A 57,178-nucleotide genomic window follows, 5' to 3' on the forward strand; every position below is an offset into this window, starting at 1 on the left:
TCCTCCACCAGGTGACGCAACCGGACCACGTCGATGACCAGCAGCTCACCGGCGCGCCGGGCATCGGTGGGCAACTGGTCGAGGTGGTCGCGCAGCAGCGAGGCCGCGCCGACCAGGGCGGTCACCGGGGTACGCAGCTCGTGCGCCACGTCGGCCGTGAACCGCCGCTCGCGTTCCTGTGCGTGGTGCAGGGCGGTGATCTTCGCCTCCAACGCCTCGGCCATCTCGTTGAACGACGCCGCCCACCCGCTGAACTCGTCCCGTCCGGCCACCGGCAGCCGGGTGGCGAGCAGGCCCTCCGTGATGGCTCGCGCGGCCCGGCTGGCCCGCCCCACCGGTTCCAGGGTGCGCCGGGCGAGGGTGTGCCCGACCGTGGCGGCGAGCAGCACCACAAGCACCCAGCCGGCGGCGAGCGCGTTGCGGAGCTGCTCCAACCCGGCCGCGAGGTCGTTCTCGTCGGTGATCACGTACAGCTCGGCGGTCGAGCCGGGAATCCGTCCGCCCACCACGAGCAGCCGCGTCGGTCCGGAGCCGCGCTGGTAGCCGAGCTGCCCGGCTGCCACGGTGCTGCGCAGCCGCTCGGTCAGGTGCGGCGCGTACGCCGGGTCCGACGGCCAGGTGTTCCCGGCGATCAGCACCACGTGCCGGTCGCTGCCCTCGAAGCTGGTCAGCAGGTCGCTGCGGCGCTGCTCGGTCAGCGGCAGGAACTGCCCGGCGAGCACCAGCCGGTAGCGGGCGTCGGCCGCGGCGGCGTGCAACGACGCGTCGTAGCGGGCCTGGTGTAGCAGCAGGTACGACCCACCGGCGAGCACTCCGGCGGAGATTCCGGCGACCAGCACGAACGCGATGGTCAGCCGGCGGCGCAGCCGGCCGGGACGGACGGTCGGTGATCCTGCCGTCGTCTCCCGTGCTGGCGTTGCACCCATCGCCGTCGGCCGCTCATCCGGCGACGAGCTTGTACCCGGCGCCGCGTACCGTGCGGATCAGCCGAGGGGTGCCCGGGTCCGCCTCGACCTTGGCGCGCAGCCGCTGCACCGCCACGTCGACCAGCCGACTGTCACCGAGGTAGCTGTGGTTCCAGACCCGGTCCAGCAGCAGCTCGCGGGTGAACACCTGCCCCGGTCGGCGGGCCAGCTCCAGCAGCAGCCGGAACTCGGTCGTGGTCAGCGGCAGCTCCTGACCGTTCCGGCGGGCCACGAACGCGCCCGGGTCGATCTCCAGGTCGCCGACCCGCAACGCGCCGGGCTCGGGTGGCACCACGGCGCGGCGCAGCACCGAACGGACCCGGGCCACCAGCTCGGGCAGGTCGAATGGCTTGCGCAGGTAGTCGTCGGCACCGCATTCGAGACCGACCACCACGTCGATGGTGTCGGTACGGGCGGTCAGCATGAGGATCGGCACCGCGCTGCTGCGCCGGATCTCCCGACACACCTGGAGGCCGTCCAGGCCGGGCAGCATGATGTCCAGCACGATCAGGTCGACGGTCCCGGCCCGCCAGGCGGTCAGCGCCTGCCGGCCGTCGGCGGCGGTGTCCACCCGGAACCCGGCGCGACGCAGCCCGAGGGCGGTGACCTCCCGGATGGAGGCGTCGTCCTCGACCACCAGCACGCGGCCGTCCATGATGCACCCAGGGTAGTCCCGGACGGCAGGTACGTCGCTCGGCGTGACGGGCGAGGGTGAGGGTCCGGCCGGTGCCGGACCCTCACCGCAGCGGTCGGTCATTCCTGCCACTGGTGCGCCACGTCGAGCACGATCCGGCTGTGGTTGCCGGGTCCGGCCAGCACGAACACCCGGAACGGCAGCCGGGCGCGGACACCGACGGCGAAGGTGCTGTAGCCCTCGAAACTGCCGCCGAAGACCACGTCGCGCAGGGTCTGGTAGCGCAGCACGTTCGCCACGTGCTCGCCGGTCCGGTATGGCACCGTCGCGAGGTGCTCGTCGTCGTACGCGGGGGCGCGCAGCGAGACCCGCAGCAGCGCGTCACCGGCGGTGTACGGCGACAGCGGCAACCCCTCACCCTCGGTGTACGTCTCGCCGTAGCCGACGCTGTAGCCGGTGACCGGGCCGTCGAACTCGAACACCACCCGGTCGTGACAGTCGTGCCTACCGGTTCGCACGTCGATCAGTGGTGCGGAGCTGAGCGCCCCGGCGGTCTTGTCGGCGCTGCCCCAGGTGATCCCGCAGTACGGCGCGCCGGTCGCCGCCTGCGTGACGGTGCTCGGCGCGGCCGTGGCGGCGATCAGCGCGGCGAGCGCCACGAGCAGCGTGGTGACGGTCCTTCTGATCCTCATTCGGTGCTCCCTTCCAGCCGGCCTCGTCCCTCAGGACGTGCGGGCTTGACCTGGTGAAATCCCACGGTCGCGCCGTTACGCCACGGCAGTTTCGCCGTGGCGTAACGCAGGGGTAACAGCGGCGGGCGGTATGACGCTTTCGCGATGACAACCGTCCAGGGGCGCCCATTAATATTTACGCACATCGATTGCGGCGTGTCGGCGCGCCGCTCAGTCCGCAGGGAGTGCGTGATGATCCGACGACAACTGCTGCGCGCGGCCACCGCCGCGCTGGCGGCGGTGCTGGCGGCGACGGGGCTTCAGGTGGCCACCGCCGCCAGCGCCTCGGCGGCCCGGACCGTCTACTACGACGCCAGCCGGGCCGGCGAGTTCCGGACCAACTTCGACCAGGCCGCGCAGATCTGGAACAGTCGGGTCAGCAACGTGCGGCTGGTGCCCGGCACGCCCGCCAGCGTCACCATCTACGTCGACAGTGGCTGGCCCCGGGCGCAGGTCACCGGGCTCGGCGCCGGACGCATCTGGATGGGCTGGCAGGCGGTCAACCAGGGCTACCACCGCACCAGGATCGCCACCCACGAGTTCGGTCACATCCTCGGTCTGCCCGACCGGCGCACCGGGCTCTGCTCCGACCTGATGTCCGGCAGCAGCGCGCCGGTCTCCTGCACCAACGCGTACCCGAGCGCCGCTGAGGCGAGCCGGGTCAACCAGCTGTTCGCCGGCAGCGTGCGCGCGTCGGCGGCGGCCGGCAGCTACACCTGGACCGAGGACGCCGGTGTCGGGATCCTGGTGGTCAACGGCCGGCCGGCGACCGAGAACTACCCGTGGCTCGTCTACACCTCAGGCTGCACCGGCACCCTGATCAAGTCCAACTGGGTGGTCACCGCGCGGCACTGCCCGACCCCGTCGTCGGTGCGGGTGGGCAGCATCAACCGCACCAGCGGCGGCACGGTCGTCCGGGTCAGCCGGGCGGTCAACCACCCGAGCATCGACGTCAAGCTGTTCCAACTCGCCAGCTCGGTCAGCTACGCGCCGGCACCCATCCCGACCACCTCCGGCGCCGTCGGCACGGCCACCCGGATCATCGGCTGGGGCCAGACCTGCGCGCCCCGCGGCTGCGGCTCCGCGCCCACCGTGGCCCACGAACTGGACACCTCGATCGTGTCCGACAGCCGGTGCAGCGGCATCAACGGTCCGTACGAGATCTGCACCAACAACACCAACGGCAACGCGGGCGCCTGCTACGGCGACTCCGGTGGCCCCCAGGTGCGCCGGATCAACGGTGTGTGGAACGTCATCGGCGCAACCAGCCGGGCGGGCAACAACAACTCCACCTGCGCCACCGGCCCGTCCATCTACGGCGACCTGACCTCGATCCGCTCCTGGATCAACTCCCAGGTCGGCGGCCTCCCCGCCTGACAGCTGCGCTGATCATGCAGTTGTGGTGCCTCACGAACACCTCGAAAGGGGTGTTCCGGGTGCCACACCTGCATGATCGGCGAGGGGGTGCGGGGGAGCGCGGGGGTGGGGTGGGATAGTGGGCGGTCGTGGCGAGGTATGGGGTGCTGAGTCTGCCGTCGAGTAACCGGGTGTACTCGGGGGCGGCCGTGGAGTTGACGCGGGCGGAGCTGGAGATCTTCGGCGGCGCGGTGCTCGGTGGGCGGATCGGTGAGGTGGCGACCGCGACCATCGGCGGGGCGCGTTACATCACGTTCGAGGTCGCCGGGGGCCTGAGCGAGCGGGACGCCGCGCTGCTGAGCAACCTCTCCGGCGCGTACGCGATCTTCGAGTTCGTCGGCGACCTGCTGCGGCCCGTGCCGGTGACCCGGCTGGACCGCTTCGACGACGACCTGCTCACCATTCAGAAGTACCCGGGCAAGACCAACGAGCAGTTCACCAAGCTGCTGCTCAACGTCACGCTGCTCGCCTCGGACGGGGCCGGCGAGCTGTTGACCCGGCGGTTCCGGGTGCTCGACCCGCTGTGCGGGCGGGGCACCACGCTCAACCAGGCGATGATGTACGGCTTCGATGCCGCCGGTCTCGACCGGGACAGCAAGGACTTCGAGGCGTACCAGACGTTTCTGAGCACCTGGCTCAAGCGCAAGCGGATCAAGCACCGGGTGTTGGAGTCCGGGCCGATCCGCCGGGAGCGCAAGGTGGTCGGCCGGCGGCTACGGGTGGAACTGGCCGCCTCGAAGGAGGCCCACAAGGCGGGCGACGTGCAGTCGGTGGACGTGGTGAACGCCGACACCACCCGGGTCGGTGAATTCTTCCGCCCGGAGACGATCGACGTGGTGGTGGCCGACGCGCCGTACGGGGTGCAGCACGGTAGCCGTACCGCCGAGAACGGGCTGGCCCGCGACCCGCTCGCCCTGCTCACCGCCGCCGCCCCCGGGTGGGCGCGGGTGCTGCGCCCCGGTGGCGCGCTGGGTATCTCGTGGAACACGAACGTCGCCCGCCGCGAGGCCGCCGCCGAACGCCTCACCGCCGCCGGCCTGACCGTCCTCGACACCGGCCCCTGGCGCGCCCTCTCCCACCGCGTCGACCAAGCCATCGTCCGCGACGTCCTGGTAGCCCACAAACCCACCTGACCCGACCCCATCCCACCCCCGCCCCCGCCCCACCCCCGCGATCTTGCAGTTTTGGTCGTCGAAATGTGCCCTATGCCCCTCTTGCGGGGACAGAAAGCGCAAGATCGCGGGGGTGGGGGTCAGCGGGGTTGGGCTTGGGGGCGGGATCCGGTGGGGCCGAAGGCGGTGAGGAAACGGTCGCGGAACTCGTTCATCGGCCAGACCGGTGCGCTCGGGTCCGGGGTCAGGCCGTCCTGCCAACCCCAGTCGTTGATGCGCTGCAGCACCGCCTGGTCCTTGGTCACGATGTGGATCGGCACGTCGTGGCTCGGATTCTCACCGGTGACCACCGGCGCGGGCTGGTGGTCACCGACGAAGACCAGCACCGTGTCGTCGTCGCCGTAGCGCTCCACGTAGGAGATGAGGGTACGCAGCGTGTAGCTGACCGAGTGCCGGTAGCCGGTGCGGGCCTGCGCCGTCGGCGTACCGATGATGCCCCGCCGGAACACCTCGCCGTCGTCGATGGTGTCCCAGTCGACAAGCGACGGCACCTTCGTCCAGGGGGAGTGGCTGGAGACCAGGGCCAACTCGGCCATGACCGGACGGTCCTGCTGCCCGGCCAGCTCCCGCTGATGGAACTGGTGGATGGCGAACTGGTCAGGCATCGGGGCGAAGGCGAACTTGGGGCCCTGGTAGCCCAGGTCGGGGCCGCTGTAGAACTGCTCGTAGCCGTAGAAGGCGCCCTCCGGCCAGGCCTGGTTGACCGCCGGCATCACCCCGACAGTACGCCAGGAGGCGCGCCGGAACGCGTCACCGAGGGTGAACCGGTCGGTGGCGAGCAGGTTCCGGTAGCGCTGGTTGTTGTCCACCCACAGGCCGGAGAGCAGCGTGGCGTGTGCCAACCAGCTCGCTCCGCCGATGGTCGGCGAGGTGAGGAAGCCGCTGCGGGTGGCGAACCCGGCCGTGGCCAACCGATCGGCGCTCTCGTCGAGCATCCGGGGAATGGACGCGAACTCGGCGTCGGTGACCGCGTCGCGGCCGTAGCTCTCCACGAAGGCGATCAGCACATCCTTGCCGCGTAGGCCGGTGAGCAGCTGGTCGGCGGGCACGTCCCGGAACGGGTCCACCCCGACCTCGGTGGCGAACGCCTGGCGGTCGTACAGCCGGTCCCGGACCTCGGCGGCATGCTCCTGCACGAGGATGGTGGCGTTGGTGTCGGCCATCGGCATGGCGGGCACGATCCGCGCCCCGAAGGCGGCCAGGACCGCCCAGACCACCACCAGCGTGGCAACCGCCCGGGTACTGCCGGTGCGGTGCCGGCTCAGCAATCCGGACAGCCGTACCGCGGACAGGGCGGTCAGCAGCGGAACGGCCAGCAGCAGCAGCCCGATGCCGAGCGCGATGGCTATGGCGCCTGGCCGGCCGATCGACTCGGCCACGAAGGTGAACGCCTCGTCCAGCAGCGACCAGTCCAGCACCAGGTCGAACGGGCGACCCAGCGAGGAGTAGAAGCCCAGGTCACCGACCTTCACCACGGCGACGAGCCCGAGCAGCCCACCGGCCAGCGCGGCCACCACCCGGCGGGGCCGACCGGGCAGCGCGAGCAGCAGCGCCGCCAGCAGCAGCGCCTCCAGCGGGATCCGTAGGAACGCGCCGGGTTCCAGCTGCCACGGCCGGTTGGGCAAGGTGAACGTGACAAGCACCAGCAGCGCGGCGAGCGCCGTGGCCACCCGCGCGAGGATCCGTCGGCGCATGGTGACCGGCGCTGGCCGGGACGCGGCGTCACCCACGTCGGTGGTGGTGCTCGGGTTCTGGTCGGCGTCGGGCGTGGACGCCGGGTCGGCGATCGACAACTGGGTCTCCCGGGTCAGCGCAGCGACAGTACGGGGGCGGTGGACAGGTCGCGCTCGTCGACCCGATCGGCCCGTCGCACGCCGATCGGCACGGTCGGCATGGTCGGCGCCACCGGCACCACAAATGCCGGCACGGTCCGGACGGGTCGGTGCCGCCACAACCAGCTGACGTCCCGCCCGAACGACTCGACCAGCAGGACGATCGCGGCCACCAGCACGACCGTGGTCAGCATCCCGGGCAGCACCTGGGCGGCGGCGACCGCGAGCATGATCCCCTGGACCGCGGCGACCACCTTACGCCAGTACCGGTGCGGCAGCTGCGCGTTCATCCAGGGCAGCACCCAGCCGGCGACCAGGAAGACGTACCGCATCAGGCCGATGGCGAGCACCCAGGCGCCGACCGAGGGGGCGACGTAGAGGCTCAGCATCAGCACCAGGAACGAGTCGACCTCCATGTCGAACCGGGCGCCGAGGGCGCTTGTCGTCCCGGTGCGGCGGGCCACCTTGCCGTCGACCGCGTCGAGGGCAAGGGCCACCGCGGTCATCGTCACCAGCAGCGCCACCGGCGCGGGGCGATCGCCGGTCAGCGAGTCGGCGATCAGCGCGGTCACCGCCCCGACCAGCAGTCCGCGACCCATCGTCACCCAGTCGGCCGGTCCCAGCCGGGCCGAGCCCGCGTGACGCAGCCCACGCACGAGCGCCAGGCAGGTCACCGCCCCGTACGCCAGGCCCGCCAGCCAGCCCGCGACACCGAGACCGACCGTCGCGGCGAGCGCCGCCAGCAGCGCGATCTGGACGATCAGCCCGATTTGCGGACCGGTTCGAACTGTGGACACCGTGCCTCCGTGTTTATGATCGACGACCCCTGCCAGGGAACTACGGAAAATACGACGGATCGGTTCGGTCTGGACGCAGGTAAGGAGAAAAATCCGTGACGCGTACCGCCCTCGCCTTCTGGCTCCGGGCTCCCGGCACGGGTGAGATCCGTCCGGTGACGTTGCCGGAACCGGACGCCGACGAGGTCCTGGTGCGCAGCCGGTACTCCGGGGTCAGCCGGGGCACCGAGACCCTGGTCTTCACCGGGAGCGTGCCCGCCAGCCAGTACGCCGCGATGCGCGCTCCGTTTCAGGATGGCGACTTTCCGGCCCCGGTCAAGTACGGCTACCTCAGTGTCGGCGAGGTCGAGCAGGGCCCGGTGCACCTGCTCGGGCGTACGGTGTTCTGCCTGCACCCGCACCAGAGCGCGTACGTGGTGCCGGCGGAGGCGGTGACCGTCGTACCGGCGCAGGTACCGGCGGCCCGTGCGGTGCTGGCCGGCACCGTGGAGACCGCCGTCAACGCGTTGTGGGACGCCCCGCCCCTGGTCGGCGACCGGGTGACAGTGGTCGGGGGTGGCATGGTCGGCTGTGCGGTGACCGCCCTGCTGGCCCGCTTCCCCGGGGTACGGGTGGAACTGGTCGACACCGATCCGTCCCGCGCCGAGGTGGCCGCCGCGTTGGGTGTCGACTTCGCTGCCCCCGAGACCGCCAGCGACGGCCGTGACCTGGTGGTGCACGCCAGCGCCAGCGCCGCCGGCCTGCAACGCGGCCTGGACCTGCTCGCGCCGGAAGGCACCCTGCTCGAACTGAGCTGGTACGGCGACCGGCCGGTGCAACTCTCCCTCGGCGGCGCGTTCCACTCCGGACGACTGAACATCCGCAGCAGCCAGGTCGGCATGGTGGCGCCGGCGCGACGCGGCAGTCGCAGCTACGCCGACCGGATGGCGCTCGCCCTGGACCTGCTCGCCGACCCGGCGTTCGACGTGCTGATCACCGGCCGGTCGCCGTTCGCGGAACTGCCCGACGTACTCGCCCGACTCAGCGGGGGCGACCTGCCCGCGCTGTGCCATCTCATCACCTACGACGGGGAGTGAACCGTGTTCAGCGTGACCGTCCGTGACCACATCATGATCGCTCACAGTTTCCGTGGCGAGGTCTTCGGCCCCGCCCAACGGCTGCACGGCGCGACGTTCGTGGTCGACGCCACCTTCCGCCGGCCGGACCTCGACGACGACGGCATCGTGGTCGACATCGGACTGGCCACCGAGCAGCTCAAGGCGGTGCTCGGCGAGCTGAACTACCGCAACCTCGACGACGAACCCGCGTTCGCCGGGCAGAACACCACCACTGAGGTGCTGGCCCGCACCATCGCCGACCGGCTCGCCGAGCGGGTGGCCGCCGGTCAACTCGGCGGCGGTGCCCGGGGCCTGACCGGGATCACGGTCACGCTGCACGAGTCGCACGTGGCGTGGGCCAGCTACGAGCGGGCGCTGCCCGGCTCGACCGCCGTCGGTGAGGGCACCGCCTGACGTGCCGACCCTGCACGTGATCCTGCCGGGCGACATCGACGACCCGGCGTCACCCAGCGGCGGCAACGGCTACGACCGGCGGATCTGCGCCGGGCTCACCGCCGCCGGCTGGTTGGTCCGCGAGCACGCCGTGGCCGGTGACTGGCCGAGACCGTCCCCGGCGGCGCAGGCTGCGTTGGCGCGGGTGCTGGCCGGTACGCCGGACGGTGCGCTGGTGCTGGTCGACGGCCTGGTCGCCTCGGTGGTGCCGGACGTGCTCGCCGCGCACTCCGGGCGGCTGCGCCTGGTCGCGCTGGTGCACCTGCCCCGGGACGACGACACCGAGGCCCGAGCGCTGGCCGCGGTCACCGCCGTGGTGGCCACCAGCGCCTGGACCCGCGACGCGCTCCTGCGGCGGTACCCGTTGCCCGCCGAACGGGTGCACGTGGCGCCGCCCGGGGTGGACCCGGCGTCGCCGGCGACCGGCTCGGCGACCGGTTCGGCCCTGCTCTGCGTCGCGGCGGTCGCCCGGCACAAGGGGCACGACGTCCTGGTCGAGGCGCTGACCATGGTGGCCGACCGGCACTGGACGTTGGCCTGCGTCGGTCCGCTGCACCGGGAGCCGGAGTTCGTCGACCGGCTGCGCGAGCGGATCAGCGCCGGGCGGCTCACCGACCGGATCCAGCTGACCGGTCCGTTGCCCGGTGACCGGCTCGCTGCCGCCTACGCCGCCGCCGACCTGCTGGTGCACCCGTCGCGCGGTGAGACGTACGGGATGGTGGTCACCGAGGCGCTGGCACGTGGCGTACCGGTGCTCGCCACCGCCGTCGGCGGGCTGCCCGACGCCCTCGGGCGCACGGCGGCGGGCGACCGGCCGGGTCTGCTGGTGCCGCCGGACGACCCGGCAGCCCTGGCCACGGCGCTGCGCCGCTGGCTCGACGACGCGGCCCTGCGCGCGCACCTGCGGCACGTCGCCGTCCAGCGACGGGACACCCTCGCCGACTGGAGCAGCGCGATCGCCCAGATCACCACGGCCCTGAAGGAGGCGTCGGCATGAGCATCGATCTCCCGCCGGATTTCGCGCGGTGGCTAGCGTTGCGGGAACCCGCCGACGTGGCAGCCCGGTCCACCGAACTGGTCGACAAGCTGCGGGCGGCGCTGCCCGGCCACGGCGGCCCCCTGGTGGTGCATGACCTCGGCGCCGGTACCGGCTCACTGGGCCGCTGGCTGGCCCCGCTGCTGCCCGGCGCACAGCACTGGATCCTGTACGACCAGGATCCGGACCTGTTGGCCCGGGCCCGCGCCGGCATGCCGGCCGTCGCCAGTGACGGCGCACCGGTGACCGTCGAGACGCGCCAGGGCGACCTGACCCGACTGACCGCCGCCGAGTTGGCCGACGCCGCCCTGGTCACCGCCTCGGCCCTGCTCGACATGCTTACCGCCGAGGAACTCGACCACCTGGTCGCCGCCTGCGCCGAGGCCCGTTGCCCGGCGTTGTTCCTGATCTCCGTGACCGGCACCGTGCGGTTGACCCCGGCCGACCCGCTGGACGACCAGGTCGCCGCCGCCTTCAACGCACACCAGCGGCGTACCGTCGGCGGTCGGCGGCTGCTCGGGCCGGACGCGGTCGACGCCTGTGCGGCCGCCTTCGCCCGGCACGGGGGGGACGTGGAACGACGCCCCAGCCCCTGGCTGCTCGGGCCGGAGCAGGCCGCCCTGGCGGCGGAGTGGTTCACCGGATGGCTCGACGCGGCTCGTGAGGAACGCGTTGAACTGACCGCCCGAACCGGCGAGTACGAACGCCGTCGGCTGGCGGAGGCTGAAACCGGTCGGCTCGGGGTACTGGTCGGTCACGTCGACCTGCTGGCGCTGCCCCGTTGAACCGGCAGCCGACCAGCTACGTGCGTACAGTCAGGGAAGATCGTCATGCCGGGGAGGCACGGGTGGGGGATGAAGCTGGCGGCGCCGCACCCACGGCGACCCCGGCGGGTCGGTCGTTCTGGGGCTGGGCCCGACTGGCGCTGGGACTGGCCGTCCTCGTCGGGCTGCTCTGCTGGCTCGGCACCGGTCCGTTCCTGGCCGGACTGCGGCTGATCGACGCGCCAGCCCTGGCCGCCGCGCTCGCCATCGGCGTCCTCACCACCGTCTGCGCCGCCTGGCGGTGGAGTCTCGTCGCGGGTGGGCTCGGCGTCCGGCTGCCGCTGCGGGAGGCGGTCGCCCACTGCTACCGGGCGATCTTCCTGAACGCGACGCTGCCCGGCGGGATCCTCGGTGACGTGCACCGCGCCGTGCGGCACGGCCGCGAAGTGGGTGACGTCGGACGCGGCATCCGGGCGGTGGTGTGGGAACGGATGGCCGGGCAGGTGGTGCTGGTCGCGGTCGCCGTGGTGCTGCTGTTCGCCTTCCCGTCCCCGGTGCGTCCGTTCCTGCCGGTGGCGACCGCCGTGGCGGTGGTGGTGCTGGTCGCCGTGGTGCTGGCCGCCCGCCTGCTGCCGCAGTCCGGTGCCTCCCGGTGGGCGCGCGCCTTGGGTACCGCCGTCTCGGACGTACGACGCGGGCTGCTCGGCCGGCGTACCTGGGCCGGGGTGCTGTTCGCCTCGGCGCTGGCCGTCGCCGGGCACCTCGCCACCTTCCTGGTGGCGGCACGCACCGCGGGTTCCACCGCCCCGTTGACCCTGCTGCTGCCGCTGACCCTGCTGGCCCTGCTCGCGATGGGGGTGCCGGCCAACGTCGCCGGGTTCGGCCCCCGCGAGGGGGTGGCCGCGTGGGCGTTCGCCGCCGCCGGCCTGACCGCCGCCGAGGGGGTGGCCACCGCGACGGTGTACGGCGCCCTGGTGCTCGTCGCGAGCCTGCCCGGAGCCGCCGTGCTGCTGGCCCGACGTGTCCGTGTACCCGCCACCGTCTGACGAGGAGACCCATGTCCGAATCACTGCCTGTCGCCACCATCCGGACGCAGGTCACCGTGCCGCTGCGGTTTCCCGACGGTTACACCACCACGGCCCGCCTGTTCACCTTCGACGGGCTGGTCGACGGCCGGGAGCACCTCGCCTTCGCCCTCGGCGACACCGCCGCGGCCGAACGCGGCGGCAACGTGCCACTGGTCCGGCCGCACAGCGAATGTCTCACCGGCGACGTGTTCGGCAGCCAGCGCTGCGACTGCGGGCCGCAGTTGCGTGAGGCGGTGCAGCGCATCGCCGACGTCGGCGGCTACCTGCTCTACCTGCGCCAGGAGGGCCGAGGGATCGGGCTGTACGCCAAGCTCGACGCGTACGCGTTGCAGGACGCGGGGCTGGACACCTTCGAGGCCAACGTCGCGCTCGGTCACGCCGAGGACGAACGCGACTACACCGTCGCCGCGCAGATGCTCGCCGCGCTCAGCGTCGGACCCATCGCGGTGCTGAGCAACAACCCGGAGAAGACCGAGCAGTTGGGTCGGCTCGGGATCACCGTGACCGAGCAGGTGCCCACCGGCGTGTTCCTGTCCCCGGCCAACGCCGACTACCTCGCGGCGAAGGCCAGCCGCGCGGCCCGCACCGCCGACCTTCCCTTCGTCCGGTGACCGGCCCGCCCGGGGTGGCCCGGCCGTACGTGCTGCTCAGCTGCGCCACCTCGATCGACGGCTACATCGACGACGCCACCGAGGAGCGGCTGCTGCTGTCCAACGACGCGGATCTCGACCGGGTGGACGAGGTCCGCGCCGGCTGCGACGCGATCCTGGTCGGCGCCGGCACCGTACGCCGTGACGATCCCCGGTTGCTGGTGCGCTGCGAACGGCGCCGGGCCGCGCGGGTCGCCCGTGGCCTGCCGGCGTCGCCCACCCGGGTAACCGTGACCGGCTGCGGCGACCTGGATCCGCAGGCCCGGCTGTTCACCGTCGGTGACACCGAGCGGATCGTCTACAGCGCCAGCGGCGCCGTTGAGAAGACCCGGCACCGGCTGGGCGCGCTGGCCACCGTGGTCGACGCCGGTGACCCGGTCGACCTGGTGCGGATGTTGGCCGACCTGGCCGAGCGGGGCATCGGCAGGCTGCTGGTGGAGGGCGGCGCGGGCGTGCACGGACAGTTCCTCGCGGCAGGGCTCGCCGACGAGCTGCACCTGGTGGTGGCCCCGTTCTTCGTTGGTGACCGGCGGGCACCGCGGTTCGTCGGCGAGGGCAGCTTCCCGTGGCACCCGGGTCGGCGGGCGCAGGTGGTCGAGGCGCGGCAGATCGGTGACGTGGTGCTCACCCGCTACGCCCTGTCCGAACGCTGCGAACCGACGCAGGCCGACTGACGCGCCATCTCGCGCTGTCTCTGCGGCGGCGGGGCCGCGACATGCCGCATGTCGCGCTGTCCGGGTGGCGGGAAGGCGCGACATGCCGCATGTCGGGGGTAGGCCCCGCCGGGCCGGACCGCCGGCTGACTCCGCCTCGGCTCGACCGAGGACTTCGACCAGGGTCTAATCCGAGGGACGGTCGAGGAACATCAGTCGGGCCCGCTTGTCGGCCAGGTCGATCAGCGGGCCGTCGACGAAACCGGCTCGCCGCAACCGGCTGATCGCCTTGTCGTTGCGGGCGTCCGGCTCCATCACCAGCCGTAGCCGGCTGCGGTCGGTGAAGACGAAGGTGACGAACTCGCCCAGCAGCGTGCCGGTGAACCCCGGTTCCGGCCGTACCGGGGTGCCGATCAGCAGGTGCCCGCCGTGGTCACCGGGGCGCACCGGGTAGCACTCGCCGACCGGGTCATGCTCCGGTTCGTAGGTCTGGAACAGCGCCACCGGGTGCCCGTCGCGCAGGGTGAGGTACGCGTGGTGGGTGGAGAGCGAGTCCACGTACCGGTAGATCTCGGCGACCTGCTCCCGGTCGGCGTCGCGCATCCCCCAGAACCGGGCCCGTTCCTGACTGACCCAGGAGTGGATGACGTCGGCGTCGGTGTCGGGCTCGACCGGCCGGAAGGTGACCACGCCGAATCGGGGCACGTGTCGTTCGTAGTGGTGACGGTCAGTCATCGTGCTCCTCGGTCAGCCGGTCCCAGTCACAGCCGATCTGGATCAGGTCGCCGCTCACCCACAGCGGCAGTTGGTCGTCGCGGTGCGGTCCACTGCCGGTGGCGCCGAGCGGCACCACCCAGCGGCTGTCGTCCCGCCGGGCCAGGTCCCAGACGTAGCGGGCCGCCGGCCCGCGCAGGCACAGGTCGGTGACTCCGGGGACGCTGGAGGTGGCCAACACACAGTCGTGGTCGCCGGAGAGCCGCGGACCTGGCGGCGCGGCCGGCTCGGGCAACGCCTGCCACGGCAGGAGGCGGTGCCGTTCGCCCCAGCACGGGAGGTCGTCGTGGGCGGCCACCTCCGCCAGGGCCTCGCTCAGCAGCTCGGCCCGATACAGGCCGGGCAGGTCGGCGTGCAGCAACGGGGTCACCGCGTACCCGACCCGGGGGAGCAGGGCCAGCCACGGCCGGAACACCTCGGGATAGGCGGGTGGTTCGGCCAGCGCCGCCAGCGCGGGGTGGGCGGCGAGCCGGCGGGTCACGGCGGCCCGCAGGTCGGCGAAGGCGGCGGCGTCCACGCTGTCGGCGGTCATCCGGCGATCCCAGGCCAGCAGACGTTCCCGCAGCCCGGCGGCGGCCGCGCCGAGCCCGTCCAGCCTGGCGAGCAGGTCCAACAGCGGCGCGGCGGCGGCCAAATGGGTGTCGGTGTGCACGCTCGCCAACTGTTCGGCACGCCAGTCGTCTGTGGCGTCCAGCAGTTGGCGGATCCGGTCGGCCCGGTACGGCGGCGCGAACTCCACGCCGAGTTCGGCGGCGATGCCACGGTCGTTGGCCATCACCGCCACCCGGTCGACCGGTGCCTTCGGCATGTCGTGCCAGCCCCGCCAGGCGTGGCTCGCCTCCCAACCGGGAACCACCCGCAGCCCGTTGTCCGGGTGGCGACGCGGCACCCGGCCGGCCACCCGGTGCAGCAGTCCGCCGGCCGTGTCGGCCGCGAGGACCACGTTCACCGGCTCGACCCAGCCGCTAAGCGCCGCGTCGATGTCGTCGACGGTCCGTGCCCGCAGCAGCGCCGGCAGAACGCTGAAGCCCAGCTCACCGAGGACGCGGGGCGGATAGCGCAGGCTGACCGTGACGGCCGGGTCGTCGTCGGGCCCACCGGAGATCAGCGGCCCCCGGTCGGTCTCGATCACCTCGACCTCGACCGGTTCGGCGCCGGCCACCTCGATCGTCTCGACGTGCCGGTGCGCGGGTCGCCACCCGTCCGGCCCGTACGCCTCGACCCGGTCGCCCCGGCGGCGCAGCCGTTCGGCGTACCCGTCCTGGTAGTCGGCCATGGCGTTGGTGATCGCCCAGGCGACCTGGCCGGCATGACCGAAATGGGGGATGCCCGGAACGCCGGGCACGGCGAACCCGAGCACGTCGTACTCCGGGCAGGCGAGACGGATCTGCTGGTAGATGCCGGGCGCTTCGATGATCCGGTGCGGATCACCGGCGATCAGGGCGGCCCCGGTGGCGGTGCGGTCGGCGGCGAGTAGCCAGCCGTTGCTGCCCGAGGTGACGTGGTTGTCGACCGCGAACAGGCCGGTCGCCTGCGGGCCGAGTCGGCGGGTCACGTGGTCGCGCCAGAGTTTGGTGCCGAAGCCCGCGAAGAGCACGTGGTGACCGAGCCAGATCGCCAGCGGGGTCCATGGCTGCCAGCGGCCCGGCCGCAGGCCGGTGGCAGCGAACTCCGGAGCCTGCGCCGCACCGGTGGCGAGCGCGGCGTTGACCCCGTCCACGTAGCGACCTACCCATTCGGCGGTGGCCGGGTCGAGGGCGGCGTGGCAACGTCGGGCGGTGTCGTCGAGCCTCGCCCGGCGGGCGAAGCTGTCCCAGGCCACCGCGTCGGTGCCGAGAAACGAGGCGGAGGTGCCCTGGGACCTGTGCCGTTCCACCTCGATCTGCCAGGCCCGGTCCAGGGCGGTGACCCGACCCTGGGCGTAGGCCAGCGACGTGTGGTCGTCAGCGCGCAGGTGCGGGACGCCGTAGCCGTCGCGGTAGCGGCGGGCGCTCACCGCGCCACCGTACCGGCTCGGGCGCGGGCTGCGGGAACCACCAGCGGCGTACCCGTCTCCGGGTCGTCGATGACCCGGCAGGGCAGGCCGAAGACCTCCTCGACCAGCTCGGCGGTGACGATCCGGCGGGGTTCGCCCGCGGCCACCACCCGGCCACCGCGCATCGCGATCAGGTGGGTGGCGTAGCGGGCGGCGTGGTTGAGGTCGTGCAGCACCGCGACAAGCGTGCGTCCCTGCTCCTCGTGCAGCCGGGCACACAGGTCGAGGACCTCGATCTGGTGGGCGATGTCGAGGTACGTGGTCGGTTCGTCCAGCAGCAGCAGGGGCGTCTGCTGGGCCAGCGCCATGGCCAGCCAGACCCGTTGCCGCTGGCCACCGGAGAGTTCGTCGACCAGCCGGTCGCCGAGGTCGTCGACGCCGGTGGCGGCCATCGACTCGGCGACGATCCGCTCGTCCTCGGGGGACCACTGCCGCAGCAGCCCCTGGTGCGGGTAGCGGCCCCGGGCCACCAACTCGGCCACCCCGATGCCGTCAGGGGCGATCGGCGACTGGGGCAGCAACCCGAGCGTACGGGCCACGGCGCGGGCGGAGAGCCGGTGGATGTCCGCACCGTCGAGCAGCACCGCCCCGGCGGCCGGCTTCAGCAGCCGCGACAGCGCCCGCAGCAGCGTGGACTTACCGCACGCGTTCGGGCCGATGATGACCGTGAAGGAGCGGTCGGGCACGGCAACGGTGAGATCCTCGGCGACGACGCGTCGGTCGTAGGCGAGCCGCAGCCCGTTGCCACCGAGCCGGGAGGTCGACATGCTTGTTGCTCCGTTCTCGGGTGTCGTGGTCGGGACCGGTGTCATGGTCGGGACCGGCACGGTGGTCGGCTGCGGTTCGCGGGACTGTCCGGGCATCACAGCCGGCCCGCCCGGCGCTCGGTGGCCAGTAGCCACACCAGGTAGCCGCCGCCGATCACGCCGGTCACCACGCCGACCGGCAGCTGACCGGGTAGGGCGCGCAGGGCGACCTGATCGGCGACCACGATGATCAACGCGCCGATGAGCGCCGCCGGCAGCAGGGTGACCCCGGGTGCCCGGGTGAGCCGGCGGGCGAGGTGGGGGGCGGTGAGCGCGACGAACGGCACCGGCCCGGCGGCGGCTGCGGACAGCGCCACCAGCAGCACGGCCCCGGCGAGCAGCAGCATCCGCATCCGGTGCACGCTCACCCCCAGCCCGCTGGCGGCGTCGTCGCCCAGCTCGGTCATCCGCAGCGCCGGAGCGCAGGCCAGCAGCGCCGGCACCAGCACCACGAGGGCGACCAGCAGCGGCACGGCGTCGGACCAGCCGCGGCCATCGAGGCTGCCGGTGAGCCAGAGCATCGCCCGGGAAGCGCTCATCAGCGGTACCCGGGTCATCAGGTAGCCGTTGACGCCGGTGAGGATGGCCGACATGCCGATGCCGACCAGGACCAGCCGGTAGCCGTGCACGCCGCGCCGCCACGCGATCAGGTAGATGAGCAGGCCGGTGACCACGCCGCCGAGGGCCGCGGAGCCGGCGAGGGCGGCGCTGCTGCCGCCGACGGCGACCACGACGAGCGCGCCGGTTGCCGCGCCCTGGGTGAAACCGAGCACGTCCGGGCTGCCCAGCGGGTTTCGGACCAGCGCCTGGAAGACTGCTCCGGCCAGGCCGAGCGCGGTGCCCACGGCCAGGCCGGTGACCAGCCTGGGCAACCGCAGCTGGGTGACGATGAACTCCTCGGCGGCGCTGCCGCCACCGGTCAGGGTGCGCAGCACGTCGGCCGGTGACATCGGGTACTCGCCATGTCCGACGGCCAGTACGCCGACGCCGACGGTTAGCAGCAGGCAGACCGCGCCGACGGCGAGGACGCGGGGATGCAACCGGACGGAGAGCCGGCCGGGCGTACGAATCACGATCATGAGCGGGTCGTCCTCGTCCTGAGCACCAGCGTCAGGAACAGCGGGCCGCCGACCACGGCGGTGATCAGGCCGACCTGAAGTTCGCCGGGACGGCCAACGACCCGGCCGAGCACGTCGGAGCCGAGCAGCAGCACCGGAGCGAGCAGCGCACAGTAGGGCAACAGCCAGCGCAGGTCGGGGCCGGTGAGGGCACGGACCAGGTGCGGCACGAGCAGCCCGACGAAGACGATAGGTCCGCAGGCTGCGGTGGCCGCCCCGCAGAGCAGAGTGATGGCGAGGATCACACCGGCTCGGGCCACGGCCGGCCGGGCTCCCAGGGCCTGCGCGGCGTCGTCGCCGAGGGCGAGCGCGTTCAGCGGCCGGGCGGCGGCCAACGCGACAAGCAGCCCGACGGCGATGAACGGCAGCACCCGCAGCACCGTGCCGGTGTCGGCGCTGGCCAGTGACCCGACGGTCCAGAAGCGCAGCCGTTCCAGACCGGCCGCGTTGAGCAGCATCACCGCGCTGACGTACGAGTACAGGGCCGCGTTGAGCGCCGCGCCGGCCAACGCCAGGCGGGCGGGCGTGGCCGCGCGACCGCCACCGACCGCGTACACCCCGACGGTGACGATGGCGGCGCCGAGCAGCGCGAACCATACCTGCCCGGTGCCGCCACCGAGGCCGAACAGGGCGGTGGCGGTGGCGATGGCGGCGGCGGCTCCGGCGTTGATACCGAGCAGACCAGGGTCGGCCAAGGGGTTGCGGGTCAGCGCCTGCATCGCCGCGCCGGCCACGCCGAGCGCGGCGCCGGCCAACAGACCGAGCAGCGTGCGCGGTAGCCGCAGCTCCCGCACCACCGCGTACTCGGCGGCGTCGCGGTCGGTCAGGGCGTGCCAGACCTCGCCCGGGGGGATCTGCTTGGCACCGACGGCCATGCTGAGCACCGCGACCGTGAGCAGGGTCAGCGCGGCCATGAGGAGACCGCTGGCGCGTAGGGCGGTGCGGCGGTGCCGGGGCGGTGCGGTCGACCGGGTCGGCGTCTCATAGGGTGGCGACTCGATGACGGACAGTGTGAACTCCAGTGTGGTGCGAAACGCCGTCGGGACTTGACAGGAGCCGAGTCTAGGCACGAAGTTAGGTTAGGTTAGCCTAACCCCCGGCTGTCCATGGTCCGAGACCCTGATCGAAAGACGACACGAATGTCTGAGCACCCCTCTCCCCGTCGCCTCTCCCGCCGGGGGCTGCTCGCCGTCGGCGGTGCCGCCGTGGCCGCCGCACTCGTCGGCTGCGGCCGCGACGATGCCTCCGGAACCAACGGCGACAACGCCTCCGGGCCCTGGTCGTTCACCGACGACCGCCCCGAGGAGGTCACCGCCGACGCCCGGCCGGAGCGGGTGGTCGCCTTCACCGGTTCCGCCGCGGCACTTGTCGACTTCGGACTCGGCCGCGAGATCGTCGGCGTCTTCGGTGAGACGAAGAAGGCCGACGGCAGCGTCGAGCCGCAGGCCGGTGACCTGGACGTGGAGAGCGTCGAGATCCTCGGCAACGTCTGGGGCGAGTTCAGCGTCGAGAAGTACGCCGCCCTCCGCCCGGAGCTGCTGGTCACCCACATGTACGACCCGGGCGCCTACTGGTACGTCCCCGACGAGAGCAAGGACAAGATCCTGCCGCTGGCGCCGGTGGTGACCATCACCACCGCGCGGGTGCCGATGACCAAGCCCATCGAACGGTACGCCCAACTCGCCGAGTCCCTCGGCGCCGACCTGTCGGCACCGAAGGTCACCGACGCCAAGGCCCGGTTCGAGGCCGCCGCCGAGGCGGTCCGCCAGGCGGTAGCGGCCAACCCCGGCATCAAGGTGATGGCCGCCTCCGGCAGCCCCGACCTGTTCTACGTCTCCAACCCGAAGGTCAGCACCGACCTGATGTACTTCGCCGAACTCGGCGTCGACATCGTGGTGCCGACCAAGCTGGAAGCCGGCGACTACTTCGAGGCGCTCAGCTGGGAGAACACCGGCAAGTTCCCCGCCGACCTGATCCTGCTCGACAACCGCAGCACCGCCCTGCAACCCACCGACCTGGCCGCCAAGCCCACCTGGAAGCAACTGCCCGCTGTGCAGGCCGGGCAGGTCACGCCGTGGGACGCGGTGCCCCGCTTCTCGTACGCGGGCGCGGCTCCGCTGCTGGAGAACCTCGCCAAGGCGATCCGGGGGGCGAAGAAGCTCACCTGACGCCGCCGGGCGGCCGGCCACGGTCGACCACCGCACCGGCCGCCCCGCCACCGCCCTCCCAGAATCGAAGTGCCCGCCGCCCACCTGTCGTGCGGCGGGTTCCGGCTGCCCGAAAACCGAACCGCCGAGCGTGGAGGACACGTCCATGACCCTGCCGGTGCACACCGCCGAGGCAACGCCGACCCACCCCAAGCCCGGGACCACACCCGCCCGGGCGCACCTGCTCAACGCCGACACGGTCGAGCAGTACCGCCGCGCGGTGGCCGCCGGCACCGACCGGGTGGCCCGTCGGGTGGCGGAGGCGAACGGACCCTTCACCGGCGTACGCCCGGACGAACTCGCTCCGCAGGTGGAGGCGATCGATCTGGACCGGCCGTTGGGCGACACCACCGCCGCGCTCGACGAACTGGAGGACGTCTACCTGCGCGACGCGGTCTGGTTCCACCACCCTCGTTACCTGGCCCACCTCAACTGCCCCGTGGTGATCCCGGCGCTGCTCGGCGAGGCGGTCCTCAGCGCCGTCAACTCCTCCATGGACACCTGGGACCAGAGCGCCGGCGGCACCCTGATCGAGCGCCGGCTCATCGAGTGGACCGCCGACCGGATCGGTCTCGGCCCGGCCGCCGACGGCGTGTTCACCAGCGGTGGCACCCAGTCCAACCTGCACGCTCTGCTGCTGGCCCGGGAGGAGGCGCTGGCCGCCGCGACGCCCGCCGACCGACGGATCCTGCTGCCCCAGCTGCGGATCATCGCCTCGGCGGCCGGTCACTTCAGCGTGCAGAAGGCGGCAAAGCTGCTCGGCCTGGCACCGGATGCGGTCGTGGTGGTGGAAACGGGCCCCGACCGGCGGATGCGCCCCGGCGCGGTCCGCCACGAGATCGCCCGCTGCCGGCGCGCCGGACTGACCGTCATGGCGGTGGTGGCCACCGCCGGCACCACCGACTTCGGCACCATCGACCCGCTCGACGACATTGCCGAGGTGTGCGCGACGTCCGGCGTGTGGCTGCACGTCGACGCCGCGTACGGCTGCGGGTTGCTGGTCTCGCCCACCCGCCGGCACCTGCTCGACGGCATCGAACGCGCGGACTCGGTGACTGTCGACTACCACAAGTCCTTCTTCCAGCCGGTCAGCTCCAGTGCGCTGGTGGTCCGCGACCGGCGGACCCTGCGGCACGCCACCTGGCACGCCGACTACCTCAACCCGGCCCGGATGGTCGCCCAGCGCATCCCCAACCAGGTCGACAAGAGCCTGCAGACCACCCGCCGGTTCGATGCGCTCAAACTCTGGCTGACCCTGCGGGTGATGGGGCCCGACGCCGTCGGTGAGCTGTTCGACGAGGTCTGCGACCGGGCCGCGCAGGCGTGGGAGTTGGTCGCCGCCGACCCGCGTTTCGAGGTGCTGACCCGGTCACAGCTGAGCACCGTGGTGTTCCGCTGGCGACCCACCGGACCCGGCCGGGACCTGGCCGACGCGGCCAACCTGCGGGCCCGCGAGGCGTTGGCCGCCTCCGGTCTCGCCGTGGTCGCCGGCACCAGGGTCGACGGCCGGCAGTACCTCAAGTTCACCGTCCTGAACCCGGCCACCACCACAGAGGACGTCGCCTACGTGCTGGACCTGATCGCCGAGCATGCCGGCCGTCACGTGCACGAACACGCCGGCGCGTCCACCGCCGACCTGACCTGCCCGGTCGGCTGACCGTGCCACCTGCCAACCCGAGCCTGGAGGGCCGGATGGAAAGCTACGACTTCATCGGGATCGGCCTCGGGCCGTACAACCTCGGTCTGGCCTGCCTGACCGCACCCATCGCCGACCTCGACGGGCTGTTCCTGGAGGCCCGTGACGATGTCTCCTGGCATCCCGGCATGCTGCTGGAGTCGTCCCGGTTGCAGACGCCGTTCCTGGCCGACCTGGTCACCCTCGCCGACCCCACCTCGCCCTTCTCCTTCCTCAACTACCTCAAGGAGATCGGCCGGCTCTACCCCTTCTACATCCGGGAGAACTTCTTCCCGCTGCGGGTCGAGTACGACGCGTACTGCCGCTGGGCCGCCGCCAAACTGCCAAACCTGCGGTTCGGGCACCAGGTCACCGCCGTCGAGTACGACCCGGCCGACGACCGGTACGTGGTGACCGCCACCGCCGACGGCGCAACCGTTACCCACCGAGCCCGGCACCTGGTGCTCGGCACCGGCACCCCGCCACACCTGCCGGGTGCCTGCGCCGGGCTGACCTCCGACGCGGTGCACAACTCCCGGTACCTGGAACACCGGGACGCGTTGCGGGCCAAGCGGAGCATCACAATCGTCGGCAGCGGGCAGAGCGCCGCCGAGATCTACCACGATCTGCTCGGTGACATCCACCACCACGGTTACCAGCTGAACTGGGTTACCCGCTCGCCCCGCTTCTTCCCGCTTGAGTACACCAAGCTCACGCTGGAGATGACCTCGCCGGACTACGTGGACTACTTCCACGCGCTGCCCGAGCCCACCCGGTACCGGCTGGAGGCCGACCAGAAAGGGCTGTTCAAGGGGATCTCCGCCGAGCTGGTCAACGACATCTACGACCTGCTCTACGCCTCCAGCATCAACGGCCCGGTGAACACCCGGTTGCTTACCAACACCGAGCTGACCGGGGTCACCCACGACGAGAGCACCGGCGTGCACACCCTCCGGCTGCGCCACGTCGAGCAGGAGCGGGACTTCACAGTGGACACCGAAGGGCTGGTGCTGGCCACCGGCTACCGGTACGAGGTGCCCGCCTTCCTGGAGCCGGTCCGGGACCGGCTGCGCTTCGACCACCACGGTCGGCTCGACGTCGCCCGCAACTACAGTGTGGACTCCACCGGGCGTGGCGTGTTCCTGCAGAACGGGGGCACCCACACGCACAGCATCACCTCGCCAGATCTCGGCATGGGTCCGTACCGCAACAGCTGGATAATCCGGGAACTGCTCGGCCGCGAGCCGTACCCGATCGAGAAGTCGATCGCCTTCCAGGACTTCGGGGTGACCGGGTGACCCAGCTCGTCTACACCCGCCACGATCGGCGACTCGGCGAGTTCGCCCTGCGTACGCTCGACGTGGCTGCCGACGCGCCGCTGCTGCACCGGTGGGTCACCCACCCCAAGGCGGCATTCTGGCTGATGCAGGACGCCGACGTCGACGCCGTGGCCGCCGAGTACCAGCGCATCGCCGATCATCCGCACCACGAGGCGTACCTCGGTCTGTGGCGGGGCGAGCCGGCGTTCCTCGCCGAACGCTACGATCCGGCGCGCGTCGAGCTGGTCGGCCTGCATGACGCCCGGCCGGGCGACGTCGGGATGCACTTCCTCTGCGCGCCCGCCGACGCTCCCGTGTCCGGCTTCACCCGGGCGGTCATCACCACCGTGATGGCCTGGCTTTTCGCCGATCCTGCCACGGCGCGGGTCGTGGTCGAGCCGGACGTGCGTAACACCGCCGTGCACGCGCTCAACGCGGCGGTCGGCTTCGATGTGGTCGGACCGGTCACCAAGCCGGAGAAGACGGCCCTGCTGAGTGTCTGCACCCGGCAGCGGTTCCTGGCCGCGACCCGAGACGAAGGAGTACCGGCATGACCTCGCGCTCACCCGTCGCCCACCTGCGCCCGCAGACCTGGGAGCGGGCCAACCGCCTGCTGGTGCGCAAGGCGCTCGCCGAGTTCACCCACGAGCGCCTGCTCACTCCCGAACCGGACGGCCCGGCTGCCGCCGACGGCGCCGGCCGCCGCTGGTACGCCGTCACCGCCGCCTCCGGCGCGGTCCGGTACCGGTTCGCGGCCCGGGTGCTGACCCTGGAGCACTGGGACATCGATCCGGAGAGCATCACCCGGCACCGGGACGGCGAGCCGCTGCCGCTGGACGCGGTCGACCTCTGCCTCGACCTGCGCGACGCGCTCGGCCTCACCGACCGGATCCTGCCCGTCTACCTTGAGGAGATCACCTCCACCCTCGCCGGCCTGGCATACAAGCTGGACAACGCGCTGCCCAGCGCTGCGAAGCTGGTGGAGGCCGACTTCCAGACCATCGAGACGTCGATGACCGAGGGCCACCCCTGCTTCGTGGCCAACAACGGGCGACTCGGCTTCGGTGTCGACGAGTACCACAGGTACGCCCCCGAGGCGGCCCACCCGGTCCGGCTGGTCTGGCTCGCCGCCCACCGCGACCACGCCACCTTCACCAGCGCCGCCGACCTGGACGAGGAGACGCTGCTGCGTGCCGAGCTGGGCGAGGAAACCCTCGCCCGCTTCGCCGCGACCATGACCGAGCTGGGCCTGGACCTCGCCGACTACCACCTCATTCCGGTGCACCCCTGGCAGTGGTGGAACAAGCTGTCGGTCACCTTCGCCGGCGAGGTAGCGCGTCGCCGGCTGGTCTGCCTCGGTGAAGGCCCCGACGAGTACCTCGCCCAGCAGTCCATCCGTACCTTCTTCAACGTCAGCCATCCGGAGCGGCACTACGTCAAGACGGCGCTGTCCGTGCTGAACATGGGCTTCATGCGGGGCCTGTCGGCCGCGTACATGGAGGCCACTCCGGCCATCAACGACTGGTTGGCCGACCTGATCGACGGCGACGAGGTGTTCCGAGCCACCGGGCTGACCATCATCCGGGAGCGGGCCGCCGTCGGCTACCGGCACCGCCAGTACGAGGCCGCCACAGACCGCTACTCGCCGTACCGGAAGATGCTTGCCGCGCTCTGGCGGGAGAGCCCGGTGCCCGACCTGGCTGACGGCCAGCGACTGGCCACCATGGCGTCACTGCTGCACGTCGACGCCGACGGGCGGTCGTTCGCCGCCGAGCTGATCGCCGCCTCCGGGCTGGCGCCGGGGGTGTGGCTGCGCCGCTACCTGAACGCCTACCTGACTCCGCTGCTGCACGCGTTCTACGCCTACGACCTGGCGTTCATGCCACACGGCGAGAACGTCATCCTGGTGCTGCGCGACGGGGCCGTGGAGCGGGCGATCTTCAAGGACATCGCCGAGGAGATCGTGGTGATGAGCGCCGCGGCGCAGCTGCCACCGGCGGTGGAGCGGGTCCGCGCCGACATTCCGGAGGACATGAAGCTGCTGTCGATCTTCACCGACGTCTTCGACTGCTTCTTCCGCTTCCTCGGCGCGACGCTGGCCGATCAGGGCGTCATCGGCGAGGAGGAGTTCTGGCGTACGGTGGCCGACTGCGCCACCGAGTACGCCGGCCGGGTACCCCACCTGGCCGACCGGCTGACCCGCTACGACCTGTTCGCCCCGGAGTTCGCGCTGTCCTGCCTCAACCGGCTTCAGCTGCGCGACAACCAGCAGATGGTCGACCTCGCCGACCCGTCCGCAGCCCTGCAACTGGTCGGTGGTCTGACCAATCCGATCGCCCGCTTCGCACCGTCCTGACCTGCGGCACACCCAGGTCCCGTCCCGGCGACGGCCGTCGCCGGGACGGTTGCGGATCAACCGGGGTGTGGGCCGAGCTGGTCGATGGTGTAGCCGTCGGGGTACGTCCTCGTGCTGATCACCCCGTCGGTGAACAGCGGCTCGGCGCGGGGCCGGCCCAGCTGGCGCAGCAGCCACGCTCGGACGCGTAGCCCGGCGTGCAGCCCGGCCCGCACCGGCCAGGCCGGCCTGGCGACCCGGGTGGCCGCGCGCAGTCGGTCGTCGTACAGCGCGGCGACCAGGGCGTCGCCGATCGGAGTCAGGGGGCGCGGCAGCCGGCCGAGCAGCAGCTCCCGGGTGGCCCGCTCGATCGCCGCCGCGTCGTCGTTGGGCCGCAGGTGTGCCGCGTCGTACGCGTCGAACCAGCCGACGAACTCCTGATAGGTCTCCGGGATGTCCGTGATCCCCATCCGGCGGCCAAGTTCCCGGTAGAAGACGTGGGTGGCGCGCCGCTCGTGACAGCAGGTACGGCGCCAACCGTACCTGTCGATCCACCGGGTCGGGATCACCACCAGGCAGCCGAGTACGTATCGGTAGTGGTCGTTGCCGATGCCGTACGGGCGGTGGATCTGGTTGACCCGACGCAGCGCGGAGCGCCCGCGCGGATGGTCGAAGCCGTTGAGCACCATCTCGTACATCAGCAGGCCGGTGTCGTCGATGCGCTTGCGGGTCCGCCGCGTCAGCTCGCCGGTGGCGGTGTGCACGGCGGCGATCTCCGGGATCGAGAAGGAGCGGTTGAACGCCAGGTTGAGCCCGAGCCGCAGATCCCAGCAGAACTCGTGGCGCAGCATCGTCTGGTAGATCGCCAGGTGGTCACGCTCGGGGTCGAGCGACCGGATGCGCGCCAGGTTGGCGTGACGGTCTCGCAACGGCAGCTCCTCCAGCGGTGGTCGTCCGTCGGCCCCGCCGGCTGGTCCGGCCGGCCGCTGGGCGGCCTGCGGGCCGCCGGCTCAGGCCGGGCCAGCTCGGTCAGGCCGGGCCAGCTCGGTCAGGCCGGGCCAGCTCGGTCAGGCCGCGGCCAGCTCGGTCAGGTCGCGGTCGAGCAGCTCGGCCAGCAGGGTGTGCCGGCCGGGGTCGTTGTCGGGCGTGATGCCCCGGCTGGGCATCTCCACGGTCATCAGCAGGTGCAGGTGCATCCGGTACAGCGCGAGCCGGCGGCGGGCCCCGTCGTCGAGGACCAGTGGCCCGCCGGTGACCTCGGCGTATCCGCGCAGGAACGGGTGCGTCGGTTCGTCCTCGGCGCGACGGAACAGCAGCGGAGAGACCAGATCGAGCAGCGGATCGCCGTAGAGGAACCGCTCGCCGTCGACCAGGCCACACATCCGGTGCACACCGTCGCCGTCCAGGGCGGCGAGCACGTTGCCGTCCCAGCAGTCGAAGTGCAGCAGCGCCGGCCGGCGTACCGTGTCGAGCAGTTCGCCGTGCCGGGCCACAAGCGCCCGGAACCGCTGCGGCGGCGCGGGCAGCGTCACCTCCCAGTCGGCCGCGTCGGCGAGCAGGTCGTCGATGATCGCCGCGAACGCGGCCGACCAGGTCGCCCCGCCGGTGCGGCCGGCGTCGTAGCCGAACCGGTCGCCGGTGATCCGGTGCAGGGCGGCCGTGGCCGCGCCCAGGTCGGCGCGGACCGCCGCGTCGTCGCCGTCCAGCTCGGGCAGGGCCCGGCCGGGCAGTCGGCCGGTGACCAGCCACTCACCGAGTCGCCGGTCGTGGCCGTGGTGCAGCACCGGCGGCACCGGCACCTGCGGTGCCCGCTCGGCGACCAGCCGGAAGTACCGGGCCTCGGCGGCGAGCAGGTCGGTCTCGTAGCGCAGCAGCCGGGCGGTGGGCGGCGGGGCGACCTTCAGCACCACGTCCCGGTGACCGGGGCGCGTGCGGCCCGCCCCCGGCCGGTCGCCGTCGAGGCGGACCCACCACACCGCGGCGAAACCGCCACCGGACAGCGGCCCGCAGTCGGCCACCCGCCGATCCGGACCGAACGAGCACCGTACGAAGTCGACCACGTCGTCGGGGGAGAGAACCCGCTGCGTTGGACTGACCGGCGCCACCCGGACAGCGTAGGCCGCGCTCCGCCCGCTGTCCGTCCCGTGCCCGCCGCCACACCCGGGGTGCGGCCGGCGGGCGGTACGGGTCAGCCGTCGGTCACCACCCCGGTCAGCACCACCTCCGGCACCGGCCCGTCAGTGGCGTGACTCGGTCGACGGGGCCGGCGCGTACTCGAGGACGACCCCCTTCAGGTATCGCGGGTTGGTGGGAAGATCGGCCGCTCCCACCGCGAACATCAGTGGGCTGCCCGGGACGCTGTCGAGCCCGTGCAGGCTCATGCCGACCGCGTCCGGCGGTTGTGGCGCCGGGACGCGGGCCCACCCGCCCGTGCGGTACGTGACGAGCGACGCGCTCGGCGTAGCCGAGTTGTCGATCAGCCACGGCCGTCCGGCCAGGTCGGTGACCACGTCGGGCAGCGCGCCACCCTGCGCGTATCTGAGCAGTTCGAACGATCCACCGCTCGCGCGCACGGCCAACCCGCCGTCGCCCACCGCCCACAGATCGCCCGACGAGTGACCCGCGAGCGCGCCGAACGAGGACTCCTCCTCGTTGACGCCCACCTGGACGGTGCGCCAGGCGGAGCCGTTCCAGTGGAAGAGCAACGGGCCCTTGAAGCCCTGCCACGCGCCGTTGCCGGCGGCCCAGACGTCATCCGGGCCGAAGGCCTTGATCGCGGTGAAGGTGCAGAAGTTCGGCATCCCACCGAAGGACGTGCCGCCGGTGCGGCATTCGGCGGGCGGCTGGTGTGACCGCCAGGATCGTCCGTCCCACTGCTCGATGATCACATCGCTGAGGTCGTTGCCCACCAACCAGGTCTGTCCGCCGCCGACGGTGAGCCCGGTGATCAGTGCATGGCCTCCGCCGTCGCCCCGCGCGAACGGCACCTCGCGCCAGGCGCTGCCGTCGTAGTGCAGGACGTGCGTCACCTGCTCCTCCGGGGTGGCGGCGGCGGTGCTGCCCACCGCCCAGACATTCGACGGCGAGTCGGCCGCGACGAGGTCGAGCCGACCGTGCCACGAGATCGCCGGCAGCGGCGCGCGGGCCCAGCTTCTTCCGTCCCACTGAAGGATCACCGGGGTGCCGGTGTCGTCCGGCTGGGCGGGCGAGTAAGCCTCGCTGCCGACGGCCCACGCGTGCCTCGCGTCCACCGACACCACGTCCCACAGCACGCTTGTGGGCCCGGCCAGCTCCGGCAGCGTGGCCAGTCGCCAGTTGGGTGCCGGCGCGCTGGTGACGACGGCTTCGGACGGTCCGTCGGAGGGGGCCGAGGGGCCCGTGCCCGCCGGTCCGCCGGTACACCCCGACACCAGCAGGACAACGGCCGTCATCACGGCAATCTTGCGCATGGCCTCGATGATCGCATCGCGCTGCCACCGCCTCCGCCGGACGATGACCTGCTCGTTCCGGTCAGCGCCGGAAACTGGCGAGCACCTCGGCGATCATGCGATGGCCCTGCGCCTCGAGCTTTCCGAACGCCGGTGACACGGCGGAGACGATACGGGCCGACCGCCGGAACGGTCAGCCCCTTCCGGGCTCGGCGCGTTCGACCTTGAGTGCGGTCCACGACACGGGCGGCAGCTCGACGGTGAGCAGGCCGTCGGCGAGCCGCGCGGTGTCGTTGGTCCGCAGCCCGACCCGGTGCGGGTCGCGCAGGTCGTTGGCGGCGTGTGCGTCGGTGTCCCAGATCCCCCGGGCCGAGACCGCACCGGTCGGCTGGAACGCGCCGAGGTCGATCGTCACGGTGGTGGCCTCGGTGAGGTGCCGATTCTGCAGGAACACCGACAGCTCGGCGCCGTCGCTGGTCGCGGCGGCGGCCACCACCGGCACCGAGCCGAAGGTGGCGGTGGTCGTCTCGTCGGCGTCGGCGAGCACCCGCAGCGCGTCGCCCCGGGCGGCGTGCGAGGTCACCGAGAACGGGAAGAACGTCGTCTGCCGCCAGGCCGGCCCGCCCGGCTCCGTCATGATCGGCGCGATGACGTTGACGAGCTGCGCGAGGTTCGCCGAGGTGACCCGGTCGGCGTGGTTGAGCAGGGAGATCAGCAGACCGCCGAGAACCACGGCGTCCGCGACGGTGTACCGGTCCTCCAGCAGGCGTGGTGCGACCGGCCACTCGTCGATGGTGAACGTGCGGGCCTGTTCCTGCCAGCGGGACATGTACCAGACGTTCCACTCGTCGAACGCGAGGTCCACCCGCTTGGCCGAGCGCTTGACCGTGCGTACGTGGTCGACGGTCGCGACCACCGACTCGATGTAGGTGTCCATGTCGACCCCGGAGGCGAGGAAACTCGCGAGATCCCCGTCGTGTTCCTGGTAGTACGCGTGGCAGGAGATGTAGTCGACGTCGTCGTAGGCGTGGGTCAGCACCACGCGTTCCCACTCACCGAAGGTCGGCATGCCGCGGCCGGACGATCCGCAGGCGACCAGCTCCAGATCCCGGTCCACCTGGCGCATCGCCTTCGCCGTCATCGACGCGAGCTTGCCGTAGTCGGTGGCGTCGCGGTGGCCGAGCTGCCAGGGGCCGTCCATCTCGTTGCCGAGGCACCACATGGCGATCCCGAACGGCTTCTCCCGGCCGTTGGCGGCCCGTTGCGCGGCGCGGGCGGTGCCGGCCGGCAGGTTGGTGTACTCCAGCAGCTCGACGGCTTCCTTCGGGCCCCGGGTGCCGAGGTTCACGGCCAGCATCAGCTCGCTGCCCACCAGGTCGAGCCAGTGCTGGAACTCGTGCAGGCCGACCTCGTTGGTCTCGGTGGAGTGCCAGGCGAGATCGAGCCGGCGCGGCCGCTCGCCCACCGGCCCGACACCGTCCTCCCAGTTGTAGCCGGAGACGAAGTTGCCGCCCGGGTACCGGACCGTGCTGACCCCGAGTTCCTTGACCAGATCGATCACGTCGCGCCGGAATCCGTCCGGTCCGGCGCTCGGATGCCCGGGCTCGTGGATGCCGTCGTAGATGTGGCGACCCAGGTGCTCGACGAAACCGCCGAAGAGTCGGCGACGGACCGGGCCGATGGTGAAGGCCGGGTTGATGGTGAGGTGCGCGCGGGGCATGGGGCTCCTAACGATGATCACTCACGATAACGTTTTCGGTGGCGGTAGACGAGCCCCCGGCCGGGCCGCGAGCCCCCACTACTCGCGTCACCTCGGGGCGGGCCCGGTGCTGTCCCGACGGATCAGTTCGGCGGCGAGCGACTCGACCCGAGGGCTGGCGGCGCCCGGGTCGAGAGCCAGAGCCATCGCCCGGGCACCCATCTCCACCAGCGGCAGTCGCACCGTGGTCAGCGCCGGGGTGACGTCGCGGGCCATCGGCATGTCGTCGAACCCGAAGACGCTGACCTGCTGCGGCACCGGCACCGCGCGGGCGCGCAGCAGCGCCAACGCCCCGATGGCCATCGAGTCGTTGAGCGCCGCGATCGCGGTCAGGCCGGGCTCCGCGTCGAGCAGCGCGGCGGTGGCCTCGGCGCCGCCGTCACGGTCGAAATCGGCGTACCGGATGCGGTGTTCCGGCAGGCCAAGGCCGTGTTCGGCGAGTGCCGCGCGCAACCCGGTGAGCCGGTCGGTGATGGTGGTCAGCACCCGGGGCCCGGCCACCACACCGATGTGTTCGTGGCCGAGGCGGCAAAGCTCCCGACCGAGGAGTCCGCCACCGCCCCGGTTGTCCGGCATCACCGCGTCACCGGAGTGCTCGTGGCGGCCGATCACCGTGACCCGGCCACCGGTGGCCTCGTACGCGGCGAGCTTGCCGTTGAGCAGTCGGGTGAAGTCGGCGTCGTGGTATCCCGAACCGGCCAGGACGATTGCGGCGACCTGCTGGCCCCGCAACAGCTCGACGTACTCCAACTCCCGCTCCGGGTCGCGGTAGCTGTTGCAGATCATCAACAGGCGGCCCTGGTCGGTGGCGACCCGTTGCAGGCCGCGGGTGATCTCCGAGAAGTACGGGTCGGAGACGTCGTGCACGATCACCCCGACGGCGCCGCGGTGCGACCGGGCCAGCAGTTGGGCGTGCGCGTTGGGCACGTACTGCAACTCGGCGACGGCCTGCAACACCCGTTCGCGCAGTTCCTCGGTGACCGGCTTGCTGCTGCCGTTGATCACGCGGGAGGCGGTGGCGGGTGAGACACCGGCCCGTCGGGCCACATCGGACAGCGTCGCCACACCCGCCCCCTCACGCGTCGCGCCGGCGCTGTCGCGGCGACCAGCGACACCGTACCGCAGCGCGGGGCCTTTTCCGGGGCGTGGTTCGCGCAGGTCAAGGCCGCGGGTCCGGGCGGTCCGTCCGGTCTCCGCCGCGCGGTCAGGGAACCGTGCCCCGGGCGAGGAGATGGGCGCTCGCCGCGACCAGGGCCGGCTCCCCTCGGAAGACGTGGGCGAGCCGCAGGGCGGCGGCGTACACGGCCTCCGCCGTCGGCCCGTGCGCGGCCGCTTCGGCGGCGATCCAGGCCGGTCCCTCGACGCCGTCGACGGCCAGCTCGACAAACCCGGCGGTACGGCATTCGTCGAGGAGTTCCTCGACCCGGTGGAAGTAGGCGTGGGTGAAACCCAGACGCGCGTCGTTCCGGCCGTCGGTGAGCAGCACCTCGGCTTCCTCGACCGTCCGGTCGTCGAGTCGCCCGGTGGCGGCGAAGTCGAGCGGCCCGGCGAACCGCGAGATCGCGGCGGCGAGGACGCGTCCGCCGGGTCGCGTGACGCGGAGCGCCTCGGCCAGAGCCCGACACCGGTCGGCGCGCCGCGGCAGGTGATACAGCGGCCCCAGCAGCAGGGTGGCGTCGTAGCTGTCGTCCTCCTCGGGTAGCGCGCGGGCGTCGGCGACATCCGAGTCGATCGCGGGACTGCCGGCGCGGGCCTGTTCGACGTGCGCCGGCACCAGGTCGAGCAGGCGTACCCGGTAGCCGAGGGCGACGAGGGCCCGGGCGTACGCACCGGGCCCTCCGCCGACGTCCAGGATCCGGGCGGGCGGCGTCGGCAGGTACGCGCGCAGCAGTTCCAACGTCCGGGTCCGCTCCAGCCGGGCCTGTGGCCGCGCGGCGAGCCGCAGATCCTCGCGGTGGCGGTCCGTGTAGTACGCGACGATCTCGTCTGATTGGTCAGCCATCCAGTGATGATCCTCGTTGGGGCGGCGAGATGGCCAGCGGTTTGTTCCTGCCGCCGTCCCCGGCGACGGCTGCGACGGCCGAAAGTACCGCGGTCGGGCAAGCCCTTGCCTGGCCGTCGCGGCACCGCCTAACCTGTGCAGGAAAGCGCTTACCTGATCGGTGCGAGCGCCTACGACGGAAGGACCCTCATGACCCGCAGGTCGATCGGCATCATCGTGAACGGCGTCACCGGCCGGATGGGATACCGGCAGCATCTGGTGCGCTCCCTGCTGGCCATCCGTTCCGCCGGTGGTGTGCCGCTGGCCGACGGCACCACCGTCTGGCCGCATCTCGTCCTCGTCGGCCGCAGCGAGGCCAAGCTGCGCGAGATCGCCGAACGGCACGGCCTGGACGACTGGACCACCGACCTGAGCGCCGCCCTGGCCCGCGACGACATCCAGATCTACTTCGACGCGCAGGTGACCCAGCAGCGGGAGAAGGCCATCCGACAGGCCATCGAGGCCGGCAAGCACATCTACACCGAGAAGCCCCTCGCCGAGGACACCGCCGCCGCCCTGGACCTGGCGCGTGCCGCCCGGGCAGCCGGCGTACGCACCGGCGTGGTGCAGGACAAACTCTTCCTGCCGGGGCTGCGCAAGCTCAAGCGACTGCTCGACGGCGGCTTCTTCGGCCAGGTGCTGTCGGTACGCGGCGAGTTCGGCTACTGGGTGTTCGAGGGCGACTGGCAGCCCGCACAGCGCCCGTCGTGGAACTACCGGGCCGCCGACGGTGGCGGCATCGTGGTGGACATGTTCCCGCACTGGCACTACGTGCTCGCGGAGCTGTTCGGTGAGGTACGCAGCGTCTCGGCCACCATCGCCACGCACATTCCCCGGCGGGTCGACGAGGCCGGGCGGCCCTACGAGGCCACCGCCGACGACGCCGCCTACGGCACCTTCGAGCTGGCGGGCGGCGTCATCGCCCAGCTCAACTCGTCCTGGTGCGTCCGGGTGCACCGCGACGAGCTTGTCGAGTTCCAGGTCGACGGCACCGAGGGCAGCGCGGTGGCCGGGCTGCGGCGCTGCCGGGTGCAGCACCGGGCGGTCACCCCGAAGCCGGTCTGGAACCCTGACCTGCCCGCCACCGAGGACTTCCGTTCGCAGTGGACGGAGGTGCCGGACAACGAGGACTTCGACAACGGCTTCAAGGTGCAGTGGGAGGCGTTCCTGCGGCACGTCGCCACCGGCGAACCGTTCCCGTGGGACTTCCTGGCCGGCGCCCGTGGCGTGCAGTTGGCCGAGCTGGGCCTGCTGTCGGCCCGTGAGGGACGCCGCGTCGAGGTGCCGGAGCTGGCCCTGTGAGCGAGCGAACCAGCAGGCTCGGTAGCGCCGAGGTGACCCTGCCCGGCGGCCGGCGGATCCGGCTGTCCGGCGGCAGCGGGCATCCCCGCCCCGACGGCCCGCCGCGCACCCGCGTCGCGTACGCCGCCGCGCACGTGGTGGCCGACCCGGCCGCCGACAACACCCCGGGCGCCCCGGCGGTCCTGGACTGGGACCGCACCCTCGCCTTCCGTCGGCACCTGTGGTCCTACGGCCTGGGGGTGGCCGAGGCGATGGACACCGCGCAGCGCGGCATGGGTCTGGACTACCCGGCCACCCGGGAGCTGATCCGCCGCAGCGCGGCGGAGGCCCGGTCCGTCGGTGGGCGGATCGTTGCCGGAGCCACCACCGACCAGTTGCCGCCCGGCCCGGCGACGCTCGCCGAGGTCACCGCCGCCTACCGGGCGCAGCTCGACGACGTGCAGGCCGCCGGGGCGGTGCCGGTGCTGATGTGCAGCCGGCACCTGGCCGCCGCCGCCCGCGGCCCCGAGGACTACCTGCGGGTGTACGACGAACTGCTGCACGCCGCCGACGGGCCGGTGGTGCTGCACTGGCTCGGTCCGATGTTCGACCCGGCGCTGTCCGGTTACTGGGGCACCGCCGACCTGGACCTGGCCGCCGACACCGTCGTCGAGCTGCTCAAGGCCCACGCGTCCCGGGTGGACGGCATCAAGGTGTCGCTGCTCGACGCCGGGCGTGAGGTGGCGTTGCGCCGCCGGCTGCCAGCGGGCGTACGCCTCTACACCGGCGACGACTTCCACTACCCGGAACTGATCCGGGGTGACGACGTCGGCCACTCCGATGCGCTGTTGGGGGTCTTCGCCGCCATCGCGCCGGCCGCGTCGGCCGCGTTCGCCGCCCTCGACCGCGGTGACCTGACCCGGTACGACGAGATCTTCGCTCCTACCGTGCCACTGGCCCGGCACCTGTTCGCCGCACCCACCTGGTACTACAAGACCGGCATCGTCTTCCTCGCCTGGCTGGCCGGGCATCAGGAGCACTTCACAATGGTCGGCGGATTGCAGTCCGGCCGTTCACCGGAGCACCTGGGCACCCTGCTCAGCCTCGCCGACGCCGCCGGGCTGCTGCCCGACGCCGAGCTGGCTGCCGTCCGCGCCCGGGCCTTCTTCACCGTGGCCGGGGTGCCCCAGTGACCGGGCCTGCTCACGCGGCTGGGCGGGCTCACGCGGCTGGGCGGGCTCACGGGGCCGGGCCGGCGAGCCGGGCGGCCCTGCGCCGGTTCTCGTTCAACCAGGCGACCGCCCAGCACTGGCCGCTGCCGGACGTGGTCGCCGGTTGTGTCGCCGCCGGCGTGCCGGGCGTCGGCCTGTGGCGGGAACCGGTCGCCGAGTACGGTCTCGGCCGCGCCGCGAAACTGGTCCGCGACGCCGGGCTGGCGGTCACCACCCTGTGCCGGGGCGGGTTCTTCACCGCCGACGACTGGCGGGAGCAGAACCTGCGCGCCATCGACGAGGCGGCCACGCTCGGCGCACCGGTGCTGGTCCTGGTCTCCGGCGGCCTGCCCGCCGGCAGCCGGGACATCGACGGCGCCCGCGCCCGGGTCGCCGACGCGATCGCCGAACTCGCCCCGCACGCCGACGCCGCCGGGGTGACCCTGGCCATCGAACCGCTGCACCCGATGTTCGCTGCCGACCGGTGCGTGATCTCCACCCTCGGTCAGGCGCTGGACATCGCCGAGCGGTTCGACCCGGGCGTGGTCGGTGTGGTGGTGGACGCGTACCACGTGTGGTGGGACGACACCGTCCACGACCAGATCGCCCGCGCGGGGGAGTGGATCGCCGCGTTCCAGGTCTGCGACTGGATCACCCCGCTGCCGGAGGGGGTGCTGCTCGGCCGGGCGCTGCCCGGCGACGGCTGCATCGAGTTGCGCCGGCTGCGCGAGGCGGTCGACGCGGCCGGCTACGCCGGCCCGATCGAGGTGGAGGTCTTCAACGCCGAGGTCTGGGCACGCCCCGGCGAGCAGATCCTGGCCGCCGCCATCGACGGCTACCTGCGCGAGGTCGTCTGAACGGCGGCGCAACCGGTCGCCCCCAGGCCGGATGGTCGCCCGGGCCGGCCTGGAGGCGGGTCAGCTCGTCGTGGTGCGGGTGGCGAGCGCGTCGACCAGGCGTCGGGTGGAGCCGGCGAGGTTCCACCGCTCGGCCAGGTCGAGCAGCCGTTCCGGGTCGGCCGGCGACACCGGCAGCTCGGTGGCCAGCGGCGGCAGCGGCACGTCCAAGGCGACCTTGACGACCTTCGGCGCCACGGCCAGGTAGTCCCGGGCCGCGTCGAGCTTGGTGCGCAACCCGGGCGCGAAGCCGGCGGCCGGGTCGTCCAGGGCGGCGAGGATGCCGGCGATGTCGCCGTACCTGTCGACAAGCCGGGCGGCGGTCTTCTCACCGACACCGGCCACCCCGGGCAACCCGTCGGACGGGTCGCCGCGTAGCGCGGCGAACTCGGCGTACCTGTCGGCCGGCACGCCGTAGCGGGCCCGCACGGCGGCGTCGTCGCAGTCCTCCAGCTTGGCCACCCCCCGCCCGACGTAGAGCAGTCGTACGCCCCGGGCGTCGTCGATCAGTTGGAACAGGTCCCGGTCGCCGGAGACCACCTCGACCGGCCCGGGCTGGGTGACCGAGAGGGTGCCGAGCACGTCGTCGGCCTCGTAGCCGGTCGCGCCGACCACTGTCACACCCAGCGCGTCGAGCACCTCCAGGATCATCGGTACCTGCGGGGAGAGGGTGTCCGGCACCACCTCGCCGCCCTCGGGCGCCACCCGGTGCGCCTTGTACGACGGCAGCAGCGCGACCCGCCATTCGGGCCGCCAGTCGTGGTCCATCGCGCACACCATCCGCCCCGGCCGCCGGGTGCGCACCAGTTGGGCGAGCATGTCGAGGAACCCGCGTACCGCGTTGACCGGCTGGCCGTCGGCCGTCCTCGCGGCGGACTCGGGAATGCCGAAGTACGCCCGGAAGTAGAGACTGGGCGCGTCGATGAGCATGATCGGGGTCTGCGCTGTCACGTCCGACAGCCTGGCACACCGCACCGACTTTCACGGCGCACGGCAGGTCGACGGTGCGAGCCGGTGCAGCGACGAAGGAGGAGCCGATGACCGTACCGACCCGGCTGACGCTGACCACGGTCAACCTCGACACGCCCGACCCGGCGGCCCTGGCCCGCTTCTACGCGCGCCTGCTCGGCTGGGACATCGCGGTCGAGGAGGCCGACGACGTGATCCTGCGTGCCGCCGACGGTGGGGTCGGGCTGTCCTTCCAGCGGGAACGCGCGTACGTGCGGCCGAGTTGGCCGGCGCAGCCCGGCCGGCAGCAGATGATGATGCACCTGGAGATCGGGGTGCAGGACCTGCCGGCGGCGCTGGAGCACGCGCTGGCCTGCGGGGCGACGCTCGCCGCTGCTCAGCCCCAGGAGGACGTCCGGGTCTGCCTGGACCCGGACGGCCACCCGTTCTGCCTCTGGCTGACGGACTGACCCCGCGGTGCCCTCAGCTTCCGCCGGCCGTGGCCTGCCGGCGGCGCTTGGCGACGTACGGCAGCACGAACAGGTACAGGCCGGTGATCATCAGCAGCGCCAGCGGCAGCAGCGGCAGGTACGCGATCCACTCGACCGGATTCTCCTGCGCGAGCGCGACGAAGGTGACGATGACGGTCACCGTGAACACGATCGCCAGCCACCGATGGGTCTGCCGGATCCAGTTGCTCCCACTCATCACGAACCTCCCGGTTGACTCTCCGCACCGGCCCGAGCGGCTGCCCGGCCGGGGATCTACCCTGGTCAAGCTAGTGACGTCCCGGTGGTCGGTGCTTCTCGATTCCTGACCGGTGTGTCGGCGCGGTCCGGCACCGTCCGCGCCGACCGGCCCAAACGACCGTTAAGCTAGCGGTGTGGGGTTCGAGGAGTTGTATCCGCCGCAGCGGTTGACCACGGCGCAGCGCGCCGTCGCCGCCGCCGGGTTGGACGCGCTGTTGCTCAGCCCCGGATCCGACCTGCGCTACCTGACCGGCTACGACGCGCACGCCGGTGAGCGGCTGACCCTGCTGGTGCTGCCCGCCGAGGGCGAGCCGACGCTCATCGTGCCGACCCTGGAGCGGCCGGCGGCCGAGGCCTCCCCGGCGCCGGCCACCGGGGTACGCCTCGTCGACCACCCGGACGGCACGGACCCGTACCCACTGGTGACCGCCGCTCTCGGCGGGCCGGTCGGCGCGGTCGGCCTGGCCGACCGGATGTGGGCCGAGCAGGTGCTGGCGCTGCGTGCGGTGCTCCCCGACGCCCGGCAGCGGCTCGCCTCGACCGTCCTGCGGGAGCTGCGCATCCACAAGTCGGCCGCCGAGGTGGAGGCGCTCGCCGAGGCCGGCGCGGCGATCGACGCGGTGCACGCCCGAATGGGGGAGTGGCTGCGACCAGGGCGGACCGAGGTGGAGGTGGCCACCGACATCGCCGCCGCGATCAGGGCGGAAGGCCATGTCACTGTCGACTTCGTCATCGTGGCCGCCGGACCGAACGGCGCCAGCCCGCATCACGGCACCTCCGACCGGCCCATCGGCGCGGGTGAGCCGGTCGTGGTGGACATCGGCGGCACCATGGCCTCGGGTTACCGCTCCGACTGCACCCGCACCTACTGTCCAGGTGGGCCACCACCTGCCGAGTTCGTGGACTACTACGCGGTGCTGCACGAGGCGCAGCGCGCCGCCGTCGCGGCGGTCCGCCCCGGGGTGAGCGCCGCCGCGGTCGACGCCGCCGCCCGCGAACCGATCACCGCGGCGGGCTACGGCGACGCCTTCCTGCACCGCACCGGACACGGCATCGGCCTGGACGGCCACGAGGAGCCGTACGTGGTGGCCGGCAACGACCGCCCGCTGGCGGCGGGAATGGCCTTCTCCGTCGAACCGGGCATCTACCTGGCCGGGCGGCACGGCGCCCGGATCGAGGACATCGTCGTCTGCACGACGGACGGCGTACGACGGCTCAACACCACCCCCACGGAGCTCATCGCGCTATGACTGTCGACCGGATCCTGCCCACCGACGAGGCTCGCGACCTGCTGGAGCTGACCACCGAGCTGGCCGATCGGGAACTCGCGCCGAAGGTGACCGAGTACGAGCAGCGGGCCGAGTTTCCCCGGGAGGTGCTGCGCACGCTGGGCCGGGCGGGACTGCTCGGCCTGCCGTACCCGGAGGAGTGCGGCGGCGCCGCCCAGCCGTACGAGGTCTACCTGCAGGTGCTGGAGATCCTGGCCGGCCGCTGGCTGGCCGTGGCCGAGGCGGTCAGCGTGCACACCCTGTCCTGTTACCCGGTCGCCGCGTTCGGCAGCGCGGAACAGCGCAAGCTGCTGCCTGACATGATCGGCGGCGAGTTGCTCGGGGCGTACTGCCTGTCGGAGCCGCAGGGCGGGTCGGACGCCGCGGCGCTGACCACCAGGGCGGTGCGCGACGGCGACGGCTATGTCGTCACCGGCACCAAGGCGTGGATCACCCACGCGCAGGTGGCCGACTTCTACAACATCTTCTGCCGTACCGGCGGCCCCGGTCCGAAGGGCGTCTCCTGCCTGCTCGCCGACCGGGCCACGCCGGGTATCCACCCGCAGGCCGCGGAGCGCACCATGGGGCTGCGCTCCTCTCCGGTGGCGCAGCTCGTCTTCGACGAGGCCCGGGTGCCGGCCGACCGGCTGATCGGCGGCGACGGGGCGGGTTTCACCATCGCCATGTCGGCCCTGGACTCCGGTCGGTTGGGCATCGCGGCCTGCGCGGTCGGGCTGGCCCAGGCGGCGCTTGACTACGCGGTGGACTACGCCCGGCAACGCGAGCAGTTCGGCCGGTCGGTCATCGACTTCCAGGGGCTCGGGTTCACCCTGGCCGACCTCGCCACCCAGATCTCCGCCGCGCGGGCGTTGACGCTGGCCGCGGCCCGGCTACGCGACGCCGGGCGGCCGTACTCGATCGAGGCGGCCAAGGCGAAGCTGTTCGCCACGGATGTGGCGATGCGGGTGACAATCGACGCGGTGCAGGTGCTCGGCGGCGCGGGATACGTCGCCGACCACCCGGTCGAGCGGTACCTGCGGGAGGCGAAGGTGCTGCAGATCGTGGAGGGGACCAACCAGATCCAGCGGCTGGTGATCTCCCGCGCGCTGGCGAAGGGCTGACCGAACGCGACCATCCGCCCGCCGAACGCGACGGCGGGCGGCTTTGTCAGTCGCGTCGACCTGTCGTACCCGGTAGGTTGCACGCCGTGGAGGAGATCGACCGCGCCATCGTGGTGGCGCTGACCGCGGACGGCCGACTGTCGTACACGGACTTGGCGGAGAAGGTCGGCCTGTCCGTCTCGGCGGTGCATCAGCGGGTGCGTCGGCTGGAGCAGCGTGGGGTGATCAAGGGCTACGCCGCGCGGGTCTCCTTCGAGGCGCTGGACCTGCCCCTGACGGCGTTCGTGGCGATCCGGCCGTTCGATCCGTCCCAGCCGGACGACGCGCCGGAACGGCTGGCTCACCTGCCGGAGATCGACTCGTGCTACTCGGTGGCGGGGGAGGACTTCTACCTGCTGCTGGTCCGGGTGGCCGGGCCGGTCGACCTGGAGCGGGTGCTCCAGGAGATCAGGACGGCGGCCAACGTCACCACCCGGACGACAGTGGTGCTGTCCACCCCGTACGAGCACCGACCGCCCAAGATCACCCTCGACCCGGCGGCGCACCATCGCACCCGGGGCGTACCGCCCGCCGCAGCTGGCGCACAGGCGGACTGACCCGGAACACCCGGTGCCGCTGCAAACCAGGAGACGGGGCTAGGATCCATCCCTGGTTCGGCGGAAGGTGAGACCCGGATCATGACCGGGACGCCGGAGCGGTTGGTGCCGCCCGGTGTCCGGGTCGCCTCGCGTGTCTCGAAGGGGAGGATGAGATGTACCGATCGATGCGATCGCGTTCCAGCCAGCCGGCGGCCGGAGTCCGCTCATGACACGCATTCTCATCCGTGCCGGCAAGAGCCCGTTGACCGTGCTGTCCCACGAGCAAAGCCTGTCCACCTCTCGGTTGGGTGTCTTCGGGTCAAACTCTGGGAACATGCTGTTCTACAGCGCGGTGTTCCGGGTGCTGAGCGTGCCCGGCGCCGAGGTGGTCGCCAACTCCTACGTGCATGAGCGTCCGGTACACCTGGGCACCTACATCAACCGGACCAACGAAGAGTTCGACCGGTTCGTCCTGCCGATGGCGAACTCCTACCGGGACACCTTCCTGCCGCACCTGGAGCGTCTCGCCAAGGTCATCGAGCGGTTGAAGATCCCGGTCACGGTGGTCGGCATCGGCGCGCAGCTGCCGTACGGCACCGAGTTCGACTCGCTCCCCGACAACTACAAGAAGATCGTCACGCGGTTCACCCGGGCCGTTCTCAACCGGTCGGCCTCCATCGGTGTGCGCGGTGAGTACACGGCACGCATGCTGAAGTATCTCGGCTTCGGCGACGAGCACGTGCGGGTGATCGGCTGCCCGTCCATGTTCGGCAACGGGCCGCTGGGACCGTTGGTACGCAAGGTGGACCGGCTGGCCTACGACAGCCCGATCGCCATCTCGTACACGCCGAAGGTCAAGGGCGTCGACCGACTGGTCGAGGCGAACACCGACCGGTACCCCAACAGCGTCATCGTGCCGCAGCAGCATCACCGGCTGGCGCTCATGTTGTGGGGCGAGAACCCGGCCAAGGTCCCCAACAAGCGGATGCCCATCCACACCGAGCATCCGCTGTACGAGAACGACCGGATGCGGTTCTTCGTCGATGCCTCGACCTGGGTCGACTTCATGGCCGAGCAGCACTTCGCCTTTGGCACGCGCATCCACGGCAACGTCGCGGGCGTGCTGGCGGGCACGCCGTCGGTGGTGTTGGCGCACGACTCCCGCACCGTCGAACTCTCCGAGTACCACGGCATCCCGTACCGCCTCTACTCGGAGCTGCCGCCGGATGTCGACGCGCAGCGGCTCTACGAGGAAGCGGATTTCGACGCCTTCGGTCCGCGTCAGGCCGAGACCTTCGAGACCTACGTGCGGTTCCTCGAGCACAACGACCTTGAGCACGTGTTCCAGCCGGGCAAGGCGAACCCGGCCTACGACGAGGCGCTCGCCGCTGCCCCGTTCCCCGGCCCGGTGCACACGCTGATGGCCTCGGACGTGGTCGGGCGGCGTCAGGTGATGTCCCGGCTGCGTTGGCTACGGCAGGGGCACGAGGGCGACCTGGAGCGCCGCGCCTACGAATTCGAACCACCGTTCCGCGAACCGCGCGGACAGAGGACGCTTGAGGAGCGGGTAACCGAGTTGGAGAAGGAACTCAGGGTGCAGCAGGAGTCGCTGGCGAGCTGGCGGGGTCGGATGGGGCGGGTGCTGCGGATCAACCCGTTGTCCACGGGGGGCCGTCGGTGACGACTGCGGCTCCGAACACGTCCCGACTGGGGGCATGGGTGGCGTCGAAGACGGGGGGGCGCATCACCTCCACGGCGATCGACGTGTCGGCGCTCGCCGCGCTGCTGCTGGCGGCGGTGGGCGGTTCCCGGCTCTGGGCGTTGCCGCCGGCCGTGCTGGCAGTCGGTCTGCTGGCCTGGACGTGGCGCGAAGGAGCGGCGTCCACCTCGAAGGCCGCCGTGCCGCGCGTCCTGCTGCTGGCCAGCGCGTACCTGCTCGGCGCGGTGCACGGCGGCGTCGATCTCGCGCTCGCCGTCGGCGTGGCCCTGGCCGGATTGGCGGTGCTCAGCGAGACACCGATGGGGTTCATCTCCCGTGCCGCGTACCCGGTGACGGCCAATCTGCCGGGAATCGGCGCGCGGCCCTATCGGCGTCCGAACACGAGCCGCGCAGTGCTGGTCAACGGTGCCGCGGTGCTGGTGGTGCTCGTCTGCGCCTTCATCGGCAACCTCGGGTTGATCGCCGCGGCGGTGTCGGCGGCCGCGCTCGGCCTGTCGCTGTTCACCTTGTGGCAGGGGCTGGGCCGGGTGCGGGCGCGGCGGACCAGTGAGCGGAACCTCAGCAAGGCGCTCACCGCCTACGAACCGGCGTTCGTGGTGCACTGGACCGCACCGGCCGGCACCGCGTACCAGGTCGCGATGTGGCTGCCCTACCTGGAGCGTCTCGGTCGCAAGTTCTTCGTGCTGGTGCGCGGCGAGGCCAACTTCAACGAGGTGGCGGCGCTGACCAAGGCCCCGGTGGTGCTGCGCACCGCCCTGGAGGACATGGACAGTGTGGTCACCCCGTCCATGCGGGCCGCCTTCTACGTGAACACCGCGACGAAGAACAACCACCTCCTGCGGTACACGAATCTGACGCACATCCAGCTCAACCACGGCGACAGCGACAAGGTGCCGAGTCACAACCCGGTCTTCCGGATGTACGACAAGAACTTCGTCGCCGGCCAGGCCGCGATCGACCGCTTCGCGGCCAACGGCGTGAAGATGCCGATCGAGATGTTCAGCGTCGTCGGGCGACCCCAGGTGGAGAACGTGGCGGTGGCGGCCAAGCCGATCGCCTCGATCGCCAACCCCCGGGTGCTCTACGCGCCGACCTGGGCGGGTTTCTACGCCGACTCCAACTACTCGTCACTGCACGTCGGCTACGACATCGTCAAGGCGCTGGTCGAGCGCGGTTGCAGCATCGTCTTCCGGCCACACCCGTACAGCAACCGGAATCCGGCGCTGGGCCGTGAGTGTGAGCGGATCCAGGCGCTTCTGGCCGAGGACCGCAAGGCCAACGGGCGGCCGCATGTCTTCGGCAAGCAGGCCGAGGTGAAGATGTCGGTGATGGACTGCTTCAACGCGTCGGACGCGATGGTGTCGGACGTGTCGAGTGTGGTGGCCGACTACCTGTACTCGGAGAAGCCCTTCGCGATGGTGGCCGTCTCGACGCCGGCGGACACGTTCACCGACGAGTTCCCGCTGGGGCGGGCCAGCTACGTCATCGACGCCCACGGCGGCCGGGTCAAGGGGCTCGACGCGATCCTCGACGACTTCCTCGGCGCCGATCCGCTGGCCTCCACCCGACAGGACATCAAGAAGTACTACCTCGGCGACATTCCGCCGGAGCGCTACGCCCAGCATTTCCTGGACGAGGCGTCCCGCTACCTCTGAGTTCGACAGCGGTTCTCGTACCGGCTCCGGCCCGGCCTCGCGCCGGCCGGAGCCGGTGTTGTTCGGGCATCGAGCCGGCCTGCTGCCGGAGCTGTGCTCTCCGACGGGTCAGTGCCGACCGGCTGACCCGGTGGCCGGCACGGTGGGCTGGGCGACGGGTTGGTTCCAGCGGAGGATCACCCGCCGGCCGTGTTCGTGTCCGAGCAGGCTGAGGGTGGCGGTGTCCAGGCGGAGCAGCCCGCCTGCGGACGGCGGCAGGCCGACCCAGCGGGCGCCCAGCACCCGCAGCGCGTGCGCGTGTCCGACCAACGCGACGGGGCCCCGGTCGAGCAGGGGATGCAGCCTGGCGAGCAGCCGGTCCAGGCGTTCGCCCACCTCGCTGGGCGACTCGCCGCCCGGGCATCCGTCGGTCCAGACGCTCCACCCGGGCCGTTCGTCCTGGATTTCGGCGGTGGTGCGGCCCTCGTAGTCGCCGTAGTGCCATTCGGCGAGGTCGTCGTCGGAGCCGGTGACGGCCAGCCCGGCCAGCTGCGCGGTGCGCAGCGCCCGGATGCGTGGGCTGGTCAGCACCGCGACGAACCGCCGTCCGGCGAGGACCGGTCCGAGCGCGCGGGCCTGCCGCTCACCGTCGGGCGTGAGGTTGAGATCGGTGTACGAGGTGTGGCGGCGGCTCGCGCTCCACGTGGTCTCGCCGTGCCGGATGAGCAGGATGTCGTTCATGCCGTCGCAGGTCGCTTCCCGGCATGGCACGACCCCGTCATGCCGATTGTCTGGATTCGTTGGCCCATGCCCTCAGTCAACCAGGACAACGTGCCCGTCGCCGGGCGGCGACGGGATCGGCCCGGGTCCGGGGCCGTGGCGCGTCGCTCGGTGGTTGCTGGGCTGCTTGGCGTTCCTCACCGCTCCGCCGCGCGGCTCGCTGAGCTGCCCGACCGCGTCCGAACAATACCCCTAGTGTCCTAGGATGTCTTAGCGGTTGTGCCACCCACCACGGCTGGCGACACCGTTTCAGGCCGCAGCACGGGGGGACACCACGTAGAGCGGAGCGATCCGCTCCGCTCTACCGCCGAACAGGCAGGGAGGCGACATGAGCTTCACCGACAAGGCGAAGAACAAGGTCGAGGAACTGAGCGGTGCCGCCAGGGAGCGGATCGGCGACATGACAGACAACGAGCGCATGCGGGCCGAGGGCGCCAGCCAGCAGAGCGATGCTCGCGCCCGTCAGGTCGGTGAGAACGTCAAGGAGGCCGGGCGCAACGCGAAGGACGCTTTCAACAAGTGATCGCCCGGTACGGAAGTGGGCCGCCGGATCATTCCGGCGGCCCACTTCGCGGTGTGGCGCGGTTTGGCGGAGGAGGCGCCGTCCGGCCGGGCGCTGAGCTGGTTCAGTCGTCGCGGTGGACGCGCCACCACTGCTGACCGGCCTCCGGGAGAGTGTCGATCGGGTCGTAGTAGGCGTAGCGCTTGCTCAGCGCCTCCAGGTCGGCGGACTCGATGGAGGTGCGGTAGTTCTTCGTCCAGTAGGAGATGCCGCGTTCCCGGTCGTACTCGGTGACCATGTGCACCCAGCGTTTTCCGACGAAGGGCACGTCGCAGACGATCCTTGGGGTGGCGTACCCGGGCAAGTAGCCCATGATGTCGTGCTGGAGTTGCTGGGCGTGCCAGACCGGCACCCGCCAGTGCTCGGCGTTGGGGATCATGTCGCACATGTAGAAGTAGTAGGGCAGGATGCCCGCCTCGCCCTGTAGTGCGAAGCAGAGGTCGAGCAGGTCGGTGCTTGTCGCGTTGACTCCGCGCATCAGCACGCCCTGGTTGCGTACGTCGCGGACGCCGATGTCGAGGGCGGTCTGGGCGGCCCGGGCGACCAGCGGGGTGAGCGACTGGGCGTGGTTGACGTGGGTGTGGATGGCGAGGTTGACGCCGCGGCGGGCGGCGGTGCGGGCGACCCGTTCCAGGCCCTCGACGACGTCGGGTTGCAGCCAATGTTGGGGCAGGCCCATGAGGGCCTTGGTGGCGAGCCGGATGTCGCGGATGGTCTCGATCTCCAGTAGGCGCATCAGGTACGACTCAAGGTTGCGCCAGGGCACGTTGGCCACGTCGCCGCCGGAGACCACGACGTCGCGTACGCCGGGGTGGGCTCGGAGGTAGGCGATGTGGGCGTCGTAGCGGTCCACGGGTTTCAGGCTGAGCTTGAGCTTGTCCACCGTGGGGGTGGAGTTGCCGACCAGGTCCATGCGGGTGCAGTGCCCGCAGTACTGCGGGCAGGTGGAGAGCAGTTCGGCGAGGACCTTTGTGGGGTAGCGGTGGGTGAGGCCCTCGGCGACCCACATGTCGTGTTCGTGCAGGGAGTCGCGGGTGGCGTAGGGGTGTGACGGCCAGTCGGTGCGTCGGTCGGAGGCGACGGGGATCATGTAGCGCCGGATGGGGTCGGCGAGCAGCGCGTCGGTGGTGGGTGGGCCGTACGGCGCCATCGTGTTGATCATTTGTGGGGTCACCAGCATGGACATGGTGGCCAGGGCGCGCTGGTCGGCTTCGAGGTCGGCGTAGAAGGTGTCGTCGACGGTGTCGCCGAGCACTGTGCGCAGCTGCTTGATGTTCTTGACGCAGTTGACGCGTTGCCACTGGGCGCTTTCCCACTGGTCGCGGGTTACGTCGCGCCAGCCGGGGAAGCGGGTCCAGTCGGGTTCGACGAGTGGGCTGCGGCGGTATTCGTAGGGCTGGCCGGTGAGGGTGGTGGGGGCCGGCGGGGGTGCCGGGATGGTCTGCACCGGCGGTCGGGTCTGGGTCACGGCCCCTCCTCTGGTCTGCCTGGATGATCGGCGCACCGAAGGCTACTGGAAAAATTTCGGTTGAGAAATTATTCTGCCGTAAGTTTTCCCGCCATGCGAGTCCAAGGCGAAGCTTCAGGCGGTCAGACAGGGGAGGTTGGCGTGACGTCACCGGTGGGTCTGCATCGCGTCCTGGAGCCCGGGGGCGTGTTGCCTCAGGCGGCCTGGCGGCTCGACACGCGTCCGGAGATCGCGCCGAACGAGGTGCGGATCCGGGTGGAGCGGCTGAATCTGGACGCGGCGAGTTTCCGGCAGTTGTCCGTCAAGCACGGCGGGGACGGCGACGCGATCCGGGCCGAGGTGCTCGACATCATCGCGACCCGGGGAAAGATGCAGAACCCGGTGACGGGGTCGGGCGGCATGCTGATCGGCACGGTCGAGGAGGCGGGGCGACGTTCGCCGTTGGGGCTCAAGGCGGGCGAGCGGGTGGCCACGCTGGTGTCGCTGACGTTGACTCCGCTGGTGGTGACCGACGGGTTGGCCGGCTGGGATGGCCGGAGCGAGCAGGTGCCGTGTGCGGGGTGGGCGATTCTGTTCGCCCGGTCGGTCGCGGCGGTGCTGCCGGGGGATCTGGATCCGCAGCTGTCTCTGGCGGTGTTGGACGTGTGTGGTGCGCCGGCGTTGGCGTCGCGGGTGGTGTCCCGGTACGTGGCCGAGCGGGCGGTCGAGGGGGAGGCCCGACCGGTGACGGTGGCGGTGGTCGGCGGCGCGGGCAAGAGTGGTTCGTTGGCGCTGGCGGCGGCGCGGCGGGCGGGCGCGGGCCGTACGGTCGGGGTGGTGCCGGTGGTCGCGGAGCGCGAGGCGCTGGTGGCGGCGGGTCTGGCCGATGCGGTGGTGTTGGCCGACGCCCGTGATCCGGTGGCGTTGTCGACGGCGGTGACGTCGGCGCTCGGGGTGCCGGCGGACGTGACGGTGGTGTGCGTGGATGTGCCGGGTTGTGAGCACGGGGCGGTGTTGGCGACTGCGGACGGCGGCACGGTGATCTTTTTCTCGATGGCGACGAGCTTCGCGGCGGCGGCGTTGGGTGCGGAGGGTCTGGCGGCGGACGTGACGATGCTTGTCGGCAACGGGTACGTGCCGGGGCACGCGGAGTTGGCGTTGGGTCTGCTGCGGGGTGAGCCGGGGGTGCGTGGGCTGTTCGAGGCTCGGCTGGCGGCAGACTGAGCTCATGACGAACAACCCCTCGACGTTGTACCGCGCTGGTGTGTTGCACTGCCCGGCGGATCCGTCCGCGACGGCGTTGCTGGTCCGTGACGGGCGGATCGTGTGGCTGGGTTCGGATGCCGACGCTCCGTCGGCGGACCGGGTGGTGGAGCTGGACGGTGCGTTGGTGACGCCGGCTTTCGTGGATGCGCACGTGCATGTCAGCGACACGGGTCTGGTGTTGTCCGGGCTGGATCTGTCCGGGGCGCGGTCGGCCGGTGAGTTGTTGGACGCGGTGTCGGCGTACGCGGCGGGGCTGCCGGCGGACGCGGTGGTGCTGGGTCACGGGTGGGACGAGTCGACGTGGGCGGTGGCGCAGCCGCCGTCGGCGGCGCAGTTGGGGCGGGCGGCCGGTGGTCGGCGGGTGTACCTGTCGCAGGCGTCGATTCATTCGGCGTTGGTGTCGGAGGCGTTGTTGGCGGCGTGTCCGGAGGCGGTTGCCGCGCCTGGGTACGACGAGTCGGGTTGGCTGCGTCGGGACGCGCATCATGTGGTGCGGGCGGTGGCGCGGGCGTCGGTGACGCGGGCGCAGCGGGTGGCGGCGCAGCGGGTGGCGTTGGGGCATGCGGCGTCGGTGGGGATCGCGGCGGTGCACGAGTGTGGTGGGCCGGAGATTTCCGACGAGGAGGATTTCACTGGCCTGTTGGGGATTTCCGGTGCGGGGGTGCCGGAGGTGTACGGGTACTGGGGTGAGTTGGGTGGTGCGGCGCGGGCGCGGGAGTTGGGTGCGGTCGGTGCCGGCGGTGATCTGTTCGCCGATGGTGCGTTGGGTTCGCGGACGGCGCATCTGTCGGAGCCGTATGTCGATGGTGACGGGTGTGGTCACGGTTATCTGAGCGCGGACCAGGTTCGTGATCATTTGTTGGATTGTGCGGCGCACGGGATGCAGGGCGGGTTCCATGCGATCGGTGACGCGGCGGTGTCGACGGTGCTGGAGGGTTTCGCGGGGGCGGCGCGGCGGTTGGGTACGGATCGGTTGCGGGCGGCGCGGCATCGGGTGGAGCACGCGGAGATCGTGGATCGGCGGTTGATCGCCGGGTTCGTGGAGTTCGGGGTGGTGGCGTCGATGCAGCCGGCGTTCGACCGGTTGTGGGGTGGCGCGGGCCGGATGTACGAGTCGCGGTTGGGGTTGGCGCGGTCGTTGGCGTCGAATCCGATGGGTGCGATGCACGGGGTCGGGGTGGCGTTGGCGTTCGGGTCGGATTCGCCGGTGACGCCGTTGGATCCGTGGGGTTCGGTGCGGGCGGCGGTGGCGCATCACAACCCGGTGCAGCGGATGAGTGTGCGGGCGGCGTTCGCGGCGCATACGCGGGGTGGTTGGCGGGCGGTGCATCTGGACAACGAGGGGGTTCTGGCGTTGGGTGCGCCGGCGACGTTCGCGGTGTGGTCCACGCCTGCGGGGGTGGAGCGGGGGTTGCCGGTGTTGCAGGCCGCGGATCCGGAGGCGCGTGGCGCGGATGATCCGACGCCGTTGCCGGTGTGCCGGCGCACGGTGTTGCGCGGTGAGGTGATCTATGAGGAAGGGTCCGCGTGACGGGGAAGCTTGATCTGGATCCGGTGCTGGTGGCGCGGGCGCGGGAGTTGGCGCGGCGGGCCGGGCGGCCGGTGGTGGAGTTGGCGCGTAGCCACACGACGGTGTCGGTGGAGCGGGCGGTGTTGCGGCTGGCCGGGGTGGTCGGGGCGGATCCGGACGGTATTCCGTGGGTGAACCGGCTGGTGGATGCGGTGGTGGCGGATGTCGGGTTGGGTCACGGGGTGGCGTTGCCGGTGTTCGACGCGCTGGTGCGGGAGCAGACCACGGATGTGACGTTGCTGGCGCAGAAGGCGGCGGCGGGGTCGGTGCGGTTCCAGGTGCCGTCCGGTCGGGCGGCGACGGCGGCGCGGCGGGCCGCCCGTAGGGCGGTGGCGGCGGGGATCCGGCGGATCGATCGGCGGCGGGCCGAGCGGGACCGGTTGGTGAGGCGGTACGGGGATCCGAGGCAGCGGCCGTGGATCTATCTGATCGTGGCGACGGGGGACATCTACGAGGACATTCCGCAGGCGCAGGCGGCGGCGCGGGCCGGGGCGGATGTGATCGCGGTGATCCGGTCGACGGGGCAGTCGTTGCTGGACTATGTGCCGGAGGGGGCGACCCGGGAGGGGTTCGCGGGCACGTATGCGACGCAGGAGAACTTCCGGTTGATGCGGGCGGCGTTGGACGAGTCGTCGAAGGAGTTGGGTCGGTATGTGCGGCTGACGAATTACGCGTCGGGGTTGTGCATGCCGGAGATGGCGACGCTCGCGGGTCTGGAGCGGTTGGACATGATGCTCAACGATTCGATGTACGGGATTCTGTTCCGGGACATCAATCCGGTGCGGACGTTCGTGGATCAGCGGTTTTCGCGGCAGGTGCACGCGCGGGCGGGGATCGTCATCAACACCGGTGAGGACAACTACCTGACCACTGCGGATGCGGTGGACGAGGCGCACACGGTGACGGTGTCGCAGTTGCTGAACGAGTATTTCGCGCATGAGGCGGGGCTGGCGGACTGGCAGTTGGGGTTGGGGCACGCTTTTGAGATCAACCCGGATGTGCCGGAGTCGTTTCGCCTGGAGTTGGCGCACGCGTTGCTGGCGCGGGAGTTGTTTCCGGATGCGCCGTTGAAGTGGATGCCGCCGACGAAGCACATGACCGGGGACGTGTTCCGGGGGAATCTGCTGGACGGGTTCTTCAATCTGGTGGGCACCATGACGGGGCAGGGCATCCTGCTGGTGGGGATGATGACGGAGGCGGTGGTGACGCCGTGGTTGTCGGACCGGGACATCGCCTTGCAGAACGTGCGGTACGTGCTCGGTGCGGCGGGTGGGTTGCACGAGGATTTCGTGCCGGCGCCGGGTGGGTTCATCCAGCAGCGCGCCCATCGGGTGCTGGCCGAGGCGGTGGGGTTGTTGGAGCGGATCGGTGCGCAGTCGGTGTTGACGGCGATCGCCGAGGGCACGTTCGGGATCATGAAGCGGCCGGCGGATCGGGGTAAGGGTCTGGACGGGGTGGCGCGGCATGAGGCGGGTTACTACAACCCGGCCACGGAGATCCTGGAGCAGCCGGGTGCGGGCGGGCGGGTGCCGGGGTCGCGGTCCGAGGAGGTCCGGCCGTGAGCGAGCAGAAGATCGTCCGGCCGTACGGGGACACCACCGGGGACGGCATGGTGCAGGTGTCGTTCACGTTGCCGGTGCCGCATGACAAGCGGGCCGAGGGTGCGGCGGTGCAGTTGGCGAACAAGATGGGTGTGGATCCGGCGTTGCTGGTGCACGCGAAGCCGATCGGTGACGGGTTCACGTTTTTTGTGGTGTATGGGCGGGTGAACCATCTGGTGGACCTGTCGGCGGTGCGGGTGGTGGAGCGGGATTTCCCGTTGCTGGGCGCCAAGGAGGTCAACGCGGTCGTCAAGCGGCGGTTGCGGCGGAAGTTGTCGGTGGTGGGGGCGTGTATCGGTACGGACGCGCACACGGTGGGTATCGACGCGATTCTCAATGTGAAGGGGATCGCGGGGGAGAAGGGTCTGGAGTACTACCGGGAGTTGTCGGTGACGAACCTGGGTGCTCAGGTGAGTGTGCCGGAGTTGGTGGAGGCGGCGCGGGTGGCGCGGGCCGATGCGGTGCTGGTGTCGCAGGTGGTGACGCAGCGGGATGCGCATCTGCACAACACGCGGGAGATGTCGGCGGCGTTCCGGGAGGCGATGCCGGCGGGGCGGCGGCCGTTGTTGATTGTGGGTGGGCCGCGGTTCGACGAGTCTCAGGCCGCTGAGCTGGGGGTGGATCGGATCTTCGGTCGGGGTACGACTCCGGGTGAGGTGGCGTCCTATCTGGTCCACGCGTTGATCACGGGTAGGAAGGCGACGGTGGCATGACTGACCGGCGGTTGGGTGTGACGGTGACTCATCGGCGGTATGTGCCGTACGCGCACGCGCACTACGCGGGTGATCTCGTCGATGGGGCGTACGCGTTGGGTTTGTTCGGGGATGTGGCCACCGAGGTGTGTATCCGTACCGACGGGGACGAGGGGTTGTTCGCGTCGTATTCGGATGTGCAGTTCAAGGCGCCGATGCGGGCTGGTGACGTGCTGGAGGTGGTGGCGACGGTGACCCGGGTGGGTACCCGGAGCCGCACCATCGACTTCGAGGCCCGGGTGGTGTGTCGGGGGCGGCCGGATCGGGGTTCGTCGGCGGCGGAGGTGTTGGCCGAGCCGTTGGTGGCGGTGACGGCGACCGGCACGGTGGTCGTGCCTGCTGCGGTGTGAACGTCGCGGTCTGCGCCGACGTGGGTTCGACGTACACGAAGGTCGCGGTGGTCGATCTCGACGGTGGTGGGTTGGTGTCGACGGCGGCGGCGCCGACCACTGTGGGGTCGGATGTGCTGCGGGGCCTGGACGCGGCGGTGGGTGCGGCGACCGTCGGGCTCACCTCGGGTGAGGTGCCGTGGTTTGTGTGTTCGTCGGCGGGCGGCGGGTTGCGGCTGGCGGTGATCGGCTACGAGCCGTTGGTGACCGCGCAGGCGGGTCGGCGGGTCGGCCTGTCGGCGGGGGCGGACGTGGTGCATGTGGCGGCCGGGCGGCTGGGTCGGGCGGAGTTGACGGCGTTGCGGGCGGCCCGCCCGGACGTGGTGCTGCTGGTGGGTGGCACGGACGGCGGGGACGCGGAGACGCTCACGCACAACGCGACGCGGTTGGCGCGGGCCCGGTGGCGGGTGCCGGTGGTGTTGGCGGGCAACGTCGATGTCCGTGCCGACCTGCACGGGTTGTTGGCCGGGGCGGGGGTGCCGGTGACGGTGGCCGACAATGTGCTGCCCCGCATCGGGGTGTTGGCGCCGTTGTCGGCGCGGTCGGCGATCCGGCAGGTGTTCCTGCGGCATGTGATCGGCGGTAAGGGGTTGTCGCGGGGTGGCCGGTTTGCCCGGCTGGTGCGGGCGGCGACGCCGGACGCGGTGCTGTCGGGGGTGGAGGTGCTGGCTGACGTGGCCGGCGGTGACCTGGTGGTGGTCGACGTGGGTGGCGCGACGACGGACGTGTATTCGGTGCTCACGCCGGATGAGCGGGCCAGTGGGCCGGGCCGGGAGGTGGCCGGTGAGTTGTGGCGGGCTCGGACGGTCGAGGGGGATCTGGGGGTGCGGTGGAGCGCCCCGGGGGTGGTGCGGGCGGCCGTGGCGGAACGTCTGCTCGCGGCGGGGGCGGTCGACGGGTTGGCGGCTGAGGCCGCGGTGCGTGCCGCCGATCCCGGTTTTCTGCCGGGCGACGCCGTGGGGCGGGCCGTCGATGCCCGGATCGCGGCGTTGGCGGCGACGGTGGCGTTGCGTCGGCATGCCCGTGGGGTGGGCACCGGTGAGCGGGCCGGCCGGGATCTGCGGGACGTGCGACTGCTGGTCGGTTCTGGTGGGGTGCTGCGGCACGCTCCGGCCAACGACGCGGCCGGGGTGTTGGACGCGGTGTTGACCGACCATGCCGGTGGGTGGGCGTTGCCGCGGGCGGCGCGGCCGGTGGTGGACACCGACTATGTGCTGGCCGCCGCCGGGTTGCTCGCCGACGGGCATCCGGTGGCGGCTCGGGGGTTGTTGCGGTCGTTGCTCGTTTGACCAGGGTGGACGGCGGCGGTCGCGGGTAGGTCGGCGGGTGGTTGTCGGGGTTGCCGCCGCCGCGACACGCCGGGGTGGTGCGACGACTCGTCGGGGGTGGGTTGACAAGGCCGGGGGTGGGCCACGTACCGTCTTTGAGTCCTACCACGGGAAGCGGCTGTTGTTCGCTTCGTCCCTTCGTCCGCTGGCCGAGCGACACGGTGCATGTTCAGTCGCGGCGGCCAGGTCCAGCGGGCGGGGGTCGGCGGGGCGGCGCGAACCGGCCGCGGTTACCGGTGTACGGGCAGGATGGGGTGCACGGCCAGTAGACAACGGTCAGGCGGGGACAGCCAGTCATCGTCGGGTCGGTCCGAAGGTCGGCGTGCCACATTCCGCCGCACCGGCCGGGAGGGGCCTGGGAGCATCGGGGCGCGGCATATGCCGCGCCCCGACTTCGTTTCTGGTTCAGGTTGCGGGGCGGGCGCGTACGTGCAGGCGTTCGCCCTGCGGGCCGAACAGGTTGAGCACTTCGGTGGTTTCGGGGCCGGGGTTGGTGACGCAGTGCGGTATCCGGGTGTCGAACTCGGCGACCTCGCCGGGGGTGAGCAGCAGGTCGTGCTCGCCGAGGCGTAGTCGTAGCTGGCCGGAGAGCACGTACAGCCACTCGTAGCCCTCGTGGGTCTGTGGCTGCGCCTCGGCGGGGGTGTGTGGGGGCAGGATCTGTTTGAACGCCTGCAGGCCGCCGGGGCGGCGGGTCAGCGGCAGGAAGGTGATGCCGTGGCGGACGATGGGGCGGGGGCGTACCCGGGGGTCGCCGACGGCGGGTGCGCCGACCAGTTCGTCCAGGGGCACCTGGTGGGCGCGGGCCAGCGGCAGCAGTAGTTCCAGGGTGGGGCGGCGTTGCCCGGATTCGAGCCGGGACAGGGTGCTCACCGAGATGCCGGTGGCGTCGGAGAGTTCGTTCAGGGTGGTGCCGCGTTGTTTTCGCAGGGCGCGTAGTCGGGGTCCGACCGCTGCCAGCACCGCCGCCTCCTCGTTTGCCATAACAGCAACATTACTTGTCGATCGGCGGGGTTGGTTGCAGGGTGTGAGGCATCACCGACGAGGGGGCGGCAATGGACGACAGGTATGACGTGGTGGTGGTCGGCGGCGGGGCGGCCGGGTTGGCCGGGGCGCTGACGCTGGCCCGGGCCCGGCGCAGGGTGCTGGTGGTGGACGCGGGGGAGCCGCGTAACGCCCCGGCCGCCGGGGTGCACAACTATCTCGGGCGGGAGGGCACGCCGCCGGGGGAGTTGGTGGCCGTGGGCCGTGCGGAGGTCACCGCGTACGGCGGGCAGATCGTGGCCGGGCGGGTCGACGCGGTCGTCCGCGACGACAGCGGCTTCGTGGTCACCGTCGACGGGGGGCGTACGGTGCGAGCCCGGCGGCTGCTGGTCACCACCGGGCTGGTCGACGAGTTGCCCGAGGTGCCCGGGTTGACGCAGCGGTGGGGGCGGGACGTGCTGCACTGCCCGTACTGTCACGGCTGGGAGGTCCGGGACCGGCGGATCGGGGTGCTGGCCACCGGGCCGCTGGCCGTGCACGGGGCGAAGCTGTGGCGGCAGTGGAGCCCGCATGTGCGGCTGCTGCTGCACGACGGCCCGGCGCCCGGCCCGCAGGAGGCCGAACAGTTGGCGGCCCTGGGTGTCCCCGTGGTGCCCGGGCGGGTGGTGGCCGTGGAGACCGCCGAGGACCGGCTGACCGGGGTGCGGTTGGCTTCCGGCGAGCTGGTGGAGCTCGACGCGGTGGTGGTCGCCGCACGGATGACGGCCCGCTCGGCGTTGCTGGAGTCGCTCGGGTTGGTCCCGGTAGACGTGGAGCATTCCGGTCACGTCATCGGTCGGCAGATTCCGGCCGATGCCACCGGCGCGACCTCCGTACCGGGGGTGTGGGTGGCCGGCAACGTGGCTGATCTGTCCGCCCAGGTGATTCGTGCCGCGGCATCCGGTACGACCGCCGGCGGGATGATCAACATGGATCTGGTGGAGGAGGACACCCGCGAGGCGGTGGCCGAGCACCGGCGGCAGCGGGAGACCATGTTCACCGAGGCGGCGTGGGAGGAGCGTTACCGGTCCAAGCCGGCGGTGTGGAGCGGCCGACCGAACCCGCAGCTGGTCACCGAGGTCAGCGAGTTGACGCCCGGTCGGGCGCTGGACGTGGGCAGCGGTGAGGGCGCCGACGCGGTGTGGCTGGCCGAGCGGGGCTGGCAGGTCCATGCGGTGGACATCTCCACCGTCGCGTTGGCCCGGGCCGCCGGTCACGCCCAGGCCGCCGGCGCGGAGGTGGCCGCCCGGATCGAGTGGACCCACGCCGACCTGTTCGAGTGGTCACCGCCGTCCGGCGCGTACGACCTGGTGTCGGCGCAGTTCATGCAGCTGCCGCCGCCGCAGCGGCGGGAGGTCTTCGCCCGGCTGGCCGACGCGGTCGCGCCCGGTGGGCGGCTGCTGATCGTCGGGCACCACCCGGCGGACCTGCCCAACTCCGGGCATCGCCTGCACTATCCGGAGATGATGTACACCGCCGAGGAGGCCGCCGCGGAGCTGGACCCGGACCAGTTCGAGGCGCTCACGGTGCAGGTCCGGCCCCGCACCGTGACGGATCCGGACGGGCGTGAGGTGGTCCATCACGACGCGGTGCTGCTGGCCCGCCGCCGTTGACTGTCACTCCACCACCGGGGCGGGGGTCGGGTCGTCGGCGGACGATCATGGCGGGCGGGTAGCCTTCGGCGCGTGATCGCGCCCGACCCGCCCGTGACGACCGTGGACCGTGCCGCCGGGTCCGACCCACCGCCACCTGCCCCGGCGGTGGCCGGCCCGGTGCGCCTGCCGGTGGCCGTCGCCATGGCGGTGGCCGCGGGCCTGGCGTTGCTGCTGGCCTTCCCTCCGTACGGGTGGTGGCCGCTGGCGCCGGTCGGGGTGGCCCTGTTGGCGGCCGCGACCCACCGGCGGCGGCTGCGGGCCGGCGCCGGTCTGGGCTTCCTGACCGGTCTGGCCCTGTTCGCGCCGTTGCTGGCCTGGACGAACCTGCACACCGGTTACCTGCCGTGGGTGTTGCTGTCGTTGTTGCAGGCCGGCTACCTGGCGGTGCTGGGGATGGCCACGGCGTGGGTGTCGCCGCTGGCCGACCGGTTCCCGGCGGCGTGGCCGGCGCTGACCGGCGTGCTGTGGGTGGGGCAGGAGGCGCTGCGCGACCGGACGCCGTTCGGCGGGTTCCCGTGGGGTCGGCTGGCGTTCGGCCAGGACGAGTCGCCGCTGCTGCGGCTGGCCGCGCTCGGTGGTGCGCCGCTTGTGACGTTCGCGGTGGCGCTGTCCGG

53 protein-coding genes (2 of these 53 cut by a window edge) are annotated in these 57,178 nt (G+C 71.8%); 32 read left to right on the forward strand and 21 right to left on the reverse strand.

What is annotated here, in order from left to right; genetic code table 11:
- The 3 genes from Vse01_RS01525 to Vse01_RS01535 all read right to left on the reverse strand — a co-directional run.
- Positions 1–926 carry the 5' portion of an ATP-binding protein gene (locus tag Vse01_RS01525; RefSeq protein WP_093402321.1) on the reverse strand. Its footprint begins 574 nt before the window's first position, so only the first 926 of its 1,500 coding nucleotides appear in the window; it begins with the start codon at positions 924–926; its stop codon lies off the left edge, out of view.
- Between the two features lie 13 nt (positions 927–939).
- Complete coding sequence (locus Vse01_RS01530; RefSeq protein WP_093402322.1) at positions 940–1,620, reverse strand: response regulator; 681 nt, start codon at positions 1,618–1,620, stop codon at positions 940–942.
- Positions 1,621–1,718: 98 nt separating this feature from the next.
- Positions 1,719–2,291: an AMIN-like domain-containing (lipo)protein gene (locus Vse01_RS01535; protein WP_093402323.1), complete on the reverse strand. Its 573-nt coding sequence runs from the start codon at positions 2,289–2,291 to the stop codon at positions 1,719–1,721.
- Positions 2,292–2,522: 231 nt separating this feature from the next.
- On the opposite strand from Vse01_RS01535, the gene Vse01_RS01540 reads away from it, so the two are divergent.
- Entirely contained in the window at positions 2,523–3,707 is a 1,185-nt protein-coding gene (locus Vse01_RS01540) for a snapalysin family zinc-dependent metalloprotease (protein ID WP_093402324.1), read from the forward strand.
- A 128-nt stretch (positions 3,708–3,835) separates the two neighbouring features.
- Positions 3,836–4,879, forward strand: a complete 1,044-nt coding sequence (locus tag Vse01_RS01545; protein ID WP_093402325.1) for a TRM11 family SAM-dependent methyltransferase — start codon at positions 3,836–3,838, stop codon at positions 4,877–4,879.
- Positions 4,880–4,998: 119 nt separating this feature from the next.
- Here Vse01_RS01545 and Vse01_RS01550 read toward each other — a convergent pair whose 3' ends face one another.
- Positions 4,999–6,837: a sulfatase-like hydrolase/transferase gene (locus Vse01_RS01550; RefSeq protein ID WP_444980315.1), complete on the reverse strand. Its 1,839-nt coding sequence runs from the start codon at positions 6,835–6,837 to the stop codon at positions 4,999–5,001.
- Positions 6,726–7,547: a CDP-alcohol phosphatidyltransferase family protein gene (locus tag Vse01_RS01555; RefSeq protein WP_093402327.1), complete on the reverse strand. Its 822-nt coding sequence runs from the start codon at positions 7,545–7,547 to the stop codon at positions 6,726–6,728. Before Vse01_RS01555 ends, Vse01_RS01550 begins: the two co-directional genes overlap by 112 nt.
- A 95-nt stretch (positions 7,548–7,642) precedes the next feature.
- Between Vse01_RS01555 and Vse01_RS01560 the strand changes: the two genes are divergently transcribed.
- From Vse01_RS01560 to Vse01_RS01590, 7 genes are all read left to right on the forward strand, one after another.
- Positions 7,643–8,623 (forward strand): zinc-dependent alcohol dehydrogenase, encoded by a 981-nt coding sequence (locus Vse01_RS01560; protein ID WP_093402328.1) that lies wholly within the window; start codon positions 7,643–7,645, stop codon positions 8,621–8,623.
- A gap of 3 nt (positions 8,624–8,626) precedes the next feature.
- A complete protein-coding gene (locus Vse01_RS01565) occupies positions 8,627–9,058 on the forward strand; it encodes a 6-pyruvoyl trahydropterin synthase family protein (RefSeq protein ID WP_093402329.1) in 432 nt (143 codons plus the stop codon).
- Complete coding sequence (locus Vse01_RS01570; RefSeq protein ID WP_232511095.1) at positions 9,042–10,094, forward strand: glycosyltransferase family 4 protein; 1,053 nt, start codon at positions 9,042–9,044, stop codon at positions 10,092–10,094. Before Vse01_RS01565 ends, Vse01_RS01570 begins: the two co-directional genes overlap by 17 nt.
- The gene (locus Vse01_RS01575; RefSeq protein ID WP_093402330.1) at positions 10,091–10,918 is read left to right on the forward strand and encodes a methyltransferase domain-containing protein; all 828 of its coding nucleotides are present in this window, start codon (positions 10,091–10,093) and stop codon (positions 10,916–10,918) included. The genes Vse01_RS01570 and Vse01_RS01575 overlap by 4 nt, the downstream gene beginning before the upstream one ends.
- Positions 10,919–11,052: 134 nt before the next feature.
- Complete coding sequence (locus Vse01_RS01580; RefSeq protein WP_232511106.1) at positions 11,053–11,943, forward strand: lysylphosphatidylglycerol synthase domain-containing protein; 891 nt, start codon at positions 11,053–11,055, stop codon at positions 11,941–11,943.
- An 11-nt stretch (positions 11,944–11,954) separates the two neighbouring features.
- Positions 11,955–12,596 carry a GTP cyclohydrolase II gene (locus tag Vse01_RS01585; RefSeq protein ID WP_093402332.1) on the forward strand — a complete coding sequence of 214 codons (642 nt, stop codon included), beginning with the start codon at positions 11,955–11,957 and terminating at the stop codon, positions 12,594–12,596.
- On the forward strand, positions 12,593–13,309 hold the full coding sequence (locus Vse01_RS01590; RefSeq protein WP_232511096.1) for a RibD family protein: 717 nt from the start codon (positions 12,593–12,595) through the stop codon (positions 13,307–13,309). The genes Vse01_RS01585 and Vse01_RS01590 overlap by 4 nt, the downstream gene beginning before the upstream one ends.
- A gap of 165 nt (positions 13,310–13,474) precedes the next feature.
- On the opposite strand, the gene Vse01_RS01595 is transcribed toward Vse01_RS01590, so the two are convergent.
- The 5 genes from Vse01_RS01595 to Vse01_RS01615 all read right to left on the reverse strand — a co-directional run bounded on the left by Vse01_RS01595 (position 13,475) and on the right by Vse01_RS01615 (position 18,935).
- Positions 13,475–14,023, reverse strand: coding sequence for a GNAT family N-acetyltransferase (locus Vse01_RS01595; protein WP_093402333.1), 549 nt, complete (start codon positions 14,021–14,023; stop codon positions 13,475–13,477).
- On the reverse strand, positions 14,016–16,058 hold the full coding sequence (locus Vse01_RS01600) for a penicillin acylase family protein (protein ID WP_093402334.1): 2,043 nt from the start codon (positions 16,056–16,058) through the stop codon (positions 14,016–14,018). Before Vse01_RS01600 ends, Vse01_RS01595 begins: the two co-directional genes overlap by 8 nt.
- Positions 16,055–16,864, reverse strand: coding sequence for an ABC transporter ATP-binding protein (locus Vse01_RS01605; protein ID WP_198413132.1), 810 nt, complete (start codon positions 16,862–16,864; stop codon positions 16,055–16,057). Before Vse01_RS01605 ends, Vse01_RS01600 begins: the two co-directional genes overlap by 4 nt.
- A gap of 95 nt (positions 16,865–16,959) precedes the next feature.
- Entirely contained in the window at positions 16,960–17,982 is a 1,023-nt protein-coding gene (locus tag Vse01_RS01610; protein ID WP_093402335.1) for a FecCD family ABC transporter permease, read from the reverse strand.
- A complete protein-coding gene (locus Vse01_RS01615; RefSeq protein ID WP_232511107.1) occupies positions 17,979–18,935 on the reverse strand; it encodes a FecCD family ABC transporter permease in 957 nt (318 codons plus the stop codon). The genes Vse01_RS01610 and Vse01_RS01615 overlap by 4 nt, the downstream gene beginning before the upstream one ends.
- Positions 18,936–19,160: 225 nt before the next feature.
- Between Vse01_RS01615 and Vse01_RS01620 the strand changes: the two genes are divergently transcribed.
- The 5 genes from Vse01_RS01620 (at position 19,161) to Vse01_RS01640 (ending at position 25,578) form a co-directional block, all read left to right on the forward strand.
- Positions 19,161–20,189 (forward strand): ABC transporter substrate-binding protein, encoded by a 1,029-nt coding sequence (locus Vse01_RS01620; protein ID WP_093402337.1) that lies wholly within the window; start codon positions 19,161–19,163, stop codon positions 20,187–20,189.
- A gap of 145 nt (positions 20,190–20,334) precedes the next feature.
- Entirely contained in the window at positions 20,335–21,885 is a 1,551-nt protein-coding gene (locus Vse01_RS01625; protein ID WP_093402338.1) for a pyridoxal phosphate-dependent decarboxylase family protein, read from the forward strand.
- A 35-nt stretch (positions 21,886–21,920) separates the two neighbouring features.
- Positions 21,921–23,201, forward strand: a complete 1,281-nt coding sequence (locus tag Vse01_RS01630; protein ID WP_093402485.1) for a lysine N(6)-hydroxylase/L-ornithine N(5)-oxygenase family protein — start codon at positions 21,921–21,923, stop codon at positions 23,199–23,201.
- Positions 23,198–23,776 carry a GNAT family N-acetyltransferase gene (locus Vse01_RS01635; protein WP_093402339.1) on the forward strand — a complete coding sequence of 193 codons (579 nt, stop codon included), beginning with the start codon at positions 23,198–23,200 and terminating at the stop codon, positions 23,774–23,776. The genes Vse01_RS01630 and Vse01_RS01635 overlap by 4 nt, the downstream gene beginning before the upstream one ends.
- Positions 23,773–25,578, forward strand: coding sequence for an IucA/IucC family protein (locus Vse01_RS01640; protein WP_093402340.1), 1,806 nt, complete (start codon positions 23,773–23,775; stop codon positions 25,576–25,578). Before Vse01_RS01635 ends, Vse01_RS01640 begins: the two co-directional genes overlap by 4 nt.
- A 56-nt stretch (positions 25,579–25,634) precedes the next feature.
- Here the strand turns inward: Vse01_RS01640 and Vse01_RS01645 are convergent, their stop codons facing one another.
- From Vse01_RS01645 to Vse01_RS01670, 6 genes are all read right to left on the reverse strand, one after another.
- Positions 25,635–26,486 carry an oxygenase MpaB family protein gene (locus Vse01_RS01645; protein ID WP_093402341.1) on the reverse strand — a complete coding sequence of 284 codons (852 nt, stop codon included), beginning with the start codon at positions 26,484–26,486 and terminating at the stop codon, positions 25,635–25,637.
- A gap of 138 nt (positions 26,487–26,624) precedes the next feature.
- Positions 26,625–27,662 (reverse strand): phosphotransferase, encoded by a 1,038-nt coding sequence (locus tag Vse01_RS01650; RefSeq protein ID WP_093402342.1) that lies wholly within the window; start codon positions 27,660–27,662, stop codon positions 26,625–26,627.
- A 132-nt stretch (positions 27,663–27,794) separates the two neighbouring features.
- On the reverse strand, positions 27,795–28,988 hold the full coding sequence (locus tag Vse01_RS01655; RefSeq protein WP_139233093.1) for a hypothetical protein: 1,194 nt from the start codon (positions 28,986–28,988) through the stop codon (positions 27,795–27,797).
- 190 nt (positions 28,989–29,178) lie between these two features.
- Positions 29,179–30,705: an arabinosylfuranosidase ArfA gene (gene arfA, locus Vse01_RS01660; RefSeq protein ID WP_093402344.1), complete on the reverse strand. Its 1,527-nt coding sequence runs from the start codon at positions 30,703–30,705 to the stop codon at positions 29,179–29,181.
- Positions 30,706–30,792: 87 nt separating this feature from the next.
- On the reverse strand, positions 30,793–31,809 hold the full coding sequence (locus tag Vse01_RS01665; RefSeq protein ID WP_093402345.1) for a LacI family DNA-binding transcriptional regulator: 1,017 nt from the start codon (positions 31,807–31,809) through the stop codon (positions 30,793–30,795).
- Between the two features lie 139 nt (positions 31,810–31,948).
- Positions 31,949–32,746 carry a class I SAM-dependent methyltransferase gene (locus tag Vse01_RS01670; protein ID WP_093402346.1) on the reverse strand — a complete coding sequence of 266 codons (798 nt, stop codon included), beginning with the start codon at positions 32,744–32,746 and terminating at the stop codon, positions 31,949–31,951.
- Between the two features lie 189 nt (positions 32,747–32,935).
- Between Vse01_RS01670 and Vse01_RS01675 the strand changes: the two genes are divergently transcribed.
- From Vse01_RS01675 to Vse01_RS01685, 3 genes are all read left to right on the forward strand, one after another.
- Positions 32,936–34,087, forward strand: coding sequence for a Gfo/Idh/MocA family protein (locus Vse01_RS01675; RefSeq protein WP_093402347.1), 1,152 nt, complete (start codon positions 32,936–32,938; stop codon positions 34,085–34,087).
- A complete protein-coding gene (locus Vse01_RS01680; protein WP_373870612.1) occupies positions 34,084–35,259 on the forward strand; it encodes a dihydrodipicolinate synthase family protein in 1,176 nt (391 codons plus the stop codon). The genes Vse01_RS01675 and Vse01_RS01680 overlap by 4 nt, the downstream gene beginning before the upstream one ends.
- Positions 35,260–35,336: 77 nt before the next feature.
- Complete coding sequence (locus tag Vse01_RS01685; RefSeq protein WP_093402487.1) at positions 35,337–36,134, forward strand: sugar phosphate isomerase/epimerase family protein; 798 nt, start codon at positions 35,337–35,339, stop codon at positions 36,132–36,134.
- Positions 36,135–36,194: 60 nt separating this feature from the next.
- Here the strand turns inward: Vse01_RS01685 and Vse01_RS01690 are convergent, their stop codons facing one another.
- Positions 36,195–37,103: a 5'-3' exonuclease gene (locus tag Vse01_RS01690; protein ID WP_170863342.1), complete on the reverse strand. Its 909-nt coding sequence runs from the start codon at positions 37,101–37,103 to the stop codon at positions 36,195–36,197.
- A 107-nt stretch (positions 37,104–37,210) separates the two neighbouring features.
- Here Vse01_RS01690 and Vse01_RS01695 point away from each other — a divergent pair, with 107 nt between their 5' ends.
- A complete protein-coding gene (locus Vse01_RS01695) occupies positions 37,211–37,591 on the forward strand; it encodes a VOC family protein (protein WP_093402349.1) in 381 nt (126 codons plus the stop codon).
- Between the two features lie 13 nt (positions 37,592–37,604).
- Here Vse01_RS01695 and Vse01_RS01700 read toward each other — a convergent pair whose 3' ends face one another.
- On the reverse strand, positions 37,605–37,829 hold the full coding sequence (locus Vse01_RS01700; protein WP_093402350.1) for a hypothetical protein: 225 nt from the start codon (positions 37,827–37,829) through the stop codon (positions 37,605–37,607).
- A gap of 175 nt (positions 37,830–38,004) precedes the next feature.
- On the opposite strand from Vse01_RS01700, the gene Vse01_RS01705 reads away from it, so the two are divergent.
- The 5 genes from Vse01_RS01705 (at position 38,005) to Vse01_RS01725 (ending at position 44,212) form a co-directional block, all read left to right on the forward strand.
- Positions 38,005–39,120, forward strand: coding sequence for a M24 family metallopeptidase (locus Vse01_RS01705; protein WP_093402351.1), 1,116 nt, complete (start codon positions 38,005–38,007; stop codon positions 39,118–39,120).
- Complete coding sequence (locus Vse01_RS01710) at positions 39,117–40,259, forward strand: acyl-CoA dehydrogenase family protein (RefSeq protein WP_093402352.1); 1,143 nt, start codon at positions 39,117–39,119, stop codon at positions 40,257–40,259. The genes Vse01_RS01705 and Vse01_RS01710 overlap by 4 nt, the downstream gene beginning before the upstream one ends.
- Before the next feature lie 86 nt (positions 40,260–40,345).
- Positions 40,346–40,855: an Lrp/AsnC family transcriptional regulator gene (locus Vse01_RS01715; protein ID WP_232511097.1), complete on the forward strand. Its 510-nt coding sequence runs from the start codon at positions 40,346–40,348 to the stop codon at positions 40,853–40,855.
- Between the two features lie 208 nt (positions 40,856–41,063).
- On the forward strand, positions 41,064–42,518 hold the full coding sequence (locus tag Vse01_RS01720) for a polysaccharide pyruvyl transferase family protein (protein WP_093402353.1): 1,455 nt from the start codon (positions 41,064–41,066) through the stop codon (positions 42,516–42,518).
- Positions 42,519–42,556: 38 nt separating this feature from the next.
- Entirely contained in the window at positions 42,557–44,212 is a 1,656-nt protein-coding gene (locus tag Vse01_RS01725; RefSeq protein ID WP_232511098.1) for a CDP-glycerol glycerophosphotransferase family protein, read from the forward strand.
- A 108-nt stretch (positions 44,213–44,320) separates the two neighbouring features.
- Here the strand turns inward: Vse01_RS01725 and Vse01_RS01730 are convergent, their stop codons facing one another.
- The gene (locus Vse01_RS01730) at positions 44,321–44,932 is read right to left on the reverse strand and encodes a histidine phosphatase family protein (protein WP_093402354.1); all 612 of its coding nucleotides are present in this window, start codon (positions 44,930–44,932) and stop codon (positions 44,321–44,323) included.
- 367 nt (positions 44,933–45,299) lie between these two features.
- On the opposite strand from Vse01_RS01730, the gene Vse01_RS01735 reads away from it, so the two are divergent.
- On the forward strand, positions 45,300–45,494 hold the full coding sequence (locus tag Vse01_RS01735; protein WP_093402355.1) for a CsbD family protein: 195 nt from the start codon (positions 45,300–45,302) through the stop codon (positions 45,492–45,494).
- A 103-nt stretch (positions 45,495–45,597) separates the two neighbouring features.
- On the opposite strand, the gene Vse01_RS01740 is transcribed toward Vse01_RS01735, so the two are convergent.
- Positions 45,598–47,001, reverse strand: a complete 1,404-nt coding sequence (locus Vse01_RS01740; RefSeq protein WP_093402356.1) for a KamA family radical SAM protein — start codon at positions 46,999–47,001, stop codon at positions 45,598–45,600.
- A gap of 93 nt (positions 47,002–47,094) precedes the next feature.
- On the opposite strand from Vse01_RS01740, the gene kdd reads away from it, so the two are divergent.
- From kdd to Vse01_RS01770, 6 genes are read left to right on the forward strand one after another with little or no spacing between them, the layout of a single operon-like run.
- Positions 47,095–48,204: an L-erythro-3,5-diaminohexanoate dehydrogenase gene (gene kdd / locus Vse01_RS01745; RefSeq protein WP_170863332.1), complete on the forward strand. Its 1,110-nt coding sequence runs from the start codon at positions 47,095–47,097 to the stop codon at positions 48,202–48,204.
- 4 nt (positions 48,205–48,208) lie between these two features.
- A complete protein-coding gene (locus tag Vse01_RS01750) occupies positions 48,209–49,777 on the forward strand; it encodes an amidohydrolase (RefSeq protein WP_093402358.1) in 1,569 nt (522 codons plus the stop codon).
- The gene (kamD, locus tag Vse01_RS01755) at positions 49,774–51,378 is read left to right on the forward strand and encodes a lysine 5,6-aminomutase subunit alpha (protein WP_093402359.1); all 1,605 of its coding nucleotides are present in this window, start codon (positions 49,774–49,776) and stop codon (positions 51,376–51,378) included. The genes Vse01_RS01750 and kamD overlap by 4 nt, the downstream gene beginning before the upstream one ends.
- The gene (gene kamE, locus Vse01_RS01760) at positions 51,375–52,130 is read left to right on the forward strand and encodes a lysine 5,6-aminomutase subunit beta (protein WP_093402360.1); all 756 of its coding nucleotides are present in this window, start codon (positions 51,375–51,377) and stop codon (positions 52,128–52,130) included. The genes kamD and kamE overlap by 4 nt, the downstream gene beginning before the upstream one ends.
- Positions 52,127–52,519, forward strand: coding sequence for a 3-aminobutyryl-CoA ammonia lyase (gene kal, locus Vse01_RS01765; protein WP_093402361.1), 393 nt, complete (start codon positions 52,127–52,129; stop codon positions 52,517–52,519). Before kamE ends, kal begins: the two co-directional genes overlap by 4 nt.
- Entirely contained in the window at positions 52,516–53,847 is a 1,332-nt protein-coding gene (locus Vse01_RS01770; protein WP_093402362.1) for a glutamate mutase L, read from the forward strand. Before kal ends, Vse01_RS01770 begins: the two co-directional genes overlap by 4 nt.
- Positions 53,848–54,291: 444 nt before the next feature.
- Here Vse01_RS01770 and Vse01_RS01775 read toward each other — a convergent pair whose 3' ends face one another.
- Complete coding sequence (locus tag Vse01_RS01775; RefSeq protein ID WP_093402363.1) at positions 54,292–54,870, reverse strand: helix-turn-helix domain-containing protein; 579 nt, start codon at positions 54,868–54,870, stop codon at positions 54,292–54,294.
- Positions 54,871–54,941: 71 nt separating this feature from the next.
- Between Vse01_RS01775 and Vse01_RS01780 the strand changes: the two genes are divergently transcribed.
- Together Vse01_RS01780 and lnt are read left to right on the forward strand one after the other, a co-directional pair.
- Entirely contained in the window at positions 54,942–56,522 is a 1,581-nt protein-coding gene (locus Vse01_RS01780) for an FAD-dependent oxidoreductase (RefSeq protein ID WP_093402364.1), read from the forward strand.
- 147 nt (positions 56,523–56,669) lie between these two features.
- On the forward strand, positions 56,670–57,178 hold the beginning of the coding sequence (gene lnt / locus Vse01_RS01785; RefSeq protein ID WP_232511110.1) for an apolipoprotein N-acyltransferase. The gene runs 1,075 nt beyond the window's last position; the window shows 509 of its 1,584 coding nt (coding positions 1–509); its start codon is at positions 56,670–56,672; its stop codon lies beyond the right edge, outside the window.

Source organism: Micromonospora sediminimaris (genome assembly GCF_016863575.1).
In the GTDB taxonomy this organism is placed as follows: domain Bacteria; phylum Actinomycetota; class Actinomycetes; order Mycobacteriales; family Micromonosporaceae; genus Micromonospora; species Micromonospora sediminimaris.

Bases quoted from the DNA above. Each gene is read 5' to 3' on its own strand.
- Vse01_RS01530 (WP_093402322.1), bottom strand. From the start codon at position 1,620: ATGGACGGCCGCGTGCTGGTGGTCGAGGACGACGCCTCCATCCGGGAG.
- Vse01_RS01535 (WP_093402323.1), bottom strand. From the start codon at position 2,291: ATGAGGATCAGAAGGACCGTCACCACGCTGCTCGTGGCGCTCGCCGCG.
- Vse01_RS01540 (WP_093402324.1), top strand. From the start codon at position 2,523: ATGATCCGACGACAACTGCTGCGCGCGGCCACCGCCGCGCTGGCGGCG.
- Vse01_RS01575 (WP_093402330.1), top strand. From the start codon at position 10,091: ATGAGCATCGATCTCCCGCCGGATTTCGCGCGGTGGCTAGCGTTGCGG.
- Vse01_RS01585 (WP_093402332.1), top strand. From the start codon at position 11,955: ATGTCCGAATCACTGCCTGTCGCCACCATCCGGACGCAGGTCACCGTG.
- Vse01_RS01595 (WP_093402333.1), bottom strand. From the start codon at position 14,023: ATGACTGACCGTCACCACTACGAACGACACGTGCCCCGATTCGGCGTG.
- Vse01_RS01605 (WP_198413132.1), bottom strand. From the start codon at position 16,864: ATGTCGACCTCCCGGCTCGGTGGCAACGGGCTGCGGCTCGCCTACGAC.
- Vse01_RS01610 (WP_093402335.1), bottom strand. From the start codon at position 17,982: ATGATCGTGATTCGTACGCCCGGCCGGCTCTCCGTCCGGTTGCATCCC.
- Vse01_RS01615 (WP_232511107.1), bottom strand. From the start codon at position 18,935: ATGGCCGCGCTGACCCTGCTCACGGTCGCGGTGCTCAGCATGGCCGTC.
- Vse01_RS01620 (WP_093402337.1), top strand. From the start codon at position 19,161: ATGTCTGAGCACCCCTCTCCCCGTCGCCTCTCCCGCCGGGGGCTGCTC.
- Vse01_RS01625 (WP_093402338.1), top strand. From the start codon at position 20,335: ATGACCCTGCCGGTGCACACCGCCGAGGCAACGCCGACCCACCCCAAG.
- Vse01_RS01630 (WP_093402485.1), top strand. From the start codon at position 21,921: ATGGAAAGCTACGACTTCATCGGGATCGGCCTCGGGCCGTACAACCTC.
- Vse01_RS01640 (WP_093402340.1), top strand. From the start codon at position 23,773: ATGACCTCGCGCTCACCCGTCGCCCACCTGCGCCCGCAGACCTGGGAG.
- Vse01_RS01655 (WP_139233093.1), bottom strand. From the start codon at position 28,988: ATGACGGCCGTTGTCCTGCTGGTGTCGGGGTGTACCGGCGGACCGGCG.
- arfA (WP_093402344.1), bottom strand. From the start codon at position 30,705: ATGCCCCGCGCGCACCTCACCATCAACCCGGCCTTCACCATCGGCCCG.
- Vse01_RS01670 (WP_093402346.1), bottom strand. From the start codon at position 32,746: ATGGCTGACCAATCAGACGAGATCGTCGCGTACTACACGGACCGCCAC.
- Vse01_RS01675 (WP_093402347.1), top strand. From the start codon at position 32,936: ATGACCCGCAGGTCGATCGGCATCATCGTGAACGGCGTCACCGGCCGG.
- Vse01_RS01690 (WP_170863342.1), bottom strand. From the start codon at position 37,103: ATGCTCATCGACGCGCCCAGTCTCTACTTCCGGGCGTACTTCGGCATT.
- Vse01_RS01695 (WP_093402349.1), top strand. From the start codon at position 37,211: ATGACCGTACCGACCCGGCTGACGCTGACCACGGTCAACCTCGACACG.
- Vse01_RS01700 (WP_093402350.1), bottom strand. From the start codon at position 37,829: ATGAGTGGGAGCAACTGGATCCGGCAGACCCATCGGTGGCTGGCGATC.
- Vse01_RS01710 (WP_093402352.1), top strand. From the start codon at position 39,117: ATGACTGTCGACCGGATCCTGCCCACCGACGAGGCTCGCGACCTGCTG.
- Vse01_RS01720 (WP_093402353.1), top strand. From the start codon at position 41,064: ATGACACGCATTCTCATCCGTGCCGGCAAGAGCCCGTTGACCGTGCTG.
- Vse01_RS01730 (WP_093402354.1), bottom strand. From the start codon at position 44,932: ATGAACGACATCCTGCTCATCCGGCACGGCGAGACCACGTGGAGCGCG.
- Vse01_RS01735 (WP_093402355.1), top strand. From the start codon at position 45,300: ATGAGCTTCACCGACAAGGCGAAGAACAAGGTCGAGGAACTGAGCGGT.
- kdd (WP_170863332.1), top strand. From the start codon at position 47,095: ATGCGAGTCCAAGGCGAAGCTTCAGGCGGTCAGACAGGGGAGGTTGGC.
- Vse01_RS01750 (WP_093402358.1), top strand. From the start codon at position 48,209: ATGACGAACAACCCCTCGACGTTGTACCGCGCTGGTGTGTTGCACTGC.
- kal (WP_093402361.1), top strand. From the start codon at position 52,127: ATGACTGACCGGCGGTTGGGTGTGACGGTGACTCATCGGCGGTATGTG.
- Vse01_RS01775 (WP_093402363.1), bottom strand. From the start codon at position 54,870: ATGGCAAACGAGGAGGCGGCGGTGCTGGCAGCGGTCGGACCCCGACTA.
- Vse01_RS01780 (WP_093402364.1), top strand. From the start codon at position 54,942: ATGGACGACAGGTATGACGTGGTGGTGGTCGGCGGCGGGGCGGCCGGG.